A 57671-nucleotide genomic window follows, 5' to 3' on the forward strand; every position below is an offset into this window, starting at 1 on the left:
ACGATGACACTCCAAGAATCATACTTCGCGCCCCGTGTGAATCCCTCGCGACTCTGAAATCAATGAAATTGCTCTAGGACGCGGTCTCGTTCTGGCGCGCGCCGATAAAGGTCAGCCGCGCCGCCGATCCCGCGCGCAAGGGCCGGTCGCTCGCGCGGGCAATGACCGTCCAGCACGCATGCGCGGCGGCCAGTCGCGCTGCTGCAATCTTGCTCGCCATTCCGCCCGTTCCCGGGCTGCCAGCCCGCGGCCCGCCGGCGAGCGCCGGGTCGAGCGCGAAGATGTCTTCAATCTGATCGATCGGTTGCGCGTCCGGATCCAGCACCGGGTCGGCGCTGTAAAGCCCGTCCACATCGGAGAGCAGGACAAGGCCGCACGCGGGCAGGAGGGGGGCGATGCGTGCGGCCAGACGATCATTGTCGCCGTAGCGTAATTCTTCGGTCGCCACGGTGTCGTTCTCGTTGACGATGGGCAGGACGCCCATGTCCAGAAGGCAGGCGAGCGTGTTGCGGGCATTGTCGCGGCGCTGGCCGGTTTCGGTGTCACCCGGCGAAAGCAGGGTCTGCGCCGTCAGGACGCCGCTGCGCGCGAAGGCGCGCGACCATGCCTCGGTCAGCAGGATCTGCCCGACGGCCGCCGCGGCCTGCTTTTCGGGCAGGCTCAGCGTGCGCGACAGCGGCAGGCCGAGGCGCAGGCGTCCGAGCGCGACTGCGCCGGAGCTGACGAGCACCACCGCCTTGCCGGTCTCGCGCAGGGCCGCGATGTCCTCGGCGATCGCCTCGAACACGCTGTCGCGGGCCCGCCCGGTTTCCGGATCGGTCAGCTGGTTCGACCCGATCTTGATGACGATGCGCCGCGCGCGGCCCAGCGCGTGTTCGAAGCGCGAGGCGGCGGCCGGCGTCTTCATCCGCGCGGCTCGAACGGGAATGAGGTGACCGCCCCGTGCGAGGCCGAACCGACCAGCGCGGCGTATTTGGCATAGGCCCCATGGGTGTAGCGCGGTTCCGGCGGCGTGAATCCGGCCCGGGCGCGCGCAGCGAGATCGCCATCCACGTCGATGCGACGGTTCTCGACATCGATGCTGACCCTGTCGCCCTCCTCCAGGAAGGCGATCGGGCCGCCGCGCGCCGCTTCGGGCGCGATATGGCCGACCATGAAGCCGTAGGTGGCGCCGGAGAAGCGTCCGTCCGTGACCAGCGCCACGTCGTCGCCCAGCCCGGCGCCCTGAATGGCGGCGGTCACGGCGAGCATCTCGCGCATGCCGGGTCCGCCCGACGGGCCTTCATAGCGGATGACGACCACGTCGCCCTTGTTGATCTGGCGCTTGTTGATCGCCTCGAAGGCCGCTTCCTCGCTGTCGAAGACCCGCGCAGGCCCCTCGAACCGCAGGCGGTCATGCCCGGCCAGCTTGGCCACGCAGCCCTGCGGTGCGAGATCGCCATACAGCACGCCGAACCCGCCCCGGCTTTTGACCGGGTTGTCCGGCGCGCGGATCACATCCTGGCCCGGCGTCTCCTTCGCGTCGGCTGCTTCTTCGAACAGGGATTTTCCCGTGACGGTGGGCGCATCGACTATCAGCCCAGCCTGCTGCATCCGCTGGACCAGCAGTCGCGTGCCGCCGGCTGCGCTCATATCGGGGGCCATGTAGCGTCCGCCGGGTTTGAGATCGGCGATGACCGGCGTCGCCCGCGAGATGGCGTCGAACTGGTCGATGTCGAAATCGGTCTGCGAGAGTCCGGCCTCACGTGCGATCGCGAGCAGGTGCAGGACCGCATTGGTCGAACCGGCTGTAGCGGTGACGGCCGCAGCCGCATTCTTCAGGCTTGCCGGTGTGATCAGGTCGCGCGGGCGCCGATTGTGTTCGAGCGCATGCAGGACCGCTGCGCCGGCGGCATGGGCCGCCCCCGCCTTGTCGGGATGGACGGCGGGAATGTCGTTCAGCCCCATGGGCGAAAGGCCGAGAACGCTGAGCGCCATAGCCATGGTGTTGGCGGTGAACTGACCGCCGCACGCGCCCGCGCCGGGGCAGGCGGCCTTTTCCACCTCGCCAAGCTGGTCTTCGGTGATCTTGCCCGCCGCGCAGGCGCCGACGGCCTCGAACACGTCCTGGACCGTCAGCGCCTTGTCGCCGAGGCGTCCCGGCATGATGGAGCCACCGTAGAGCACGACGCTGGGCAGATTCATGCGCGCCGCGGCCATGGCTGCGGCCGGAAGCGTCTTGTCGCACCCGGCCAGGAAGAGCACGCCGTCCAGGCTGTGCCCGCGCACGGCGAGCTCGGCAGAGTCGGCGATCGTCTCCCGGCTCATCAGCGAGGCGCGCATGCCTTCAGTGCCCATCGAGATCCCGTCCGTGACGACGATCGTGTTGAACTCCACGGGCGTGCCGCCGGCGGCCTCGATGCCTTCGCGCGCATGCTGGGCCAGGCCGCGCAGATGCATGTTGCACGGCGTGATATCGGTCCAGGTGTTGACGATGGCGATCATGGGGCGCGCCATCTTCTCGTCGTCGAAACCGGCCGCGCGCAGCATGGCGCGGGCCGGGGCGCGAGCCGGTCCCTGGATGAGTGTGTGGGACGGGCGGCGTGTGTCAGCCATCAGGCAGTCTCCAGTCGGTGGTCAAGATGGTCGGCCAGGGCCGAGAGTTCCGGTTTGAGGGGGCGCGCCCGGCTTTCCCGGTCGGTCACGGCGCGCAGGGCCGGGGTCGGCACGACGCTGCGTCCGATCAGGGGCTCGACAATGTCGGCGAACTTGTAGGGGTGCGCGGTCGCCGCGACGATCCAGGGGCGGGCCTCGCGCTCTTTCGCCTCCAGGCGGGCATAGGCTTCCGCGGCGGTGGCCGAGTGGGGGCACCAGACATAGCCGCTGGTCTCGTAATCGGCGCGGATCCGGGCGCGGATCTGCTCGTCATCGACGCGTTCGACCCGCGCGCTTTCTGCCACGTCACGCATGGCCGAGAGGCGCTCGAAATTGCTCGGCGCGCCGACATCCATCGCATTGGCGATCGTGGCGATGGACGCGCGCGGCGTGTATTCGCCGGTCTTGGCCCAGTCGCTGAGGGTCGCGTTGGCATTGGTGGCCAGCACAAGCGGGCCGACCGGCGCCCCCATCGCCGCCGCGATGGCCGCCGCGACGCCATGGCCGAGATTGCCGGTCGGCAGGATCAGGCCGGGCCTGCGTCCGGTGCTCGCTTCGACCCGGCGCACCGCCCAGGCCAGATAGGCCGCCTGGGGCAGGAGACGGGCAAGATTGATCGAGTTCGCACTGGTCAGATGGTGGCGCTCGCGCAGGGTCCGGTCGCGGAAGGCCGCCTTGACCAGGGCCTGGCATGCGTCGAAATCGCCGTCGACTTCCAGCGCGCTCACCGGCGCATCCCAGCAGGTCAGCTGGTGACGCTGGAAGGCGGAGACCCGGCCCTTGGCGAACAGGATGACGGCACGCACGCCGGCCCGGCCTTCCGCCGCGCATCCGACCGCGCCGCCGGTATCGCCCGACGTCGCGGCCAGCACGGTGAGCGGGGCGCGGGGATCGGACAGACGGTCCAGGCATTCCATCAGGAAGCGCCCGCCGAAATCCTTGAACGCGCCGGTCGGCCCGTGAAACAGCTCAAGCACATGTAGGCCGGGCCGCGCGGGATCGGGCTGGACCAGCGGCACGTCGAAATCGAAGGCGGTCTCGCAAATCTCGGCCAGCTCGCTGGCCAGCGCATCGCCGGAAAACACCGGGGCCAGGAAACGCGCCGCGCTTCTAGGAAGGCTCAGCGTTTCGGGCGCCTCGCCCATGGCCGCCGAGGGCAGTTCGCACGGCATATACAATCCGCCATCGGGCGCCTGACCCTGGCGGATGGCCTCGCTCAGGCTGACGGGCGGGCTATCGGCCCGCGTAGACACCATTTTCATTACGCGATCTCCCGGACCGGTTCGAGTTTCACACCGGGCGCATCGATCGCGGAACGGTAGGCGGTAAAGCTCCGGCCGGCGGCGTCGAACGCCGCGCTCATGGCCTGCTCGACATAGTCGGCATCGCTCTCGTCAGCCCAGGCAAACAGGGACGGTCCGGACCCGGAGAAGGAACAGCCGAGCGCACCGGCCTGCAGCGCGGCGGCCTGGACCTGTTCGAACTCGGGCAGCAGGAAACGGCGCTGCGGTTCGACCAGGCGATCGCGCAGGCAGGCGGCTATGAGTGCACGGTCATTGCTGACGCAGCCCAGCACGAAGCCGGCGAGTGCGCGCGAATGTTCGACCGCGATCTCCATGGCGACCTCGGGTTTGAGAACGTTGCGCGCATGCTGGGTTTCGGTTTGCGCATCGGGATGGAGCAGGATGGAGACCAGCCCGGCCGGTGCCGGGACCGGGCGGATCAGGGCGGGATCGGTCGCCGCCGCCATGACGATCCCGCCATGCAGTGCAGCCATCACATTGTCCCAGGGCGGGGGATCAGCGGAGGCGCGCTCGCCTTCCAGCGCAAATTCGAGCAGGTCTTCGGTAGCAAAGGGGCGGGACAACAGCGCATTGACCGCCGCGGCCGCCGCGACGGCCGAGGCTGCCGATCCGCCCATTCCCGCGCTCAGGGGGATGGCCTTGTGGACATGCACGCGCACACCGAACGGGCGGCCGGCCGCATCCAGCACGGCACGCGCCGCGGCCAGCGCCGTATTGCGCGAGGGCGCATCGGGCAGGCGCGTGACCAGGCCGGTCACCTCGCCCAGCCGGACGCCGGGACGCGATTCGCGCTCGACGGTTACCGTGTCGCGGACCGCATCGAAGGCTTGTCCCAGAACGTCGAACCCGACGCCGAGATTGCCGATACTGGCAGGTGCGCTGGCTTTCGCGCGGATCATGGCCGTCTCCCCTTGTTCTGTCTTCGTCGTTCAGGCGCGGGCAAGTGCGGGTTCGGCGTGCGCGGCCGGGTGCGAGCCCGGCAGGGCAGCGCTGCCGCGCTCATCTCCGCACCATGCGCGGCGCGTGTCCATGATATCGGCAAAGACAGCGGCCGCTGTCGGCCAGCGTCCCGCGCCCTTGCCGTAGACCCCATGGACGGTGCCTGAGGCTTCGGTCAGGAGGAAGCGGTTTTCTTCATTGCGCGCACCTGCCAGGGGATGGGAGAGCGGCACGGCCTCCACGGTGATGGCCGCGCGGACCTCGCCCTCGGCCAGCACGCACCGGCCGATCTGCTTGTAGACCAGGCCCTTCTTCGCTGCCTCCTGCGCCATCTCGCCAGTGACCTCGCGCAGCGATTGCTTGGGAATATCGCCCGGCAGACGGGCGACGCCGAAGGCTTCGCGGATCAGGATGGACAGCTTGTCGGCCGCATCATGGCCTTCCACGTCGGCGCTGGGATCGGCCTCGGCGAAGCCCAGACGCTGGGCTTCGGCCAGGACCGCCTCGAAATCCTCGCCATGGCTCAGCTTGTCGAGCATGAAATTGGCCGTGCCGTTCATGACGCCCTCGATCTGCACCAGATGGGAGAGGGTGGCGATGCGCTCCAGCACGGTGACGCCCCCGCCGACAGCCGCCGAGTAGGCGAGATGATCGGGCCGGGCGGCGCCGACCAGCGTGTCGTAATGCTTGGCGACGGCAGCCTTGTTGGCCGTGACCACGCGCGCGCCCTTGGCCAGTGCGTCTTCCATCACGCGGGCCGGCATGTCCGCCCCGCCCATCAGCTCGACCACGAGGTCCGGGTCTCCGGCAAGACTCTCAGCCATATCGCTGGTGAAGCTCGCCTGCTTGTTCGCGGCATGCTTGGCCGGGTTGCGGACCAGAACCGGGTTGAGCTCGAACAGGTCCGGGTGGGTACGAAGATAGTCCAGGACCCCTGCGCCGACCGATCCGCATCCCAGAAGCGCGACCTTCATCGGGCCGCGGTGGCGCAGACGTCCGGCGCGCTTGGGCAGGCGCGCGATGCGCGTGGCCGCGCCGGCTCCCATACACGCCACCTCGATGACGACATCATGGTCGCGCGCCGCCTCGATCGCCTTGGGCTGGATCAGGCCGCGGCTGGCCGCCATCGCTGCTTCATAATCGAGGCAGTCATAGCGTTTTGCGTCGGGATTGACCGCCGGATCCTCGCTGTAGACCCCGTCCACATCCTTGATAAGCCGGACCCGGTCTGCCCCGGCGCGGGCCGCGAAGAAGACGGCCGTAAGGTCGGTGCCGCCGCGTCCCAGCGTGACGGCGCCGTACTGGTCGTGGCCGGCGGTGAAGCCCGGGATCACCAGCACGTCGGCGCGCTCGAGCGCATCGGCTAGCGCCTTGGCGTCGAGATCGCACAGATCCGCGTCGAGCGGCTCGCCTTCAGCCTTGAGACCGATTTCGTAGGGGTCGAGCACTTCGGTGCGCACGCCGAGCCGGGCCATCTCGAGACCCATCATCGCCGCCGAGCGGTACTCGCCGAGCCGGACGAGGCGGGCCGACATTGCCGCGCTCGCCTCTCCGCCCATGCGCTGGGCCTGCGAGACGAGGGCATCGGTTTCGCCGGCCAGCGCGGAAACGATGACAATCACCTTCTCCCCGTCACGAACGTGGCGGTAGGTCTCCGCGCCGGCCGCGCGATAGTCGCTCTCGCGGGTCAGCACGGATCCGCCGAACTTCAGCACGCTGAGGCGCGGAGCCGGATCGAGGGAGGAAAGGGCGGAAGCCATGGGAAATGTCCTTTTTGGCGGTGGTAACCGGGGTGAACCGGGCATGAAAAAACCCGCTCGCGGAGGGCCGGGAGCGGGTCGGATCGGGTGGTTGTGTTCGTGGTGTGTGAACTCAGCCCGTGCCGTACCGCCCCCGCGTCGGGAGGGTAATAGTGGTCACGGTAATGGTGGTGGTGAGGGACGCGGACGTGCGAAGGCCGGCCGCCGGGGCGGTCGCCAATTCGCTGCCGATGTTATGCCGGGTGGCCAGCATGTCCAGCTCCTTACAAGGTGCGCACCGTGGGCGCTGCACCTGCGAAACGTGCGGGCCTTTTCCACATCCCGTCAACCGGTCCCCTGTGTCTCAAACACCACATCTGCGAGGCGGAAGAACAATAAACACATGATAAATAATTGAATTTATTAAAGGAAAAAATTTTCTCGGAAAATCGTCATTTTACCGGTTGCCGTGGCGATGATTTCCGCCTTACGGTTTTCAACAGATCGGGCGTGCTCGCAAATGCAGCATGTCCCCGTTCCGCACGCGGGCCATTCAGGTCCAAAGGCGGGTACAGGAGCCAGCGTAATGCGCGACACGAAGACCATTGCGATTGCCAGCCGTGACCGGGTTCTCCCGGTCGCGCTGACCTCGCTCGTCCTTCTTGTCGTAGTCCTTATTACCTCCATATCCGGAGCGGCGGCCCCTGTCTGAACGAAGTAGTTTCAAACCAGACACCCAGGACCCCCGCTCCAGCCCGGAGCGGGGGTTTTTCTTTGCCCGAAGATCAACCCACGAAGGACTTTCACCCATGACCCGCATCTACACCGACGACGACGCCGATCCGAAAGCCCTGACCGGAACGGTCGCTATCCTCGGCTATGGCAGCCAGGGCCGGGCGCATGCCCGCAACCTGCGCGACTCCGGTCATGACGTCATTGTCGGCGCGCGGCGCGGCGGCAAGGCCTGGGCCCGGGCCGAGCAAGACGGGTTTGAGGTCGTGGAAACCAGGGAGGCGGCAAAGCGCGCCCGTTTCACCGCGCTGCTGACCCCGGACATGACCCATCGCGAGGTCTATGCCGAGATCGAGCCGGAGATGGACGCTGGCGACACGCTGATGGTCGCGCACGGCTTTTCGATCCACTACGGCCAGATCAAGCCGCGCGCCGATCTCGACGTCGTGCTCGTCGCGCCCAAGGGGCCGGGCGATCTGGTCCGGCGCGAATTTGAAATCGGACGCGGCGTGCCTAGCCTGTTCGCGGTCCAGCAGGACCATTCGGGCAAGGCGCGCGACAAGGCGCTCGCCTATTGCCGGGCCAATGGCGGCACGGCGGGCGGCGCGATCGAGACCAGCTTTGCCGAGGAAACCGAGACCGACCTGTTCGGCGAGCAGGCCGTGCTGTGCGGCGGGGCGAGCGAGCTGGTCACCGCCGGCTACGAGACGCTGGTCGAGGCGGGCTACCAGCCCGAAATCGCCTATTTCGAGTGCATGCACGAGCTCAAGCTGATCGTGGACCTGATGTATGAGGGCGGGCTTGCGCGCATGCACGACTTCATCTCCGAGACCGCCAAGTACGGCGACCTGGTTTCGGGACCCCGCGTGATCAACGCGGAGACGCGTCAGCGCATGCGCGAGGTTCTCTCCGACATTCAGGACGGGTCGTTCGCTCGCGACTGGGTGCTGGAGAACCAGGCAGGCAAGCCGAAATACGACGCCATGCTGCGCGCCGACCTGAACCAGAACATCGAAAAAACCGGAGCCCGCCTGCGCGAACGCATGGCGTGGCTCCAACCCGGCGCGAATGCCGGTCAAAGCGCCGAATAGGACATCACGCCATGACCGCCCAGCCCATCAAGTCTGAGCCTGTGACCCAGCCTGAGTCGATGACCGGCGCTGCGGCGGTCGTTCGCGCGCTGGAACTGGCCGGGACCGAATACGTCTTCGGCTATCCCGGCGGCGCCATCATGCCGGTCTACGACGCCCTGCCGGGCTCGCAGCTCAAGCATATCCTGGTGCGCCACGAGCAGGCCGCGGCCCTGGCCGCCGACGCCTATGCGCGGGTGACCGGCAAGGCCGGCGTCTGCATGGCCACCTCCGGTCCGGGCGCGACCAATCTGGTCACCGGCATTGCCAATGCCTTTATGGATTCGGTCCCCCTCATCGCCATCACCGGCCAGACCCAGACGGCAATGATGGGCACCGATGCGTTTCAGGAGATCGACACGTTCGGCATCACCCTGCCGATCGTGAAGCACTCCTTTCTGGTGCGCGATCCGGCCGAAATCTTCAACGTGTTTGCCGAGGCCTTCGCCGTGGCAACGCAAGGCCGGCCGGGCCCGGTTCTGATCGACCTGCCGAAGGATGTCATGCAGGCCTCCTTCGCAGTTTCCCCCCAGAACGATCACCGGGCCCGGTCGACCCCCTGGCCGGATCTCGATCCCGCGCTCATCGAGCAGGCCTCTGCCCTGATCGCGGCGTCCCGGCGTCCAGTCCTGTATTTCGGCGGCGGTATCGCAATCTCGCGCAGCGAAGCGGCTCTGCGCGCCTTCCATTCGCGCACCGGCATCCCGGCCGTGGCAACCCTGAAGGGGCTGGGCGGACTGCCGACCGAGACGCCCGACTTCCTCGGCATGCTGGGCATGCACGGTACGCGCGCCGCCAATCTGGCGGTCAATGAAAGCGATCTGCTGATCTGCGCCGGGGCGCGGTTCGACGACAGGGCGACCGGACGCCTGGCCAGCTTCGCCCCGCACGCCAAGGTGATCCACATCGACGCGGACGCCTCGGAAATCTCCAAGCTGCGCCACGCCGATATCGCCATTGGCGGGGACATGGCCAAGGTGCTGGATGCGCTGCGTCCCGGCCCGCTCTCCATCGCGCCCTGGCGCGAGCATTGCGCGCAGAACAAGACACGCTGGGCCATGCGCTATGACGCTCCGGGCAAGGGCGTGTTCGCGCCGGCAATGCTGAACGAGCTGTCCCGGCGCGCCGGCGACGAGCTGATCATGACCTGCGATGTGGGCCAGCATCAGATGTGGGTGGCCCAGCATTGCCGCTTCTCGCGTCCCCAGGCGCACCTGACCAGTGCCGGACTGGGCACGATGGGCTTTGGAATTCCGGCCGGGATCGGCGCGCTGTTCGCCGAGCCGGATGCGACCGTGATCACGGTCACCGGGGACGGCTCGATCATGATGAACATCCACGAGCTGGCGACCATCAAGCGCTATCGCCTGCCGTTGAAGATCCTGCTGCTGGACAACTCCCAGCTGGGCATGGTGCGCCAGTGGCAGGAGCTCTTCTTTGAGGAAAACTTCTCCGAGGTGGACCTCTACGACAATCCCGACTTTGCCGAGATCGCCCGGGCCTTCGGCCTGGAAGCCTTCACGGTGGACCGGCGCGAGGAGGTGGACGGCGCGATCGACCGCCTGCTGAGCGCGACCGGCCCGATCCTGGCGCATGTACGCATCGACCCGAGAGAGAACGTCTGGCCGCTGGTGCCGCCAGGCGCATCCAATTCCGACATGATGGAGGCCTGACATGTCCAACCGCATCGAAATCGACTTCACCCGCAGCGAGGGCGCGGTCCTTCGCCTCATCGGTCTCGTCGAGCGCAAGGGCTTTGACGTCTGCTCCGTCGACATGCCCGAGACCGGCCCGGGCCCGGCGCGCCTGACCCTGGGCGTCGCGCCGCGCGATGCATCCCGGCGCATGGATGTGCTGGGCCGCCACGTCGCCAAGATGTACGGCGTCACGGCCGTGCGTTCGGAAGCCACCAGAGAACCCTGTTTGGAACGAGCGTCATGACCCAGACCGTCAAAATCTTCGACACGACCCTGCGCGACGGGGAGCAGGCGCCCGGCTTCTCGATGACTGAGGCCGGCAAGCTGAAAATGGCTCATGCCCTGGCCGCGCTGAAGGTCGACGTGATCGAGGCCGGCTTTGCCGCGGCCAGCCCCGGCGACAGCCAGGCTATCTACCGCATCGCGAGCGAGGTCGAGGGGCCGACAATCTGCTCTCTGGCGCGCGCAGCCAAGGGCGATATCGAGGCCTCCGCCAAGGCGCTGAAGCCGGCGAAGAACCGGCGCATCCACGTCTTCCTCGGCACCAGCCCGCTGCACCGCGAGCACAAGCTGAACATGACCCCGGCCGAAATCCTGGAACGGATCGGCTCCATGGTCGCCTATGCGCGCGAATTCGCCGATGACGTGGAATTCTCCGCCGAAGACGCGATCCGCACCGAGCCGGGCTTCCTGATCGAGGCGCTGTCGACCGCGGCCAAGGCCGGGGCCACCACGCTGAACGTGCCGGACACGGTCGGCTATGCGACTCCGGACGAGATCTACCAGCTCTTCCGCCAGCTGAGCCAGAAGGTCAGCCGTCCGGCCGGCGTCATCTTCTCCGCGCATTGCCACGACGATCTGGGCATGGCCGTCGCCAACTCGCTGGCCGCGGTGCGTGGCGGTGCGCGCCAGATCGAGTGCGCGGTCAACGGTATCGGTGAGCGTGCGGGCAATTGCGCGCTGGAAGACGCGGTGATGGCCCTGCGTACCCGCCGCGACGCTTTCGGCATCGCGACCGGGATCGACACCACGAAGATCATGGCGGCCAGCCGTACCCTGTCCCAGGTGACCAACACCCATACGCCGCGCAACAAGGCGATCGTGGGCGCGAACGCCTTTGCGCACGAAAGCGGCATCCACCAGCACGGCGTGCTGCGCAATCGCGAGACCTACGAGATCATGCGGCCCGAGGATGTGGGTCTGGCCTCCAACCAGATCGTGCTGGGCAAGCATTCGGGCAAGCACGCCTTGAAGGCGCGCGCGGCCGAGCTCGGCTACACGCTGGATGGTCCGGCGCTGGAAGCGGCTTTTGTGCGTTTCAAGGCCATCGCCGACGAGGTCGGTCTGGTGGACTCGGCGCGCCTGACCGCCTTGCTGAGCGAGGAGGCTCCGGGCACACACGATCCCGATTGGCGTCTGTCCAAGCTGGAAATCCGCACCCCGCTGGCGGCCAACGCGCACCCGGTCGCCCGGGTCGAGCTGGAGCACGTCACCCGCGGCCGCATCAGCGATCTGGCCGCTGCACCCGGCGCGCTGGATGCCACCTACCAGGCTGTGAGCCAGATCATGGATGCTCCGGCCCGCGTGGCCGACATCGACATGCAGTACATCGCCGCCGAAGCCGAAGAGGCCGGCGCCGACGGGCAGGGCGCCGACGTGCTGGTCGAGCTGAAGGCAGAAGCCTTCGGCGAGATCTTCACCGGGCGTGCCCGGGCCCGAGACATCATCCCCGCCTGCGTGTCCGCCTATGTGGACGCGCTCAACAATGCCCTCGCCGTTCAACGCCGGCGCGCGGCGCGTGCCACTGCGGCAGCGTGAAGAAAGACACACTCAAATGGCTATCAACGAAGCTGAATATATCTGGCGAAACGGCGAGCTTGTGCGATGGGCCGATGCCCAGGTCCATGTGCTGACCCATGCTCTGCACTACGGAACATCGGTGTTCGAGGGTATTCGCGTCTATGAGACGTCCAGCGGTCCGGTCGGCTTCCGCCTGACCGACCATATCCGCCGCCTGCACGATTCCGCGCGCATCTATGCCTTCGACCTGCCCTATGACGAGGCTGAGCTGGTCGCCGCCTGCAAGCAGGCAGTCACCGCGAACAAGCTGGTGTCCGCCTATCTGCGGCCCATCGCCTTCATGGGCTATGGCTCCATCGGCGTTGTCCCGGCCGCGGACAACCCGATCGATGTCTGCATCGCCGCCTTCGCATGGGGCGCGTATCTCGGCGAGACCGCGCGCACCGAGGGCGTGGATGTATGCGTGTCCAGCTGGAACCGGATGGCGCCCAACACCGCGCCGACCGGCGCCAAGGCGGGCGGCAATTATCTGTCGAGCTATCTGATCTCGCGCGAGGCCAAATCGCGCGGCTATGCCGAGGGGATCGGCCTGGACGTTGACGGGCGGCTGTCCGAAGGCGCGGGCGAGAACCTGTTCCTGGTCAAGAACGGCAAGCTGCTGACGCCCCCGGCCTCGAGCTCCATCCTGCAGGGCATCACCCGCGACACCATCATCGAGATCGCCCGCACCGAAGGCATCGAAGTCGTCGAGCAGACCCTGCCGCGCGAGATGCTCTACCTGTGCGACGAGGCCTTCTTTACCGGCACCGCAGCCGAGGTCACCCCCATCCGCTCGGTCGATGACAAGCCGACCCGGGCTGCCGGGGCCGGTCCTGTCACGAAACTTCTGCAGGAGCGTTTCTTCGGCCTGTTCGACGGAACCACGAAAGACCAGTGGGGCTGGCTGGAGCCGATGCAGAGCCAGGCCGCCAATTCAGAGGAGGACCCGCGTCATGGCGTCGCCGTCTAGGACCCTGTTCGACAAGATCTGGGACACCCACCTCGCCGCGCCGGAAAAGACCGAGGCGCCGGGCCTGCTCTATGTCGACCTTCACCTCATTCATGAGGTCACCAGCCCCCAGGCCTTCTCCGAGCTGGAAAAACGCGGACTGAAAGTGCGCCGTCCCGACCTCACCTTTGCGACGCTGGACCATGCAACGCCGACCACGCCGCGCGCGCCGGGAAGCCTGCCGATCTACATCAATGACGCCGCGAAGAAGCAGGTCGAGCGCCTGGAGGACAACTGCCGCCGCCACGACATCCGCCTGGCCGGATGGAGCAGCGAGGATCGCGGCATCGTCCACGTGATCGGGCCGGAGCTGGGACTGACCCAGCCGGGCATGACCATCGTGTGCGGCGACAGCCATACCGCCACCCATGGGGCATTCGGTTCGCTCGCCTTCGGCATCGGCACGACCGAAGTCGGCCATGTCCTGGCGACCCAGTGCCTGTTGCAGCGCAAGCCGAAGACCATGCGCGTCACCGTCGACGGAAAGCTGCCCCGCGGTGTCGGCGCGAAAGACATGATCCTGGCCATCATCGCCGAACTCGGCGCAGGCGGCGCGGCCGGCCATGTCATCGAGTATGCCGGCGAGGCCATCGAGGCGCTGTCGATGGAAGCGCGCATGACGGTCTGCAACATGTCCATTGAAGCCGGCGCAAGGGCCGGTCTCGTCGCCCCGGACGCGACCACGTTCGACTGGCTGCGCGGACGCAAATACGCCCCCAAGGGCGCCGCGTTCGAGGCAGCCAAGCAGCGCTGGTCGAAACTGAAGTCCGATCCCGGCGCCGTCTTCGACACCGAGGTCCGCCTCGATGCGTCGCGCATGGCTCCCATGGTCACGTGGGGCGACAGTCCGGACACCGCCGTACCCGTTTCGGCCACCACTCCGGCCGCAGCGCCGGGCAAGGCCGCCGAGGCGCTGGCCTATATGGGCTTCCGGCCCGGTCACACCTTGCTGGGCGAGCCGGTCGACGCGGTCTTTGTCGGCTCCTGCACCAATGCGCGCCTGTCCGATCTGCGCGAAGCCGCCGAAATCATGGCCGGCCGTCACGTCAAATCGGGCGTGCGCATGCTGGTCGTCCCGGGTTCGGAGGCGGTCAAGCGCGCTGCCGAAGCGGAAGGGCTCGACGCCATCTTCAAGACGGCCGGAGCCGAATGGCGCGAGCCGGGCTGCTCCATGTGCATCGCCATGAACGGGGATAGCGGCAAGCCGGGCGAGCTCGTCGTCTCGACCTCGAACCGCAATTTCGCCGGCCGTCAGGGCAAGGGCGTGCGTACCGTCCTCGCCAGCCCGGCCACCGCCGCTGCCGCTGCTGTCTGCGGTGCCATTGCCGACCCGCGCCGTATCCTGGAGGCGAGCTATGCTCAATGAGCCCATTACCCGCATCGCCTCGCGCAGCTTCACCCTGCGCGACGCCAATATCGACACCGACCAGATCATCCCGGCGCGTTTTCTCACGACCACCGAACGCGGCAAGCTGGGCGAAGCGTGCTTCTGCGACTGGCGCTTCAACGAGGACGGGTCGAAGACCGCCCATCCGCTCAACGGTGTCGACCCCGACGCGGCAAGCATACTGGTGGCCGGGGACAATTTCGGCTGCGGCTCCTCGCGCGAGCATGCGCCCTGGGCGCTGATGGATTTCGGCTTCCAGGCCGTCATCACCTCGCGCGCCGCCGACATCTTCAAGTCGAACGCCGCCAAGAACGGGCTTGTGGTCTGCGAGATCGACGAGGCTTCCCATGCCGCCCTGCTCGACCGGGCCGGTGAGGAGGTCGAGATCGACGTCATCGGCCAGACCGTCACGGCAGGCAATATCCGCGCGGAGTTCAAGCTCGAGCCCTTTGCCCGGACCTGCCTGATCGAGGGGGTCGATCCGATGGGCTATATCCTCGCGCAGGACGAGGCGATCACACGCTTTGAAGAGGCGCGGGCGGCGTGAGCAAACACATTCTGGTTCTGCCTGGCGACGGCATCGGTCCCGAGGTCGCGCGCATCGCGGTCGACTGCCTCAAGGCCGCCGCTTCCGCCGAAGGCGTGTCGCTGACCTTCGACGAAGCCCCGTTTGGCGGGGCGGGTCTCGATGCCTGCGGCAAGCCGCTGCCCGAAGAGGCACTCGACAAGGCCCGCTCTGCCGATGCGGTCTTTCTGGGCGCTGTGGGCGGGCCGAAATGGGATGACGCGCCGGAACGTCCTGAAAAGGGTCTTCTCGCGCTTCGCTCCGAGCTCGGCCTGTTCGCCAATCTGCGTCCGGTCAAGGTGTTCGCCGGGCTGGAAGACCTCTCCCCGCTGAAAGCCGACCGTGTCGCGGGCGCTGATCTTCTGATCGTGCGCGAACTGACCGGCGGATTGTATTTCGGCGAAAAGCGCGAGGGGCGCGAGACCGCTTCCGACCTGTGCACCTACTCTGCTGACGAGGTGGCCCGGATCGCCCGGGTCGCCTTCCGGGCGGCCAGCGGGCGCAGGGGAAAGCTGACCAGCGTGGACAAGGCGAATGTGCTGGCGACCTCACGGCTGTGGCGCTCCACGGTCAACCAGCTTGCGCCGGAATACCAGGACGTCACGCTCGACCACATGTATGTGGACGCGACGGCCATGAAGCTCGTGACCCATCCCTCCGCCTTCGATGTCATCCTGACCGAAAACCTGTTCGGCGACATTCTCTCCGACGAGGCGGCGGTGATTGCCGGCTCGCTCGGACTGCTCGGCTCGGCCAGTCTGGGCGAGGGCGGACCCGGCCTGTTCGAACCCATTCACGGCAGTGCGCCCGACATTGCCGGGCAGGACAAGGCCAATCCTTCGGGTGCCATCGCCAGCGCCGCCATGTTGCTGCGGTTCGGCCTGGGCGAGGCGCGCGCTGCCGACCGGATCGACGCCGCCCTGCAGGCTCAGCTCAAATCGGGCCGGACGACGGCCGATATTGGCGGCTCCCTCGGGTGCCGGGCCTTCGGCGCGGAAGTCTGCGAGCGGCTTGCGTCCTGAGACTTGGCTGCCATTTTGCACCGAATTTTCGGTCAGCCACTGAAGGCGGGCTAGGGAAACGCTTGTCCAGCGCCCAACAGGCCGATAAGGTGAGTTTCAGTACGAAAGTCACTATATCGATCTCTTGGAGCTCGCGGAGGCGCTCATCCCATGACATCGCCAGTCTTCATTCTCGGGGGCGCGCAAAGCGACTTCGCTCGCAACTGGACGCGCGACAATAAGGGGCTTTTCGAGATGATCTCGGAAACCACTGCTGCGGCCCTCGACGAGGCCCGGCTGGATGCCGAGGACATCGAAGCGCTGCATATCGGCAATTTCGCCGGCGAGCTGTTTTCCGGTCAGGGTCTTCTGGGCGGCATGGCCGTCATGGCCCACCCGGCGTTTTCCGGTCTGCCGACCAGCCGCCACGAGGCGGCTTGCGCCTCCGGCTCGATGGCCATTCTCGCTGCCTCCGCCGATATCGAAGCCGGCCGTTACGGCCTGGTCGGTGTGATCGGCGTGGAGCTCATGCGCAACGTTCCGGGCGAGCAGGCTGCGCGCAATCTCGGGGCCGCGGCCTGGGCCGGGCGCGAGGCCGAAGGCGCGCGCTATCTCTGGCCGGCCATGTTCTCCGGACTGGCTGAGGTCTATGAGCGGCGTTACGGGCTGAAGCGCGAGCATCTGGCGGAAATCTCGAAGACCAATTTCGACAATGGCCGCCGTAATCCGAACGCCCAGACCCGCAACTGGCAGTTCACCGAAGACAGCTTCTCCGCCGACGACGAGGCCAACCCCGTCATCGAAGGCTGGATGCGCAAGAGCGATTGCGGCCAGGTCACCGACGGGGCGGCCGTTATCTTCCTGGCCAGCGAGGCCGAGGCGCGCAAATATGCCGACGCCCGCGGGCTCTCCCTGGACGAAATCCCGCGCCTGAAGGGCTGGGGCCATACGACCGCGCCTCTCCTGTTCGAAGCCAAGCTGGCCGAGAGCGAAGGCTCGGATGGCTACACCTTTCCCTGGGTGCGCAAGGCGATCACCGACGCCTATGCGCGCGCCGGCCTGTCCGGGCCGGACGATCTCGACCTGGTCGAGACCCACGATTGCTTCTCCATCACCGAATACATGGCCATCGAGCATTTCGGGCTCGCCGGACCGGGCGAGGCTTGGAAGCCGATCGAGGCCGGCACGATCCGGCCGGACGGCGCGCTTCCCTTCAACCCGTCCGGCGGACTGATCGGTCTCGGCCATCCGGTCGGCGCGACCGGGGTTCGCATGGCGCTCGATGCTGCGCGCCAGACCACCGGCCGGGCCGGCGATTGCCAGATCGGCGGGGCGAAGACCGCCGCCACCTACAATGTCGGCGGCTCCACGACCGCCAGTGCCTGCTTTATTATCGGGGTTTAAGCCAGAATGGATATCTACGTGTATGACGCCGTGCGTTCGCCGCGCGGCAAGTCGAAAGAGACCGGCGGTCTTGCGGCCCTGACGCCGCACGAGCTGGTCGGCCAGCTCCTCTCCAGCCTGAAGGACCGCAATGGCCCGGACTCGGTGACGCGCGCCGAATCGCTGACGCTTGGGTGTGTCGGCCAGGTCGGTGCGCAGGGCGGCCATCTCGCGCTGGTCAGCCGGCTCCATGCCGGCCTGCCTGACACGTTGCGCGCCCTGACGCTCAATAATTTCTGTGTCTCCGGTCTGACGGCGATCAACATGTCCGCCGAGGAAGCCCAGGCGCGCGGCGATGACCGTCTGCGCCTCGCCGGCGGGGTGGAGATGATGTCGCGTGTGCCCTTCATGGGCGACAAGGCCTTCTACTACGCAGATGCCAAGACCGCGCAATCGCTCAACTATGTGCCGGTCGCGCTGTCGGCCGACCTGATGGCGACGATGGAAGGCTTCACCAAGGAAGACCTCGACCGCGTGACCGCCCGGTCCCATCAGCGCGCCGCCAAGGCCTGGGAGGCCGGGGGGCTCGACGAGGTGATCGCGATCCGGGCCGAGGACGGCTCGGTCGCCCTCGCCATCGACGAAAGCATTCGCGCGGACACCACGGTGGACTCGCTCGCCGCCCTGGCCCCGGCCTTTGCCGAAATGGGCGCGCAGGGCTTCGATGCCATGATGCTCAAATCGCGGCCGGAACTGGCCGAAATCCACCACCTCCACTCGGTGGCCAACTGCCCGCCGACCTGTGACGGCGCGGCTCTGGCACTGGTCGGCACGAAAGCTGCCGGAGAGGCGGCGGGGCTCAAGCCGAAGGCACGCATCCGCGCGCTGGGCGAGGCGACGGCCGACCCGGTCCTTCAGCTCACCGCGGGTTTCGCCGCGATGGAAAAGGCGCTCGACGGCGCCGGCATGACGCTCGGCGATCTCGACCGCATCGAGTTCATGGAGGCTTTTGCCGCCACGCCGACCAAGTTCGAGCGCGACTACGAGCCGGATCTCGACAAGGTCAATCCCGAAGGCGGGCATCTGGCGATGGGCCACCCGATGGGCGCGTCCGGCGCAATCCTGCTGGCCACGCTGATCGGCGGGCTGGAGCGGTCGGGCGGCCAGACCGGCCTCGCCGTCGTCCATGGCGGATCCGGGGTCGGTTCCGCGATTGTGGTGGAGCGCGTCTGACGCGCTCCCCGAAAGCCTAGAAGCGCTGGTAGGACAGGTCGCCGCGACCGCGCGTGCCCATGTTCAGGTCGGGGTGGCCGGGATCGAACATGCCCAGGCACCAGCCCTCGGCTTGCGGCGCATCCCGGTTCCAGTCGAGCGCCATCTTGCGATGGGCGATCTTCCACGCGCCGTCGCGACGCTCGAACTTGTCGACCAGACGCCCCCCGGTCAGCGTGTCATTGGCCTTGCCGTCCGCGTCGTCGAAGCGCGCGAAGGTGAGCACATAGGTCTCCACGAACGCGGTCTTCGCGTCGTCCTGCAGGTCGATGTTCACGTTGCACAGATAGTGCGCCATCGGATGGCGCAGCTTGGCCATGCGCGCCACCGCCCCGTCCACATAGGCGTGGGCCGGGCCATTATACGTGTTGCCATGCTCTTCGATCGCATCGGCGTGGTAGCACGACTTGAGAAGCTCGCCGTCGGCGCGATCGACCCCGCGCGCGTAATTGGTCAGCACATCGTAGATGTCCTGCTTGGCGATCAGGGTTTCGAGCGTGTTTGCGGTCATGAAATATCCTCTCAGGAAAGGCCGTTGGCGGCACGCACGGTCGGGCCGTCGGCCCAGGTCGCATGAGTGCCGCTGGAAATACGGTGAGGCAGGATGATGCGGCAGACCGGTCCGGCCTCGATGTCGCGCGCATCCACCAGCACGCATTCCGACCGGTCCTCGACCATGTCGGTGATGAAGCTGACCAGATAGCCGTCATCCTCGCTGCTGGCCCCGACACGCGGTGCGAACGGCGCCTCGCTCCCGAACCGGCCCTCCCCAAATCGCAATGTCTCAGACTTGCCGGTGTCCATGTCGTGCTTGACCACGCCTTCGAACAGGAAGCGGCCGGGCTGGGTGAAGGTGGAATAGAGGTAGCGCGACTTCTCGCCGGCCACCTGCTGGTTGAAGCTGCCAAATTCGAGCACCCGGTCGTCGAGGCGCTCTTCCCGGGTTTCGCCGGTCGCAAGATTGAACCGCCAGCGGTGCAGCTTGGGCTGGAAGGAGTGTTCGTCCAGATAAGCCATGAGCTGGCCAAGCCGCGGATCGCCCTCGGCCTGGAGTGCGCTCGGGCTGGGATTCTCCTGGAAATACCCGTCCAGCACGATTTCGTCGCCCTCTTCCCAGGCGTTCATCCAGTGCAGGACATAGGTGGGTTCGGCCTCGAACCAGCGAATGTCGCCGGGCTGGCCGTAGCGCGGCACGATGGCGAAACGCGTCGGCATGTCCGGGTGAAAGCGGGCCGCGTGCCGGCCCTTGGCCAGGATGTCGGCATCCCAGAAGAGCGGCAGGTCGGCCATGATCGAGTAGTTGCGCGTGAACGCCATGTCGTGGGGCAGGCGCGGGCCGGGCAGCTCGATCGGGATGTAGTGTTTCAGCTTGTTGTCCGGTCCGACCACGCCGTAATGCATGAAGGGCGCGTGCGTGGAGTAGTTGAAGAAGAGCAGCTCCCCGGTCGCTTCATCCAGCTTGGGATGGGCGGAAATGCCGTCGAGCGGGACCCAGCCTTCCGTGCCGAACTGTTCGAGCGTGTAGGGGTCGAGGCGATAGCCTTCCCCGCACTGGTAGAAGGTCGACAGGATCTTGCCGGCATGCACCACGACATCGGTCGACGAGGCGTCTTTCACGCCGCCATGCGCGCCCCAGCCCGGCCGCTTGGACAGGCGCGGGTCTTCTGCGATCCCGGCCCAGAGCGGCTGGCCCGCCTCGACTTCGGCCATCAGCGCCTTGGTGCGCACGAAGCGATTGTGATAGCTCGCCTTGCCGTCCCGGAACGTCATCGTGTGGATCATCCCGTCGCCGTCGAACGGGTGGTAGAGCCCGATCGATCCGAAGGCGGGATTCTCGCTGTTGCGGACATAGATCCCGTCGATATCGCGCGGGATCTCCCCGATCACCTCCAGCCCGTCCGCATCGAACTCGTCGAAGACCGGGCGCCAGGCCCCGGACGTGTAGGGGTGATGAGGATCGGGCTCGGTATGGGGGAAGGTGTGCACCCTGGTCACAGTCATGATGGATGTCCTTGCTTGCCTAGGCCGGGTCGCCGGGCGCGCCGGCCGTCTTGCGCGGCGGCATCGGGATGAATCCGCTGGTCCGCGCGATATAGGCCTCGTACTCGGGCCGGGACCGCTTCAGGCGGCGTTCGAGAAGAGCCGCGCCGCTCCATTTGACGAGCAGGAAGGTCAGCAGGAGCGGACCGACGACCGAGGCGAGCCCGATGCCGGTTTCGGCCGCGATCAGAAACAGGCCCCACCACACGCAGGCATCGCCGAAATAGTTCGGGTGCCGGGTATAGCGCCACAGACCTTTGTCCATGACCTTGCCCGCATTGGCCGGATCGGCCTTGAAGCGGGCCATCTGAAAATCGCCGATGCTTTCAAAGAAGATGCCGACAATGGCCAGAACGGCCCCGGCAACGGCCAGGATGCCCAGCGCCGGCGGCGTGGCCGGCACCTGACCGAGCTGGACCGGCAGGGACACCACCCAGAGCAGCACGCCTTGCAGCAGGAAGACGTTGATCAGCGCGAACAGGTGCTTGTTGCCCTTGGCCCGCTCGAGCAGGGCGACATAGCGCTTGTCGGCGCCTTCCTTGCGCCAGCGCCAGAGCAGATAACCGCCCAGGCGCAGGCCCCACACCGCCGTCAGGGCCAGGAGCAGGGCTTTGCGTCCCTCGTCGCCGGCAGGCGTCATCGCGTAGGTGACCAGCGCGACCAGCACGAAGCCGAACGCCCAGAAGGAGTCGATGAAGCTGACATCCTTCAGCGCGATGCTGAGCAGCCAGAGCAGGACCATGGCCGCGATCAGCACGGCGAAATTCGTGGCGAGTACATAAATCCAGTCTGCCATGATGGCGTCCTTTCCTAGGCTGAGACGCCGGGCGTGCGTGCGCCGGGCGAGATGACGCCGGGCCCGGGCGGCTCGGCATAGAGCCGGTCCACGTCGCCGGAACGGTGGCGCCGGGCGGCTTCCTGATTGATCGTGCCCTTGTCGGAGACCTCATGGGCCTCGGCATCGGGCGGTGATGCGAGCAGCGCGAAGCGCACGACGCGTTCGCTGGAGCCGGCGCAGGCGGCGTTGTGCGCAGCCAGGCGTTCGGCGATGAGGTCCAGCGCCGCCTCGCTCTGTGCGACGCTCGCCTCGGCCGGCAGGCCCGCCGCTTCGGCCAGTGCCTTGATGTTCGGCCAGGCGAGGATCGCGACATAGGGCCGGTTCTCCCCGCAGATGACGAGGTCCTGGATGTAGGGCGCGCAGACCTTCACCAGCTCGGCGCGCAGGGCCCCGCCGCTGACGAACGTGCCGGTATCCAGCTTGAATTCCTCGGCCAGGCGTCCGGCAAAGGCGAGTCCGGCTTCGACATTGTCCGGGTCATGAAATTCGGCCGTGTCACCGATCTTGTAGAAGCCCTCCTCGTCGCGGATTTCCGCTTCGAGCTCGGGCCGGTTCAGATAACCCGGCGTGACCATCTCCCCCTTCATGCGCAACTCGTAACGGCGCGCATCCAGCGGGACCAGCTTGACCGAGAGACCCGGCATGGGCAGGCCGATGCCGACCTGCTCGGACATGAAGTAGATCGACATGCATCCCGACGTCGTTTCGGTGGCGCCGTAGCCGGTCGTCAGGAAGACGCGTTTGCCGGTCTCGGCCTCGGCCAGCGCCTGCAGGCGGTCGAAGACCGGCTGGGGCAGGCCCGCGCCGCCATAGAGCATCAGCTGGAGCTTCTCGAAGAAGACCTTGCGCAGGCCGGCATCCTCTTCCAGCGCCTCGGCCAGCATCGCGTATCCGGCGGGGACATTGGTGAAATACTTGAGCGGAATCTCGCGCAGATTCTCGATCGTCTGTTCGAACAGGCCGGGCAGGGGCTTGCCGCCGTCGATATAGAAGCTGCCGCCGAAGATCGCGGCCGCCATCGAGGAGAAGGCGCCCGACACATGGCTCCAGGGCAGCCATTCGAGCAGGGTGTCGTCCCACCCCGCGGCGCGCCCCAGCGTCTGCCAGCCCTGATAGAGATTGGCGGTGATCATGCGCTGGGTCTGGATGACCGCCTTGGGCTTGCCGGTCGATCCCGAGGTCAGCATGTAGGCGGCAGGCGCATCCGGGTCGAGCGACTCGATCGACCGCGCGACGGCCGGTGTCACGGGCGTCTTCAGCACCGTGTCATAGGCCACGCTCTTGCCGGCGAAGGCCTCGGGTTCGCGCGTGATGACGACGGCGTCGCCCGGCGCTGTCGCGTTCACCGCCTTCGCGCAGGCTGCCGTCTCGGCGAAAATGACGGCTGGCCGGGTCATGTCCATGACATGGCGCAGGCGCTCGAACCCGCCGGCCTCGCCCATCAGCGCATAATTTGCGCTGACCGGGCAGACGGGCATGCCGGCGCCCATGGTGCCGTAGCGCATGACCGCATGGGCGATGGAATTGCCCGAGACGATCATCAGCGGGCGCCCGGCTTGCGGAGCAAGGTCGATCAGGAATTGGGAGAGCGCGTCGGACCGGGCCTTCGTCTCGGCAAAGCTGGCCGTGACCCAGTCCTTGCCCGGTGCCGGGCGCTCGGCCAGATGGGTCTTGCCGCCCTGTTTGAGGGCCTGTCGTGCGAGGCCGAGCGGCACGCTCGCGCTCTCCACCTTCAACGGCTCGCGCGGGGTCATCACGATAACCCCGTCCTCGCGCCGCTCGATCTCCAGGTCGACGGGCGGGAAATCCACCTCCCGATAGGGTGCGGTCATGCCGGCTCCCTTGATAGTTTTGTTATGCAATCGAATGCGCAGAGTAGGATCGCTGAATTCGGTGTGTCAATCAGGCAAAAAATGCGCCGAGCAGGCGGCAAGGCTTTTACTTGCGTAATCGTACTTTGAGAGCTTAGGCTCGGGCCGCATAGGCAGAAGGTCAAATGGGAAAGGCCGCCTGATGGCACACATTGATACGGTCCACACGATCATCGAGGCGTGGAAGACGGGCGACATCGACACGGTGCTCGACCAGCTCGCGGACGACGTCGTCTATCACTTCCATGTCGGCTCGCGTCCTCTGGAAGGCCGCGCGCATATCCGGCGGTTTCTGGAGAAGTTCGGGGCCGGACAGACCGAGATCGCCTGGCGGATCACGCGACATGTGGAAGCGGGCGACACGCTCTTCGTCGAAGGCGTGGACGACTATGTCAACGCGGACGGGGTCCGGATGCGCGTTCCCTATGCCGGCGTCTTCGAGTTCGAAAACGGCAAGGTTCTGCGCTGGCGCGACTATGTCGACAGCCAGGCGGTGGAGGATGCGCGTCAGGGCAAGGCCCCGCCCGAATGGGTCGAACCGCTTCTCGGCGCCTGACCTCCGGTTTCGCTTGACGCTGCCGGGCAAGATCGCTCTTATAACTTGCACAACAAAACCAAAAGGCCCGAAACAGGCCTCAACACGACCGAAACAGTCTGGGAGGACACCATGCGCATTCTGATTGCTGCGACGGCATTGGCCGTCTGCCTGCCCGCCGCTCACGCGTCCGCGCTGCAGAGCGGGGACGCCGCCGCCGCGCCCGAGATGCAGGATCCGCGCACGGCGGTCGTGCTCGACATGGTCGATGCGTGGAACACCCGCGACTGGGAGCGCGTGGTCAATCTGTTTGCCGAGGACGGCTCGCTGCATTCCATGATGGTCGATCCGATTGTCGGGCGCGAGGCGATCGGCACCCGGATCGGTCACATGGCCGACGGGATCGAGGAAATCACGTTAAACGTGCGCCATATCGGCGTCATCGACGATGTCGTGTTCATCGAGCGCGTCGACGAATTCGTCTATCACGGTCACCCGGGCTCCGTGCCCGTCGTGGGCGTGATCGAGGTCAACGAAGAGGGCCTGATCGACGAGTGGCGCGAATACTATGACCGCGCAGAATTGCTTGAGGCGATGGGTGTCGAGACCGACTTCGATTCCGAAGCGCGATGAGCGGAAACCCGAGCGCGCCTGCGGTAGGTCCGGCGACGGATGAAGCCGGCTACCCGTCCCCGTTTGTCGCGTGGACGATGGTGGCCGTGCTCTTCCTGGCCTACATCCTGTCCTTCATCGACCGGATGATTATCGGCCTTCTGGTCGAGCCGCTCAAAGCCGATCTCGACCTCACCGATACGCAGGTCAGCCTGCTTCAGGGGTTTGCGTTTGCAATCTTCTACACGGTGATGGGTCTGCCGCTCGGCCGGCTGATTGACCGGTCGGCGCGCCTGCCCATTGTGGCCGCCGGGGTCGGGCTCTGGAGCCTGATGACCGCGGCATGCGGGCTGGCCGGTCAGTACTGGCAGCTCTTCGTGGCCCGCATGGGCGTCGGTGTAGGCGAGGCGACCTTGTCGCCCGCCGCCTATTCCATCATCTCCGACACCTTCCCGCAGAAGCGTCTGGGGCTGGCGATGGGCGTGTACGGGCTGGGCTCGGCGGTCGGGGCCGGTCTCGCCTTTCTGATCGGGGCCTTCATCATCGAACTGGTGGCCTCGACCGGATCGGTCGTCTTGCCGATCGTCGGCGAGGTACGCGCCTGGCAGGCGACCTTCCTTATCGTGGGCCTTCCCGGCGTTCTCGTCGCTGGCCTGTTCCTGCTCCTGCCCGAACCGATGCGGCAGGGCGCGGCCGGTCAGCCGGCCGATCAGGTCCAGGTGCCGATTTCCTCGGTACTCGATTTTGCGCGGCGCCGGGCGGGCGCGGTGATGGGGCTGTGCTTTGCGGTGGCGATGGTCAATTTCGCCGTGTTTGCCGCCGTCTCCTGGTTCCCGGTCTTCCTGATCCGGGTCCATGGTTTCACGCTGACCGAGGCCGGCCATCTCGCCGGCGCGGCCCTGATCGTCGGCGGTCTGATCGGCCTTGTCGGCGGGGGCTGGGTGACCGACCGGTTCGGCGGCGGCACCCCCGCCGGGCGGCTGGGCTTCTGCGGCTATGCTGGCATGGTGGGAACGGTCTTCGCGGTGATCTTTCCGCTGGTCGGCAATCCTCTCGTGGCCGCAGCGGCCTTTGTGGTCTTCTTCGCCTCGGCGGCGGTACCGATCGGGGCAGCCGCCAGCGCCTTGCAGCAGCTCACGCCGAACCGCATGCGCGCCACTTTCTCGGCCATCTATCTCTTCATCGTGAACCTGATCGGGCTCGGGGCCGGCCCGACGGCGACCGCGCTTGTCGGGGACATGTTCTTTCCGTTCGATACCGGCATCCGCTACGCGATCACCGTGGTGTCACCGATTTCCTTCGCGGTGGCGGCGGGCCTGTTCCTCATGTCCGCGGCTTATGCGCGCCGGCCCATGGCCGTCTAGCTGCGCCCCACCTGTGGGAACAGGAGGATCAGGGCGGATCGCCGCAGTCCGGCCGCGCTGACTTGATCTGGCGTGGAACCGGCAATAGGAGTGGACGCTTGTTCAAGCGAACCGGGTATTCCGGTCGCGTTATCCGGGGACGTCTACCCCGCCCGAGATGTGATGGCCGATCGCAAATTCATCCGGACCTGTTCGATCTGGCGCGCGCTCGAAGTCGTCGGCGATACGTCCATCCTTCTGATTCTCGAAGCCAGCTGGCTCGGGGCGCGGCGTTTCGAGGCCTTCCGCAGCCGCACAGGATTGCTGAAGCCGCTGCTGAGCGACCGGTTGAAGCGTCTGGTCGCAGCCGGCGTGCTGGAGCGCAAGCCCTATGCGGATTCGCCCAATCGCTTCGAATATCACCTGACCGCCAAGGGCCGCGATCTGTACTGGACCGCGCTCATGATGCTGCGCTGGGAGCGCCGCTGGGGGCCGCGCGAGGGCAAGATCAGCGTGACGCTGCGTCATACCACCTGCGGCAATGAGTTCGAGCCTGTACCCGCCTGCGGCGATTGCGGCGGCGAGATCAAGGCGCGCGACATGGCCTGGAAAGAGGGTCCGGGCCTGGGATGGATGACGCCGACCTATTCGCGCCGCCGGCGCCACCGCGATGCCGTCGGCAAGCGCGAGGAGAAGTCCGTCCTGCTCGATCATGTCGCCCAGATCACCGGCGACCGCTGGGCGGGCCTGGTCCTGCGCTCCATCTTCACCGGCCTGCGCCGCTTTGACGAGATTTGCGAAGATACGGCCATCGCCACGAATGTCCTGTCCGAACGCCTGAACTGGCTGTGCGAGATCGGCATGCTGGAGCTGCGCCAGTATTCCGAGCGCCCCGCGCGCTATGAATACCGGCTGACGGAAAAGGCGATCGACTATTATCCGATCCTTCTCATGCTGCTGCAGTGGGGCGACGCCTACTACCTCTCGCCTGAAGGGCCGCCGCTGCTGCTGACCCACAAGCCCTGCGGCAATAATCTCGCCCCGGAGGTCGTGTGTTCCTCCTGCGGCGAAGCCCTGCGTCCCGAACAGGTCCGCTTCGAGGTTGCCGGCGGGGACGTGGCCGACGCTCCGGCGTCCGGGTCCTCTGCGGCGAAAGCTGGCTGACCATCATTCGCTTGCATTAAAGAACCCGCACTTTATGGTTTCGGTATGCAAGTGAGTGCGTACCGGCCGGAGTCCTCGACGGACACAGAAATCGAAGGCCGGACGCCCCGCTGAGACCTGATGTCTCGCGCGAGGGAGGACGGATTTGAAAATCATTCAATGGGCGACCGGGGCCATGGGCCGGACCTGTCTGCAGGCGGTGATCGACGCGCCCCATCTCGAACTGGTCGGCTTGTACGTCTATGGAGACCGCAAGGCGGGCCGCGACGCGGGCGACATCGCCCGGCGCGAGCCGACAGGGATCACGGCCACACGCGATGTCGAGGAGATCCTCGCCCTGGACGCCGACGTCGTCATTCACGCGGCGCGTCTCGATCCCCCGTTCGAGCGGCACGACGCGGAGATTTGCCGGCTACTCCGCTCGGGCAAGAATGTGATCAGCCTCAATGGCGGGACCAATCCCGCTCACTGGCCCGAGGCGCGCCGCGCGCAGTTTGAAAAGGCGGGCCGCGAAGGCGGGGCGACCTTCATGGGCGCCGGGCTCAATCCGGGGTTTGCCGCGGAGAAGCTGGCCGTGCTGGCGACCGGGGTCTGCTCGCGCGTCGACGCCGTCTCGCTGCACGAGGTCGTCGATTGCCGCGCCGTGAAAAGCCCCGAATACGTGTTCGACGTCATTGGCTTCGGCGCACCGGTCGACCGGATCGACCCCAATGATCCGGACTGGGGTCCGGGCGCACTCATGAGCGCGCTGTTCGAGGAGGTCGTCACGCTCGTGACGGCGCGCCTGGGCTGGCACCCCGAACGGGTCACCACGGCCCACAGGCTGCGGCCGGCCACCGCGGATCTCGAGATCGCGGCCGGCACGATCAGGTCGGGCACGGCGGCGCGTATCGACTGGATGTGGCATGCCCATGCGGCCGGGCAGGTCCGGGTGAAGCTCGGCATCTCCTGGACGATGGAGGAGCCGGCGCCGGAAGAGACTGCATCGGGCCTCTGGAATATCCGGATCACCGGCGAGCCCGATGTGTCGATCCTGTTCGGCCTGCACGAACCGGACGGATGGACCGCGCGCACGACCGCCGAGATGCTCGGCGTTGCCGGCGCGGTCACCAACGCCATTCCTCACGTCGTCGCCGCAGCGCCCGGGGTGGCCGAGACGCCCCCCTTCGTGGCCTGGCGTGCCCCCGAACAGGCAAGGGAGATCGTGGCATGAGCCGCAAGACCGATATCGTCCAGGCCGTCATCGACGCCTGGTGCACCCGCCAGGACATCGACGCCGTCCTGTCCCATCTGAGCGAGGACATGGTCTGGCACCACTCGGCGGTCACCGCGCCGCCCAAGACCGGCAAGGCCGGCGCGCGCGAGTTTCTCACCGCCTACAAGGCCAAGGTGCGCAATCCGAACTGGCGCATGTTCAAGATTGCCGAGAGCGAGGATGCGCTCTTCGTCGAAGGCGTGGACGAGTTCGACACCGCGGACGGCCACCACGTCGTGATCCCCTACATGGGCATTCTCGAGTTTGACGGCGATCTGATTTGCGGCTGGCGAGACTATTTCGACCGCGGTGTCGCCGATCGCGGCGCGCAGGGCGAGGCTCTGCCCGATTATGCGCAGGCGCTGGCGGGCCGGCCGGCCGTCATGCAGGCGCGCACCTCATGAACGCCAAGTCCGACACCCGGAAAGGAGACGCGCAATGACCGACACGCTGGACACGGCCGCGGTGCAGGCTCTGCTCGACAAGCAGGCCATTACCGAAATTCTCGTTCGCTATTGCCGCGGCGCCGACCGCGGCGATGCCGACCTCATCGCCGACGCCTATCATGACGACGCCATCGAGGATCATGGCGGGACCTTCAAGGGCCCCGCAGCCGAGTATGTGAAAATGCTGCGCAAGGTGCTGCCCCACGCCCCGCGCATGACCCATGCGACCACCAACCTCCTGATCGAGCTCGAAGGCGATCTGGCCCGCGCGGAGAGCTATATCCTGACCTTCTCCCGGCGCGAGGCGGGTGAAGCCGAGCCGTTCGACAGCCTGACCATGGCGCGGGTGGTGGACCGGTTCGAGAAGCGCGCCGGTCGCTGGGCCATCGCGCACCGCCGCCTCGCCTGGGAATGGAATCACGAGATGGAGCTGAAGGAGACCTGGGGGCGCGGGGCCATTGCTCCCGATCCAGGGAGTCTGGTGCGCGGCGCCAAGAAACCCGACGATCTCCTCTACACCTGGAAATGGAGCTGACATGAAAATCGAAAACTGCGTCGCCATCGTGACCGGTGGCAATCGGGGTATCGGGCTCGGCTTTGTCGAGGAGCTGCTCGACCACGGCGCGAGGCGCGTCTATATCGGCGCGCGCAACAGGCAAGACGGCGAGCAGATCGCGGCGCGCGACCCGGACCGGCTCAAGGCGATCGAGCTTGATGTGACCAATGCGGACCAGGTCCGGGCCGCGGCGCGCGCGTGCTCCGATGTCACCCTGCTGGTCAACAATGCCGGCCTGTTCGTCAATGAGCGCCTCTACAAGACCGACGATCCGGACGCGGCGCGCCGCGAGATGGAGGTCAATTTCTTCGGCCTCCTGTCCATGACGCGCGCCTTCGCGCCGGTCATCGAGTCCAATGGCGGCGGCGCGGTGGTGAACGTGCTCTCGGCGGGCGCGATTGTCGGCGTGCCGAACATGGGCGGGTACAGCCCGTCGAAATTCGCCGCCCGCGCAGCGTCCGACTGCCTGCGCGCGGAGCTGGCGCCGATGAAGGTCGGCGTCACGGCGCTGATTGTCGGATCGGTCGAGACGCGCATGTCCGAGCATGTGAAGGTGAAGAAGTCCCAGCCGCGCGATATCGGCAAGGCCGGGCTCTGGGCCGTGGCGCACAACGTGTCCGAACACGACACCGATCCGCACGCGGTCGCCGTGCGGGCGAACCTGGCGCGCGATCCCGCCGGGCTGGCGGCTGCCATGGCGGCACGCCTCGACGCCTAGGCACAAGAAAAAGCCGGGCTGCGCGAGGCAGCCCGGCAGGACGATGCTCGGAGGGAGCAATGCCGGGCCCGCCAGATGTTGGCGGGCCCGTTGGGTATTAGAAGGTGGTCGACAACTCGATCCCGTACGTGCGCGGCGCGCCCAGGCGGGACACCTCGTCGCCGAAGAAGGCGATGATGTTGGTGCGGTAGGTCTCGTCGGTCAGATTCTTGCCCCAGACCGAGACGCTCCAGTTGCGATCGGCCGGTGCCAGCGAGATCCGCCCGTCCAGCAGGCCGTACGCATCTTCGGTCTGCGCATTGTCCGGCGCCCAGTACATCTCGCCGGAGTGGGTGTAATTGGCCCGCAGCGAGAGGGCGTCCTGCCAGTCCATAAAGTCGAGCGTGAGTTCCGCGCCGACATTGAACTGCGTCTCCGGCGTGCGCTGGAGCTGGTTGCCCGAATTGTCCAGGCCGTTGCCGTCGATGAAGTCGATATATTCGGTTTCCAGCACCGTGCCGCCGGCCCACACCAGCAGCCGCTCGCTCGCGGCGAAGGTGAACTCCGCCTCGATGCCCGAAATCTCGGCATCGGCCGCATTGTCGGTGATGTTGCACAGGCACCCATCGTCGGTCTGGGTCACCTGCAGGTCCTGATAGTCCATCATGAAGGCAGCCACGTTCAGCCGGGCCCGGCGATCGAGGAAGTCGAGCTTTGCGCCGATCTCGATATTCTCCACCGTCTCCGGATCATAGCCCGCCTGCGCGGCGGCCGGGTTTGCCGGATCGTCCTCGAAGCCGCCGCCTTTATAGCCGCGCGACCAGGTCGCGTAGAAGAAGGCGTTTTCCATGGGAGAGAACTCCGCCGTGATCTGCGGGGTGATCTCCTCCCACTCCTGGCCGTAATCGGTGGAGAAGCTGTCGCCCTCCTGGAAGGTGGCAGCCAGCGGGGTCAGCGCGACCTGGTCGGTCGGGTTGAACTGGTCGCCGCCTTCCACCGCGCGCGCGAAGACCGTGCCGGTCTTCTCGTCCTCGGTATAGCGAACGCCGGCGACCACGCGCAGCCAGTCGGTGAACTGGTAGCCGAGCTGGCCGAACACGGCCATGCTGGTGGTCTCCGCATAATTGTCCCAGTGCGACTCGCCCGAGAGCGTGACCAGCACGGGCAGCGGCACTTCGGCCCAGAAGCGGTCGAACTTCTCGACATCGTCTTTCTGGTAATAGGCCCCGACAATCCAGTCGAAGCGGCTGTTCTCCAGATTGGAGACCAGGCGGACTTCCTGCGTGAACTGGCTGATTTCCTCACGCTCGTTGACCGGGAAGCTGAACAGGGTCGGCGTCAGCACGCCATAGCCATTGTCCGGTCCCATGCCTGTCTGGTCGTACAGGTTGAAGGCATGGCCCTGGCGATAGCCGGTGATGCTGGTCAGGGTGGCGATGTCGCCAATGCCCTTGTCGATGTCCAGCGCCACGCCCCAGGCCTCGCGGCGCAGGGCCTGCGGGCTTTCATTCGCGTCTCCGGCATAGCGCGGATGTTCAGGCAGGCTTTCGCGCAGATCGAGCGGACGCCCGCGTGCGGCCCCCACCGCCTCGCGTGCGGCGCTCCACGGTCCCTGGGTGGCCGGATCGGGTCCGTTGATCGCGACCGAATGGAAGCCGTTGGACTCGTCATTCATGTAGTCCAGGATCAGGCGGGCATTCAGGTCGGTCTCGTCCGACTGGAAGAGCAATTGCCCGCGCGCCTGGAAACTCTCCAGATTGTCGAGTTCCCGGTCGTGCAGGATGTCGTGGTTGTAGCCGCCGCGATTGCGCGATTGAAACGAGATCCGCCCGGCAATCGTGTCGGTCAGCGGTCCGGTCACATGGCCGCGCACCAGCACTTCGTCGTAATTGCCGATGGAGACCGAGACCGCGCCGCCTTCTTCAAATTCCGGCGCCGCGGTGATGATGCTGATCGCGCCGCCGACCACGTTGCGCCCCAGAAGCACGCCTTGCGGGCCGCGCACGACCTCGACGCGCTCGATATCGTAGAGATCGGCGTTGAACAGGCCGGACCGGCCGACATAGACCTCGTCGAGGAATATGCCGACCGACTGGTCCGCCGAAGGCGAGTCCAGACGGGTATTGGTGATCCCGCGAATGTTGAATTCCTGGTCGAGCGGCGACAGCGCGGTAAAGGAGAGCGAGGTCACCGAGGACGCCAGGTCCTCGAAGCTCAGAATCCGGTCCTTTTCCAGATTTTCTCCGGTAATGGCCGAAATCGCGATGGCGGAGTCCTGCACGCTGGCCTCACGGCGTTGGGCCGTGACCTGGATGACGTCCAGGGTCGGGCCATCGCTGGTCTGAGTGTCGGTTTGCGCGCTTGCGCCGGTGATGCCCGCCAGCCCCAGAACCAGGGCGAGCGCACTGCCTTGCTTGAATGATTTCACGGTCTTCCTCCCCGTTGAGCGCGCCCCCGATCCTCTTTGCGGGACCGGTTTTCAGCGTCGCTTTCGAGATCAAAAGGTAGACCCGAGTTTCAAGGTTCGTCAATGCAAGTGACGTTTGTATAAAAAATCACTTTCGTGATTAGGCCTGAGTGCGGCAAAAAGGTGTCATATCGAATATAATTCACTTGCGCAAAAGAACCTAAAATAAGGATCGCTCGGAACCCCACGCCAATTCCAAGACCCGTCTCTTTCATCGAACGCCTTCACTATTCGCTAATAGCAAATGGCTAGAGTCGCCTCCTGCTTGGAGGAGGCCCGGCATGCTCTCTCGCTTCGTGACGTTTGCCTTTGCGGCAGCCGACATTCTCATCGAAACGGATGAGGAGGGGACGATCACCTTTGCCTCAGGAGCGATCGGTGCGCTGCATACCCGGGACGATCTCGTCGGCAAACCGCTGGTTTCGCTGGTCGAGCCCGCCTTCCGGGCAATCCTCAATCTGGTGGTGGCCCATCATGTGAAGGGTCGCCGGATCGGTCCCATCTCGCTGGAATTCGCTGGCCAGCCTGTGCAGCTCTCCGGCTGGCAGCTGGAAGACTCCCGCGCGATTGGCTGGACGGTCAGCTTTAAGCGTTCGCAGGAGCGCGAAACGCCTGCCAACGTCCTTGACGAGGAGTTTGGCGCACTGGTGGAGACCCGGCGTGCGGCCAAGGAGGCGCTGACCTTTACCCTGCTCGACATCGGCCGCGCGGCGGATGCGGCCGACAAGGCCTTCTTCTCGACGCTCTCAGAGCTCGTGCGCGCCAGCGCCCTGGATGGCGCCGGCGGTCTGGTCGGAGACACCCTGCTGCTGACCACACAGAGGGGGATGGACGAGACGGTCGAGATCGATTCCGCGGTTGCCGAGATTTGCGGTTATCTCGGACTGGGGAGCGGGCCCATCGAGACAATCACGTTCGAGGACGATCCCACGCTGACCGGCGAACAGATTTCGGAAGCCTTGCGAACCGTTGCCGAACAGGTCAACGCGACCGGGCGTATGCCGGACCGCGTGACGCTCGGCGAGGCCGCGGTCGCGATCGCGCGCGACCGTCAGAAGAATCTCACCGCGCTCACGACCGTGATCCGCAATCGCCGCTTCGAACCCTATGCGCAGGTGATTGTCGATGCGCTGACGGGTGAGGAGGCCGCCTACGAGCTCCTGGCGCGTCTGCCGGGCGGCAAGCCGTTCGAGGCCGGCGTGTCGATGGCCGAGCGCGAAGGCCTGATCCGCGATCTCGACCTGGCCATGTTCGACTTTGCCATGGGCTTTCTTCAGAACGGCGACGAACGTCCGCCTCTGGCCGTGAACCTGTCAGGCCGCACCATCACCGATCTCGGCGCGATGTCGCAGATCTGCAAGCGGGTCGAGGCCGCGCGTTTCGACCGGTCCCGCATCTGGTTCGAGGTGACCGAGACGGCCCGCATTTCCGATCTTCCGACCGCCGCCAATCTGATCGCCAACCTGACCCGGCTCGGATGCCAGGTGGCGCTGGACGACTTCGGCGAGGGGGCGTCCGGCGTGGCCTATCTGCAGAAGCTTCCCGTTCAGCAGGTCAAGCTGGAAACCGCATTTCTGGATGCCGCCGCAACCTCGCGGCGCGCCTATCAGATCGCCGCAACGCAGTGCAAGATGCTCACCACGACCGGGCATTCGATCACTATGGAACGGGTAGAGACCGAGACGCAGGCTACGCTGGCCCGCCGTATGGGCGCGTCCCGGCTTCAGGGCTGGTTCTTCGGCAAGCCGATGCCCCTGGCCAATCTCATCGAGATCTACAAGGTCAGCGCGGTCCGGGCGGGAAAGGTCGAAACCTTCTCTTAAAGTGCCGTCCCGGCCCGGTCGGGGGGCACCCAGATGACGCGGCCGCGCATCGAAAAAGGGGTGGCTCCTGCGAGCCACCCCGTCCTCAGTTTCGCGATCTGTCTCGATCAGCTGTCCTGATAGAGCGGATGCTTCAGCTCGAACCGGTCGAGCATCATCACCTTATCCCAGGCGTTTACGAACGCCTTCACGAAGCGTTCGTGCCCGTCGCTCGCGCTATAAGTCTCGGCCAGCGCGCGGAGCTGGGCGTTTGACCCGAAAGCCAGGTCGACGCGCGTCGCGGTCCATTTGACCTCGCCGGTAGCACGGTCGCGGCCCTCGAAGACTTCTTCCTCCTCGTCCACCGCTTTCCAGATCGTGTCGATATCGAGCAGGTTGACGAAGAAGTCATTCGACAGAACGCCGGGCCGGTCGGTGAACACGCCATGCGAGGAACCGTCGTAATTGGCCCCGAGAACCCGCAGCCCGCCGACGAGCGCCGTCATTTCCGGCGCGGACAGGTCGAGAAGCTGGGCCTTGTCGATCAGCATCCGTTCCGACTTCACCGCGTAGCGGCCCTTCTTGTAGTTGCGGAAGCCATCGGCGAACGGCTCGAGATAGTTGATGTTCTGCGCATCGGTCTGTTCTGCAAGCGCATCCATGCGTCCCGGCGTGAACGGCACCTCGATGTCGACGCCGGCGCCTTTGGCGGCGCGTTCGACCACGGCGCACCCGGCCAGGACGATCAGGTCGGCCATCGAAATGCGCTTGTCACCGCTTTGGGCCGCGTTGAACTCCTTCTGGATGTCTTCCAGGGCCGACAGCACGCCGGACAGCTGCTGCGGGTTGTTCACGGCCCAGCTCTTCATCGGCTCCAGACGAAGATGGGCGCCGTTCGCCCCGCCGCGATAGTCCGATTTGCGGAAGGTTGAGGCCGAAGCCCAGGCGGCGCCCAGAAGGGCGGGCAGGGGCTGACCGCTGGCCAGGATTTTCGCCTTGAGCGCGGCGATGTCCGACGCGTCGACCAGCGCGTGATCGCGGGCCGGGATCGGGTCCTGCCAGATCAGCTCCTCGTCCGGAACCGCATCCCCGAGCAGGCGGTTCTTCGGCCCCATGTCCCGGTGGGTCAGCTTGTACCAGGCGCGGGCAAAGGCGTCGTCCAGCTGCTCGGGATGCTCCACAAAGCGCTCGCAGATTTTGCGATAGGCCGGATCGGTGATGAGCGCGATGTCGGTGGTCATCATCATGGGCGGATGGCGCAGGCCCTCCACGTGGGCGTCGGGCACCATGTCGGCGCCTTGCCCGCCCTTGGGTTTCCAGGCGCGCCCGCCAGCCGGGCTCACGGTCTGTTCCCACTCGAACTTGAACAGGTTCTGCAGGTATTCGTGATCCCAGCGGATCGGATTGGACGTCCAGGCGCCTTCGATCCCGTTCGTCGTCGTCAGCGCGCCATTGCCCGACCCGTTCGTGTTCATCCAGCCCAGGCCCTGGGCCTCGATCGGCGCGCCGTCCGGCGCCGGGCCGACATGGGATTTGGGCGAGGCGCCGTGGCTCTTGCCGAAGGCGTGCCCGCCGGCGATCAGCGCGACAGTTTCCTCGTCATTCATCGCCATCCGTCCAAAGGTGATGCGGATTTCCTGCGCCGAGGACATCGGATCCATATTCCCGAACGGGCCTTCCGGATTGACGTAGATGAGCGAGGCCTGCGAGGCGGCCAGCGGGTTTTCCAGATCGTAGCTGTCCGTCCCCGGTTCGCCGGTCCAGCGCTTGTCCTGGGTCTCCATCTCGAACTCGGGACCCCAGTAGACCGTGTCGTCCGGTTCCCAGGCATCGATGCGCCCGCCGCCAAACCCGAACGTCTTGAAGCCCATCAGTTCCAGCGCGCAATTGCCTGTCAGGATGATGAGGTCGGCCCAGGAGATCGATGCGCCGTATTTCTGCTTGATCGGCTGGAGCAGGCGGCGCGACTTGTCGATATTCCCGTTATCGATCCACGAATTGACCGGCGCGAAGCGCTGCAGGCCTTCGCCCGACCCGCCCCGGCCGTCCGCCACCCGGTAGGTCCCGGCCGAGTGCCAGGCCATGCGGATCATTTGCGGTCCGTAATTGCCGTAATCGGCCGGCCAGAAATCGTGCGACGTGGTCAGGAGCTCGAAGATGTCGGCCTTGACGGCCTCGAGGTCGAGCGTGGCAAACGCGCTCTGATAGTCGAAATCCGGACCCAGCGGGTTGGCCCGTTCGGACTGGCTATGCAGCAAGTGCACGGGCAGGGCGTCCGGCCACCAGTCGGCATTGGTCGGCCGCGTGCCGATGGCACCGCCCACGCGCTCGCTCTGGATCGGGTCGCGCTTGCCGGAGAAGGGGCATCCGCTTTGATCGCTCATGGTCGAAATCCTCAAGGTTGCTTTCACCGAAAGATGGGGCAACCGAACTTATTTTCAAAATTAATAGTTATGATGTGAGCCATCGAACAAGCCGATAGACATGGAAAGACCGGGATGTTTCGCCCCGGATCGGCGACGAGGCCGGGCGATGACCGGCGGACTTGCCCGGCCGCAAAACCCGGCTGAAAAATGTGCCGATCCCGCAATTTCGTGCATAGCTGATACGCAAATCCGCTCTAACGGCATCATTTCGAAACGGACTATCTGCGCGTTTTGGCTAGACTTCAGGGAGCCCGCTCTAGGGTATCCGGGCACCGACAGGTGATGCGTATTAAAGGGGATCGCGAATGAAGCCGATCATGAAAACCGGTCTTGCGGCCATGACACTGGCGTCTCTCGCACTGGCCGGCGCCGCGGTTGCGTCAGCTCAGGAAGCGGCGAACGGCTTCGGCTTTTTCAGCGAACATACCGGCACGTTCAACGGCGAGCGCGTGCACTACCGCGCGGCGGTTGACGACACGGTGATCGAGACGGAGACCGGCGCACCGGCAGTCCGTTTCGTCTCGACTGCCTATACGCGCCTCGATGTCGAGGATCGCGCCGGACGCCCGGTCATCTTCCTGTTCAATGGCGGCCCGAGCGTTGCCTCGATGTGGCTGCACATGGGCGCGTTCGGGCCGGTGCGCATCGACCCGCCCGAGGATGTCACCGCGCCGGTGCCGAAAACCGACCGTCCGGTACCCAACCCCTACACCGTGCTTGATGTGGCCGACCTGGTCTTCATCGATCCGCCGGGGGCGGGCTTTAGCGAAATCCTCGACGCGGCCGACAGCCAGGCCCTTCATACCGTGTCCGGCGATGCCGCGGCCGTCGCCCGCTTCGTCGAGGTGTGGAGCCGCGAGCACGGCCGGGAGGCCTCGCCCAAATACGTGGTCGGGGAAAGTTACGGCACGATCCGCGGCGCCGTGATGGCCGGCCTGCTCAGCGAGACCATGCCGCTCGACGGGCTCATCCTGCTCGGTCAGGCGGTCAACATGATCGAGACCAGCCAGCGCGCGCAGAACACGATCTCTTACGCCACCAATCTCTCCGCGCTTGCCGCCATCGCAGCGTTTCACGGCAAGGCCGACACGGACGGCCGCTCGATTGCCGAGTTCGTCGATGACGTGCACGCCTACGCCATGACGACCTATCTCGACGCGCTTGTGCGCGGCAACGCGCTGAGCGAGGACGCGCGTGTCTCCATCGCGCGCCAGCTGGAAGTGATGACCGGCATCGATGCCGCCTATTATCTCGAGAACGGGCTCAGGATCACCAAGCGCGATTTCGTGATGGAGCTTCTCGCCGATGAAGGCCTCATGCTGGACATGTACGATGCGCGCTATTCCGGACCGGTACCGGAAGAGGGCAGCCGGGGCTCTGCCCCCTACGGCCCGGTACTCGACCTTCTGCCGCTGGCGCTTGAAACCCACCTTTCCGAAACCCTCGGTGTGACGCTGGATTTTGACGATTACGCGATCCGCGCGCCGCATAGCGGCGACTGGATCTACGAGCCGACCGGCGGCATGGGCGGACCCTTTGACGACTTCAACTACGATGCCTCGATTGCGCAGGCGATGCAGGCCAATGAGGATTTCGTGCTGATGATCGGCACCGGCATTTACGACACCACGACGACGCTGGGCCCGGCCCGCTTCCTCGCGGCGCAGGCCGGCTACGACCGGGACCGGATCGTCCTGCGCGAGTATGAGGGCGGGCACATGGCCTATACCAATGAAGCCGTGCTCGAGCGCCTGACGGGCGACGTGCGCGCGCTCGTCAGCCGGGACTAGCGCCGGCGTCGGCGCGTTGAGGCACTTTGGTCTCAGGCGCTCCTGACGGCCCGGCGGCGCGCATACAGTGCCTCGTGCAGGCGCGCGAGGCCCTCGTCGAGCCGGTCGGGAGCAACCCCGAAACCGAGCCGGATATGACCGGGCTGGCCGAAGAATTCCCCCGGCGCCAGTACCAGCCCCTGCTGCTTCCACATGTCGCGTGCCAGGGCGCGTGTGTCGGCCACGCCCAGGATTTCGGGAAAGCAGATACACCCGTAATCGGGCAGGATGCCGTCGATCAGCCCGTCGTCGCGCATGGCGTCGAAATGGCGTTCGAGCACCGGGCGTGTCGCGTTCAGAATGGTGCGCCAATGGCTATCGAACGGTTCGGGCCGTTCGAGGACATGGGCAGCCACGGCGTGGGTCAGCTTGGACACGCCGAACTCGCGGTCGGCATTGTCGCGCGAAATGCGCCGGGCCAGCGCGGGCTCGCACACGATCCAGCCGCAGCGAAGCGCGAACAGGCCGAACACCTTGGTCAGGCTGTTGACCGTGATCACGTTGGGCGCCACGCGTGCGGCGCATGTTTCTCCGGCTTCGCCGGCAAAATCGCCATAGACCTCGTCGACCAGGATCAGCGTCCCGTTGCGTTCGGCGACGGCGGCAAGCTCGGCCAGCTCCGCCTCGCGCATGAGATAGCCGGAGGGGTTGTGCAGGTTGCTGATCAGCACCAGCCGCGTATCGGGCTGAAGCTTGTCGGCGAGATGGCCCGGGTCGATCCTCATGCCTGCGCCGCCGCGCGTCAGCGTGTCCACGCGCGCGCCGCGGTCACGCGACAGGGAATCCAGCACATCGAAGCGCGGCGTCTCGACCAGCACGTGCTCGCCGGGCTTCACCAGCGTATGCAGAACCATGCCGACCGCAGTCGAAGCGCCCGTGGTGCACACGATCTGGTCTTCGTTCACACCATAGCGCTGCGCCAGCGCGGCGATCACATAGGCATTGCCCCGCCCGAAGACGCTTTCGAACCGGTCGTTGACCGGCGTGGTGAAGACGTCGCGCACGACGGCAGCGAGCTGGTCGGTCGGTTCCTCGATCGTGCTTTCAAACAGGGTGCGGACATGACCGGGTAACGGCATCATCCGGTAGAGCGCGCGGCTCCAGGCGGCGAAGCTCTCGATGTCGAAGAGCGTATCGGGTAGCGCAAGAGGATGTGAGGGCATGGAGCTTCCCGGGTCGCACGGTCCGGTCGGACCGATCATCGCAGGCAGAATCCGGACAAGTCCGGCCAGAAGAGATGCGCAACTTCCGGTTAGACCGTGAAAGCGCCATCGTTGATCTGCATCCTACCCGCCACGGGCTGGAGAAATTTTTGTTTTCTCTCCCGAAAATGCATAGAAGTTGGATAGGACTTGCACATCCATCCGCCAGGAGGAAATTTCGTTGCCCCAAGGTTTAGACGAGATCGACGTCCGCATTCTCAAGGCGCTCCAGGAAGACTGTTCGATTTCAACGGCCGAACTCGCCGACCGGGTCGGATTGTCCCAGTCACCCTGCTGGCGGCGCATCCAGCGTTTGCGTGAAGACGGCTTCATCCGCGCACAGGTCGCACTGCTCGATGCCGAGAAGCTCGGCTATTCGCTGCATGTCTTCGCCCAGCTCAAGACCTCGTACCTGGCCGACAGCGATCGCGAAAAATTTATTCGTTCGGTCGCGTCCATTCCCGAAGTTGTGGAATGCTATTCGGTGCTCGGCGAACGCGACGTGCTCATCAAGGTCATCGCGCCTGACATCAAATGGTATCAGGAGTTCATCTTCAACACGATCCTGAAGCTTCCCGGCGTCGAGGACATCAGTTCGATCGTGGCCCTGTCCGAGATGAAGCACACTACCGCCCTGCCGGTGCGCGTGACCAAGGAATAGAATATCCGCGCATCGCGATGAAGCGGGAAATGCCATGCGCATTTCCCGCCCGCATCGATGAGTCAGATACAAAATTCCCGGACGCGGCCGCTAGCCTGACCTGCAAGTGCAAACATGCTCGGGGATATCCCCCGCAGGGAGGAAACATGGTCCTGGTCCGCTGTCTTCAAGGTGCCGCGCTCGGTGCGCTGTCCCTCGCCGCGCTGGTCATGGTCTCGTCCGGGGGCGCGCAGGCGCAGCCATCTGGAGAAGATCGCTACGTCATTCTGAGTGGCGGCGGCGAAGAGGCCGGCCATCTCATCGCCCGCCGGGATGGCGACCGGGTCGAGATCGACTACGAGGTCGACAGCAATGGAAGGGGTGCGCAAAACACCCAGACCCTGGTGCTGGGCGACGACTTCATCCCGCGCCGCTGGGAGATCGAGGGCAGCAGCCTGTTCGGCGATCCGGTCGAGGAATCCATGCGCCTGTCCGATGGCGTTCTGACCTGGTCGAGCCAGCCTGATAGCGGCGAGGTCCGCGTCGACAGTCCGCGTCTCTATATTGCCGCCGATGACAGCCCGTGGAGCCAGGGTCTTTATGCCCGCGCCCTCCTCAACAACGGCCTGAGCGAAGCGCCGGTCGTGCCCGGCGGCACGCTGCGTATCGAGACCGTCCAGCCCTACGAACTCGACGGCGAGCCCTCGGCGGCCATCTACCGCCTGACCGGATTGTCCAGCGGCGGCTCCTACATCCTGCTGGGTGAGGATTACCGCCTGATCGCATCTTTCTCCTCGGGCTCGGTGACCATCCTGGACGCATATCGCGGCGAGGCTCCGGCCCTGCGCGATCTGCACAGCGATCTGGAGGCCGCGCGCTTCCGCAACCTGCAGGCCGAGCTGGCGCACGGCTTCGACGCGCCGGTCCAGATCAGAAATGTGCGGATTTTCGATCCGGTCAGCCTCCAGCTCGGGCCGCTTTCGGTCGTCACCGTGTCGGGCCAGGATATCGCCACGATCGAGACCGCGGACACGGCCGTTCTGCGCGACGACGTCCATGTCATCGACGGTGAGGGCGGCACGCTCGTGCCCGGCCTGCACGACATGCATGCCCATGTCGGCATGAGCGATGCGCTCAACTATATCGGCACCGGTGTCACCAGCGTTCGCGACATGGGCAATTCGCCGGACCGGCTTGAAGACCTGATCGGGCTGATCGAGTCAGGCGAGCTCGCCGGACCGCGCATCGTGCGCGCCGGCATGCTGGAAGGGCGCAGCCCCTACTCGGTCCATACCGGCATCACCGCCGATACGCTGGATGAAGCGCTTGAAGCGGTGCGCTGGTACGCGGCCCACGGCTACTGGCAGATCAAGATCTACAACTCGCTTCATCCTGAATGGGTCGAGCCTGTGGCCGCCGAGGCCAGCCGGCTCGGTCTCGGCGTCACCGGCCATATCCCCGCCTTCGTCACGCCCGACGAGGCGATCGAGGCGGGCTATGACGAGATCGCCCACGTCAACCAGCTGATGCTCGGCTGGCTGCTCGAACCCGATGAGGACACACGCACCCCGATCCGTCTGACCGGGATGCAGCGCGCGGCCGCGCTCGAGCTCGATACGGCGCCGGTGCGCCACACGGTCGAGCTGATGCGCGAGCATGACGTGGCCCTCGATACCACGGGCGTGACGCTGGAATTGCTCATGCTCAGCCGGTCGGGCGAGTATCCTGAAACCGCGATGGCCTATGTCGAGCACATGCCCATCGGCTACCGGCGCAATCGCAAGCGCGCCTTCGTCACCGTAGAGACCGAGGAACAGGACGCCGCTTATCGTGCGGGCTTCCAGCGCATCCTCGACACCTTCGCGCTGCTGCACGAGAACGGCATCCAGCTCCTGCCGGGCACCGATTCCGGCACGGGCTTCCCCGTTCATCGCGAACTTGCCCTCTATGTCGAGGCGGGCCTGTCGCCGGGCGGGGCCCTGGCGCTGGGCACGCTGCGGGCGGAAGAGTATCTGGGCCGCGACCAGTGGCTTGGAAGCATCGAGCGCGGCAAGCGGGCCGACTTCTTCCTCATACCCGGAGACCCGACGCAGGACATCACGGAAATCGGCCGCATCCGCCTGGTCATGAAGGACGGCGTGGCCTACCTCCCGAGCGAGATCCACACGCGGCTCGGGATCGAGCCGTTCGCCGAGCCGGCCGCGATCCGGCCGCCGCAAGCCCCGTCGGAAGGCTAGTCTGCATGATCGTTCTCGGCCGGGACTTCGTTCGAACCCACCTCACGCACCAGGACACCATCCCCCTGATGCGTCAGGCCATGATGGCTTTGTCTCGCGGCGAGACGATCCAGCCTTTGCGCTCCATTCTGCGCATGGAGGCCGGGCGCATGTTCGGCGTCATGCCCGGCGCGCTCGGTCCGCGAGGCGTCTTCGGGGCCAAGCTGGTCAGCGTCTTTCCCGGCAATGCCGAGCAGGATCTGCAATCGCACCAGGGCGGCATCCTCCTGTTCGAACCCGAGGCCGGACGCCCCGTCGCGCTCGTTCATGCCGGCGAGGTCACGGCGATCCGCACGGCTGCCGCCAGCGCCGCCGCCACCGATGCGCTCGCCCGCCGCGGCGCCAGCCGGCTCGCCGTGCTGGGATGCGGGGAGCAGGGGGCGGCTCACATAGAGGCGATCTCGAAAATCCGTACCCTGTCCGAGGTGACGGTCTGGGGCCGCTCCTTCGAACGCACGCAGGCCTTCGCCCGGCGCATGGGCGAGCGGACCGGCCACGCCGTCGAGGCGGTCGAAGAGGCTCGCGATGCCGTGGCCAATGCCGACATCGTGTGCACCGTAACCTCGTCGGCCGACCCGGTCTTGCTGGGCAGCTGGCTGGCGCCGGGCACGCACGTCAACCTGGTCGGATCGAGCTATGCCGGCCCGGTCGAGGTCGATCACGATCTGGTCGCCAATTCCCGCTTCATCGCCGACCACCGCGAGGGCGTGCTGGCCCAGGGCGCGGAGTTTCTCGCGGCCAGGGAAGCCGGCCTCATCGACGACGACCATGTCGTGGGCGAGATCGGCCAGGTCTATGCGGGTAGCCTGACCGGTCGCGAGACACCCGATCAGGTCACCGTCTACAAATCGCTCGGCCACGTGGTCCAGGACCTCGCCAGCGCGCAACACCTCTACGAACGCGCACTCGAGGAAGGCGTCCAGGCCGCGGAGTTCTAGAGAAAAGCCTCCGGCAGGGCTGTCCCGCCGGAGGCTTCTTGCGACGTATGCGGCTCTGCTACTCGGACGGCGCGGTGAAGTCGCGCACGGCCTCAGACAGCGCTTCGAGATTGTCTTCCCCGACAAAGACCGAGTGGCCGGACTTGAAATAGGCCGCCGTCAGCCGGTCGGCGGGAATGCCCGCCTGGTCCAGCGTGAAGCGTCCGCCATAGGCTGTGGTGGCCAGATCGAAATACCCTGCCGCCCAGAACAGGCGCAGATCGGGCCGCGCATGCATCGCTTCGGCCAGCGCCGGGATCGGATCGCCGCGGTCCTCGTAATCCCAGGCGGCATTCACTTCCAGGTTGAGCGCATTGTAGTCGCCGGGCGCATCATACCCCAGCACGTCCTGGTAATAGACGTCGACGATGGACTCCTCGCCGGGCGCTTGAAGGCAGTCCGGCGCCGGGCAGGCGATGTCGGGAATGTCGGCCGCCGGCACATAGCTCAGCCCCGGATCGTCATAGGGCGGGCGCTGCGCGGGCGCGTCGAGCCGCGCCGTCGCGCGCGTATCGAGCCGCCCGGTGCGCAGCCCCTCGTCCTCGAGCAGGGTGAACATGAAATCGCGCTTGGAAATGCGCAGATTCTGCGCCGCGATCGCATCGGCTTCCAGTCCGGTCATCGCGCTTAGCCGCTCGGCCATCGCCTCGCGCCGGGCTTCGGGCAGGGCGCCGCCCAGCATCAGCGCGGTGACATAGTCGGTGCGCGCGAACTCGACCGCATCCGCATAGACGTCTTCGACCGGGCGCCCGTCGCGCCCGGCGCGCTCGTGATACCAGGCCGTCGCGGCCATGCTCGGCAGATCGGTGACATGGCCGATGAGTTCGTCCCGTCCGCCGCCCACCAGCGCAAACAGCAGCACACCGTCAAACTCCAGTTCCGGCGCCAGGCGGACAATCTCCGCCGCCCGGATGGTGCCGTAGCTCTGGCCGAGCAGGTAGCGCGGAGACTCGGTACGGCCGTGACGTTCGAGCCAGGAGCCGATCACGCGCGCGACCGAGCGGGCGTCTCCGGTGCGGCTCCAGAAAGCCTGCCCGTCCTCGACCGGCTGGCTGTAGCCGGTGCCGACCGGATCGATGAAGACCAGGTCGACATCGTTGAGCGGGCTGAACGGGTTGTCGACAATGTATTGCTCGTCCTCGTCCAGCTCCACGCGGCGTTTCGGGCCGAAGGCGCCGAAATGCAGCGGCGTGGTCGAAGCGCCGGGACCGCCGTTGAACAGGAACAGGACCGGACGCTCGCCGGCCGGTTCGCCGCTATCGGTGCGCACATAGCTGGTGGTGACCAGCCCGGCGCCCGGCGCGCCGTCCGGGCCGGGCAGAAGGCTCTCTTCGACCAGCGCGTCGTAGCGCACCTCTTCGCCGTTGAACGCGCCGGAGTGAGCGGTCTGCGCGCTCCGCCCGATTTCCAGCGTGTCCTGGTCCTGGGCCGACTCCTGGGCCAGCGCGGGCGCGCCGCCAAGGGCGAAGCTCGCCATTGCGGCGGCGAGGCAGGCGTGAAGGGGACGGGTCATGAGAACCTCCGGTTCAAGGACAAGATTACGCCAGTTTGCGGCGTTGGCTGATGACGTAGTAGGCCGCGCCGATCGCGCCCCAGATGGCGAGGGCGAGGTAGGGCCGCCAGTCGGTCGTGAAGCCAAGCGCGGTCACCGTGATGGCGGCCACGACGCCGAGCCAGGCCCAGACAAGGGTGAAGCGCTTGCCCAGCTTGAACTGCGCGGCCTCGTAGATGTCGGGGTGATGGCGCACGACCCGGGTCGCCGACAGGCAGGTGCCGCCGAATTTCAGCAGGGTCGGGATGTTCACCGCCAGGAAGAGCGCGGTCAGGCTCATCGGCAGGACCAGTCCCAGGCAGCAGGCCGCAAACGCCACGCCCAGCGCCACGTGCGGCGTGCCGAAGCGCGCATGCACCTGGCCCAGCGCGCCCGGCAGCGCTCCGGCCCGGCCCATCGCGAAGAGATAGCGGCTGAACACCATGCACAGCGCATTCAGAGAGGTGCCGATGGAGGCGACAGCAGCCAGCACGACCAGCGGCACCGCCAGCCCGTCGCCCATGAAGACCCGCGCCGCATCCAGGATCGGCGCTTCGCTCTGCGCCAGCCCCTGCGAGCCGAGCAATCCCATCGAGACGCCGGCCACCATCAGATAGAGCACGACGGCTGACACGATCGCGCCGGCAATGCCCAGAGGGATCGCCCGGCGTCCATCCTGCACCTCGTCGCCGACTTCGGTCGCGGCCTCGATCCCGAAGAACAGGCCGACAAGCAGCGGCACGGCCGCCAGCACCCCGGCCCAGCCTTCAAGGAAGAAGGGCGTGTAGGCCGCAGGCTCGACGCTGCCTGCACCCCAGCCGGCGAACACGAAGAAGAACACGATGAGGGCCGCCATCAGCACGGTCTGCACCCGCGCGGCAATCGCCACGCCGAACAGGTTCAGCCCGAAGACGAGCGCGAAAATCGCGAACATGGCCGGCTTGACCGGCATCGGGATCATCATCGAGACGTAGCGCACGAGCACGAGCGCCAGGATCAGCATCGCCCCGACACTGCCGCCAATGCGCAGCCAGGCAATCATGAAGCCGATCCCCGGCGACAGGAAGCGGCGCGGCCATTCATACGAGGCCCCGGCGGTGGGCATGGCCGACCCCATGAAGGCGTAGGTCACCGCAATCACGAACATCGGCACGGCCGCCAGCGGAACGGCCAGCAGCATGGCCGGACCGGCAATCTGGGACGCCGGCGCGATCACCGAGAAGATCGAGACGCCGATGGCGGTCCCCAGACCCAGCGCGATCACGGACAGAAGGCCGATACCCTTCTTCAGATGCGCATCAGTGGCCATTCTCTTTCTCCTTCGCATTCGCATTCGCACACAGCCAGGCGGCTGCGGCCAGGTCCTGCACCGCATGGCCCAGCGATTTGTAGACGGTGATCTCGTCCGGCCCGGTCCGGCCCGGCGCATCGCCGGCGAACACCGCACCGATTTCGGCGGCAATGTGGGTGTCGTCGATGACCCCGGCCTCCAGGGCGCGCAGATACTCGCCGCCATGGGCACGCACATGCCCGGCATGGTCGGCGATGAAGCGGCTGCGCGCGACCAGCGTAGTGTCGGCCTCGGCCTTGGCCGGTCCGCTCGACCCCACAAGGTTCACGTGCGCTCCGGGCGCCAGCCAGTCACCTTGCAGGACCGGATCGCTCGCGCCGGTCACGGTGCACACGATGTCGGCCTCCTTCACCGCGTCGGCGGCGGTACGGCACGCCTGAACGGTCAGGCCGTGCGCGGCGTCCATCTCGCGGGCGAAGGCCTGCGCGGCCGGATAATCCCGCCCCCAGACCCGGATCGTCTGGATGTTCCGGACCTGCGCGATCGCCTCGATATGGGCGCGCGCCTGCGCGCCGAGGCCCAGCATGGCGAGGCGCGCCGCCTCGGGCCGCGCCAGGGCGTCAGTGGCGGCGGCGCTCGCCGCGGCGGTGCGGATGCGGGTGATTTCCTCGGCGTCGGCGACGCACACCGGCGCGCCGGTCTCGGCATCGAACAGCACCACGAGGCCCTGATGGCGTTTGCGGCCGGGATGATCTGCATCGGCGAACACGCTGATCAGCTTGGCGCCGAAGGGCTCGCCCCCGCCCAGCGCCGCCGGCATCAGCGCAAAGGTCTGCTCTTCGCCCAGCGGGATGAAGCTGCGCAGGGCCTGCTCGACCTGGCCGGACGACAGCGCGATCATCGCCTTGCGCACCACCGCAATCGCATCGGTGACCGTCAGCGCCTCGCGCACGGCCCTGGCGTCGAACACCTTCAGGGCGACGCTCATGCCAGCGCTTCGACGAGCCGGTCTATGTCCTCGATCGTGTTGAAGACCGAGACCGACACGCGCAGCCGGTTCGGCCAGAGCGATACCTCGACCCCGGCCGCTTCCAGCCGCTCGGCAAACACCGAGCGCGCATCGCGCCGGGCAAAGCTGATCAGGGCGCTGGTGCTGTCTTCCGGCGTCATCGGTTCCAGTCCGAAGCGCGGCAATTCACGGCGGGCATGCTCGATGATGGGCTGGCGATAGGCCTGGATGGTCTCCACGCCCAGCGCGTGGATATAGTTCAGCGACCAGTCGAGATGGGCCACGCCGGTATTGGAATACGTCCCCATGGCAAACAGGCCCTGCGCATCGTCGCGCGCTTCGATCTCGAAGGCGCGCTCGCCAGGCTCGTCATACGGGTAGACGTGGCTCTGGAAGGCGCCGATCTGGTAATAGCCTGCGCGCGGGCGCTGCAGCTGCGGGATCAGGTCGGCGCGGGCAAACATGAAGCCCAGCCCCATGTCGCCCATCAGCCATTTATAGCTGCTGGTCGACAGGAAATCGATGCCGGTCGCGCGCACGTCCAGCGGCACGGCGCCGACTGCATGGATGGCATCCACGAAGACATGCGCGCCGTGGGCATGGGCCAGATCGGCGACGGCTTTCAGATCGTGCTGGAAGCCGTTGATGGTGGACACCGCCGAGATCGCGACCAGCTTCGTGTCGTCATTCACCGCCGCTTCCAGGTCCTCCATCATGATCCGGTTCTCGCGCGGGCGCACGATCACGACTTCCATCCCGGCCTGTTCCAGCTCCTGGTAGAGGTGGAAGGAGCCGAAGAAGTGCAGCGCATCGGTCACGATCCGCCCGCCGCTTTCGGGAATGCCCAGCGCGCGCACGGCCATCTGCTCGCCGGCGGACGTGCTCTGGATGTAGGCCAGTTCGCCGGTCTCGGCATTGATCAGCCGGGCGAAGGCTTCCATCACGCTGCGCCGCTTGGCGCCGATGGAATAGCCGGCCGGCTCTCCCGACATGGTGCGCGATTGCAGATAGTCTTCGACCGCGCGCCGTGCGCCCCGGGCGACCGGGTGAACCGATCCGGAATTGAGATAGGTCCCGGCAATATCGCCGAACTCCTCGCGCGCCGGCAGGGCGGCGGGTGCCGGCCCGGCGTTGTCCTGAGCCGCAGCCTGAGTGCCTGCACGAGCCTGCGCGGCCATGCCTGCCGAGAGAGGAAGCGTCGCCGCGGCGGTGAGGCAGGCGCGCCGCGTCAGGCCGGAAGATACGCGTCGGTTTGTCATGAGCTGTCCTATCGAGGCCATCGAAGACTCTGCATTGTGCTGAAAGGCTAGAGCAATCGGCGAACGCATTTTTGCCCTTCTCACCGTGAAGCGCGAAGCAGCGCGCATTGCCTATCCACAGATTGAACAGATTGCGAAACAGGCTTCTTCCAGGGGCCTGGTAAAACCTCTGCGTTCAATATCGGGGGAATCCTGCACCAGAATGAGCGTACGCGGAGAGCAGATTCATTCATACGAGGCTGCCGCGCGGGCAGTCCTCTGCAAGATCATGCCGCCGAACGTCTCAACTTAGGCAAGTCTTGCCAGATCGCTCTTGCTAGACTTTGCGTCAGGAACAGGAGTCTCGCATGAACAAATCCGGTTTCGGTGTGGCGCTGGCCGCCCTCGCTATTTCCGTCCTCGTGACGCTCATCCTCTTTCTGATGCCGCGCGCCTATGGCGGCGTATCCGTTGCCCAGGACGTATCGGCACAGCTGCCCGGCCTGACCATCGAGCTGACGCCAGGACCCGCTGGGTCTCCCGATCATATCGACGTGACCATGACCGTGACCGGCTATGCCCCGGACGCGGGCGAGCCCCTGCTGCGCTCGGCCGTGGTCTTCGCCGGCGTGGCCGGTGTCGCGTACGGGGAGGGCGATGTCGCCGCGATCCGTGCCCGCGACGCGCAAGGCCCGCTTGAGCTGACGCAATCGGTCGACGAGCCGGACGAGGGCGGCTTCCTCTACTGGCGCCGCTGGCAGGCGAGCCGTGCGGTCGAGGGCGATCTGACGGTCGAATACCGCGCCCCGATCGAACTCGTCGTGCCGCGCCTCGGTGCCGGCCCGCCCTTCGACCTGCGTTCGGATGCCGGGGCAGTCAGCGCGGCGGCGAACAATTTTCTCGTCCTGCCCGACACCTCCCGGCCCTTCGCGATCGAGCTCGACTGGGATTTGTCCGGCATGGCCGAAAACTCGGTCGGCGTCTCCAGCCACGGCGAAGGCACGGTCAATACGGTCGGCCCGATCGACATGCTCATCGCGAGCTATGTGATGGCCGGCCCGGTCGGGCGGTATCGCGGCAGCGAGGAAAGCCAGTTCAGCGCCTACTGGGTGGGCGAGCCGCCCTTCGACCCCGACAGCGTCTTTCCCTGGTCTGAAGAGGCCTACGCCTATCTCGCCAACTATTTCGGCGACGAGACCCCGCCGCCCTTCTTCTTCCTTGCGCGCGGCAATCCCTATCCCGGTGGCGGCGGCGCGGCGCTGATCAACTCCTTCATGCTGTCCTATGCCCACGATGCCGAGGATATTGACGGCCTGTACACGACCATCGCGCACGAGATGACCCATAACTGGGTGACGACGATTGGCGGCGCTCCCGGTTCGACTTCCTGGTATAATGAAGGCATGACGGTGCTGTTCACGCGCCGGCTGATGCTGGCGGCCGGTCTGATGACGCCGGACGCCTTCCTGGCCGACGTGAACGATCACGCCACGCGCTACTACACGAACGCGCTGAACGATCTGCCGAATGACGAGATCGCCGCCCTGTTCTGGGAAGACACCCGCGTGCGCTCCCTGCCTTACGATCGCGGATCGATGTATTTCGCCGATGTCGATGCGAAGGTTCGCGCGGCATCGGGCGGCGAGCGCTCGATCGAGGATCTCTTGTCCGCAATGAATGCTCGCGCCGAAGCTGGCGAGCCGATCGACGCCGAAGTCTGGGCCGACATGGTGGCGGCCGAACTCGGCGAGGCCGCGCGCGAGGATTTCCACGCCATGCTCGAAGGCAATCTGATCGTCGTTCCTGCGGAGGGCGCGTTCGGCCCGTGTTTCGAGCGCGTCGAGGCAGACTTGCGCGCCTTCGAGCTCGGCTTCGACCCCGATATCCTGACCGCGTCGCCGCGCATCGTCGCCGGCCTGGTCGAGGGCTCGGAAGCCGCGCAGGCCGGCCTGCGCGAGGGCGACGAGATCCTGCGCCCGGTCGCGCTGGAAAGCGTGCAGAGCAACCCGGAAGACACGCTGGTGCTCGCGGTGCGGCGCGGCGAGGAGGCGTTCGAGATCGAATACCTGCCGCGCGCCGAGCCGGTCGAGGGTTATCTCTGGGCCCGCAAGCCCGGCGTCGCGGACGAGCGCTGCCCGCTCTAGGGTGCTCGTCTTCAAGTCACTGCGCGGATGTCACAGCCTCGTCCTTGTTCCCGGACGCAGATCGCTCCGCGATCGCAGCCAGTTCGTCCGAGTGTTGGGTTCCCCATTCACAAAGCTGGGTGAGCGCTCGGGAAAGGCTGATTCCGAAGGGCGTCAGCGAATACTCGACATGGGGCGGGATCTGCTTGAAATCACGGCGCGCCACGATTCCGTCCGCGACCAGGTCCCTTAGCTGCTGAGCGAGAACCTTCTCGCTGACCTTGCCGACCGCGCGCCGCAGTTCGCCGTAGCGAAGGGTTTGCTGGGCGAGATGATAGACGATGAGCGGCTTCCATTTACCGCCCATGACGAAGAGGACCGCATCGAGACCGCAGGTAAAAGGGTTTGTCATCCGTTGATCGCTCACTTTCTGGGCACTTACCAAAAGGTACGTACTAGAACATCGAAAGCCAAGCCACCAGCTTCCCTGAACCAACACAAATGAGGGAAGTCATGGGTAGACTTGAAGGTAAGATCGCCGTCATCACGGGCGCCAACAGCGGGATCGGACTGGGCGCAGCCAAGCGCTTCGCCGCCGAAGGCGCCCACGTGTACATCACCGGCCGGCGGCAGGACGAGCTCGAGAAGGCCGCAGCAGAAATCGGTCCCGATGTGACCGCAGTTCAGGGCGACGTGACAAAGGCCGCTGATCTGGATCATCTGTTCGAAACGGTGCGCACGCAGCATGGCCGTATCGACATCCTTTTCGCCAATGCCGGGACGGCTTCTCTTGAGCCGCTGGGCCAGATCACCGAGGCCGGTTTCGACCAGGTATTCGGGCTCAACGTCAGGGGCACCGTCTTCACGGTTCAGAAGGCCTTGCCGCTGATGAAGGAGGGTGGCTCGATCATCCTCACCGGGTCGACCACCGGCGTGATGGGAACACCGGCGTTCAGCGTCTACAGCGCCACCAAGGCGGCAATACGCAACCTCGCGCGAAGCTGGGCTTTGGATTTGAAAGGGACCGGCATCCGCGTGAACGTCCTGTCTCCGGGCGCCACGAAGACACCCGGACTGGAGACCATCGCGGAAGCCGCTGGCGCGAGCACGTTGTATGAAACCCTGCTCGCCCAGACTCCGGCAGGACGGATCGCCGAACCGGATGATGTCGCTGCGGTCGCCGTCTTCCTTGCGTCGGACGACAGCCGCGTCATGACCGGCAGCGAGATCTTCGCCGATGGCGGTATGGCCCAGGTCTGAGCGCCTCGGGGCAGCGTTGCGGCAGGCTTAGGCCTGTTCGTCCGAGGCGGTCATGAGGGTCACTTCTGGAGGTAACGGAGACGGCTGGGCCGGAGGGCGCAGCCGTCTCCGTGGCCTGCTGGTTGTGAATGAGTCTTGAGTCTAGTTCAGGCTTCGGGCCAGCGCGCGCATGTCTTCGCTGAAGGCTTCCAGCACCGGGCCATCGCGATACATCATGTGGCCGCCATCATAGCAATTGAACGTGACCGAGGCGCGGATCGCGTCGCTCTGTTGCGCGGCCAGTTCTTCATACCCGGCGCAATTGGCCAGCGAGTCATAGGCGCCCGAGGCGACCAGAACGCGCATGGACGGGTTGAGCGCGAGCGCATCGGCGGTGGACGGCAGAGGCGGGCCGATGCGCGGCGGTCCGTCGCCCCGGCGGATCGCCTCCTCGATGGCGGCCTGGTACTCGGCTTCGGTTACCGGGCCGGTCGCGTAATTCCAGCGCGCACCCGGACCTGACGGGGTTTCACCGCCCGGCGCATAGCCGTCCGCCCAGTCTTCCAGCCCGATATAGGGCAGGGTGCTGGTATAATTCAGCTCGTAGCGCAGATAGTCGAGAATCTCGTCCCCGGCCGAATCCACGCCCGCCGGCGCGCGGTCCTGGCCGGTGTTCAGCCGCATGTCGAAAATGTTCAGCCGCGCCCCGTCCAGCAGGCGTTCGCGGAAGGCGCGCGTGGTGATCTGCAATGTCGCGGTGTCGATCTCGTCCGGGTCGAGGCCGATGAGGGCCGCCAGCTCGGCGGCGATCGTCTCGCGCTCGGTCTGCGTCAGGGTCTCGAGACGCGCCAGCGCGGGCGCATAGGTGTCGCGAACCCAGGCCTCGGCGCGCGCTTCGACCGCCTCGCGCGTGTCGCCCGTCTCAGGGGCTGTAAGCCCGTAATGAAAGGCCGTGCGCGCGAAATTGACGATGCGCAGCGCGCCGACCAGCGTCTCGGCCTCCTCTCCGGCCTCCAGTCCCGATCCGCCCGAGATCAGCGATAATCCGTCGACCGCGATCCCGCGTTCTTCCAGCGCGTGGGCGACGCTGGCCACGCGTACCGCGCCCCAGCTTTCCCCGGCCAGGATGACCGGCGCGTCGACCGCCGCGTTCTCGATCCGCCAGGCGCGCACGAATTCGGCGGCCGAGGCGATGTCGCCCAGCGTGCCGTAGAACTCCGCCGCGTATTCGGCCTTCGCCGGGCGGCTGAAGCCGGTTCCGATCGGATCGACGAAGACCAGGTCCATATCGCTCAGCCAGCTCTGCGCATTGTCGACCAGCGCCGCGTTCTCGACCCTGACCGGCCCGGCAATCTCGAAATGCAGGATGGTGGCCGGCGCGCCGGGGCCGCCATTCCAGATGAACGCCACCGGCCGGTTCTCCTCGCCCGGGACGCGGTAGGCGACATAGAACATGTACCCGCGCGCCTCGCCGGTTTCCACGTCGCGGATGGCCAGCCGTCCGGCCTTCGCGGTGTAGTCGAGATCGAGCGATCCGGCCTCCAGCTCATGGCGCGTCGTGACGGCGTCCTCCTGCGCACTTGCGATGCCACACAGCGGCAGGGCGAGCGCTGCGCCGGCCATCAGAAACGTGCGAAGCGCCTGGTCGGGCGAGGGTGCGGAACGCTTTAGGGACATGGCTCGGCGCCTTTCGGATCTTCTGGATGAATGCATCCCAGCCTAGGGGCGGGCTTGAGGATAATCTATGCGAATAGGCGCGAAATCGCGTTGTTTCAATTCGCAGGAGCCGGGACTCGCCCGCATGGCCGGAGGGCCTGCTCGCGACAGACCTCCCGGCGGGGCGCGCAAATTTTATTCAGCATACGGGTGATTTTGAGCAGGCCGCTTCGCGCCTGCCCCTCCTGTCGCGCAACTCGGAAAAGAAATGGCGCCGGAGCCCGGATAGGCTTTTTGAGAAACACATTCTTGACGGTCGCCGGTCACACCGGAGCTGAAGACCGCAGACGCGACACAAGGGACAGGCAGGTATGCGGGCATTGTTGACCACCGGGCTGACCGGGCTCGTTCTTGCTCTCGGCGGGTGCGGCCCGGCGCCTGAGACCCCGTCTGCGAGCGCGCCTCAGGAGGCCGCTCCGGCCGCCGCGCCGTCACGGCCGCCCGCTGCGCCCGCCGCACCGCGCCGGTTCGAATTCCAGGGCGAGGGCGTGTTCGGCGGGGAGGCGGTGGCCTACCGCATGATCGCCGGTGACACGCTTGTCCCCGCTCCCGAAGGCCGGCCTGGCGCGCGCTATTTCAGCTTTACTTATCTGCGCGAGGATGGCGGCGACGCTGCGTCCCGCCCGGTCGTCTTCATCTTCAACGGCGGGCCGGGTTCGGCGTCGATCTGGATGCATATGGGCCTGTTCGGGCCGCGCCGGATCGCGATGGACGATCCGGTCAATCCGCCGGTCACCGCGCCCTTCGCGCTGGAGGACAATCCGTATTCCATCCTCGACGTGGCCGACCTGGTCCTGATCGACCCGCCGGGAACCGGCTTCAGCGAGATCCTGCCCGGCGGCGACCCGTCCGATTTCTATGGTACGCAGGCCGACGCGGCGGCGACCGCGGCCTTCATCGAATCCTGGCTGATCGAGCATGATCGCTGGAACTCGCCGCGCTACCTCGTCGGGGCGAGCTACGGCACCACGCGTGCCGCAATGACGGCGCGCAACCTCGCCGGCGGGCCGATGAACCGCTCCCAGCGCATGACCGGCATCAGCCTGGACGGCATCGTGCTGATCGGCCAGGCCCTGCTGTCTCCGGACGGCGCGAACGAAGCGCAGGCCGCCGGTCTCGGCGCGATGGCGGCCGCGGCCTGGTATCACGGCCAGGCCGGCGAGGGCGAAACGCTCGACGCCTTCGTGGCGCAGGCCGAACGCTTCGCGGTCGAGGACTATCTGCCCGCGCTCTATCTCGGCGACGCGCTTCAGGGCGAGGCCCGCGCCGCCATTGCCGCACAGCTCTCCCGCTTCACCGGACTGAGCCCCGCCCGGCTGCAGGCCGAAAACCTCCGCCCCTCCACCGCGGTCTTCCGCAGCGCGCTTCTGGAGGAGGAGGGTCTGCATCTGGGCGCCTACGATGCGCGCTTCACGCTGCCCGCCACCGGCGAGCCCGGTCGTCCCGACCCGGTCGGCGACGATCCGGCCATGGCGCAATACACCCCGTCCTACGTCGCGGGCCTGCGCCAGTATCTCGACGAGACCGGTGTGGCCATTGATGCGCCCTACGAAGCCATCGCCTTCGGGGTGAACGGCGCCTGGGATTATACGGTCCGTCCGCCCGCTTCCGATGCGGTCGAGGCGCTGGCCGGCGTCATGCGCGCCAACCGGGATCTGCGCGTGATGGTGGCGACCGGCCAGATGGACCTCGTCACCCATACCGGCTCGGCCGACTATCTGGTGCGCCATGGCGGGCTCGCGCAGGACCGCGTGATCTCGCGGCGCTACCCGTCCGGACACATGCCCTATCTCGGCGACGACAGCGCCCGGCCGCTGAGCGAGGACTTGCGCGCCTTTGTCACGGGCGGCGAGTGAGGCCCTTGAAAACGAGCGAACGAAAAATGCGCAACTCAGGAATAGCCCGCATAAAACTTATGGCCTTCTCCTGAGACTGCCCATGAAAAGAACAAAAATATCCAGACGGAATGCATAAAATTCAGAGCATGAGGATCCGATTGCCCGGCTAGTAGAACAACATGCAGCCCGGCATCACAGAGGCCTACAGGGGAAAAGTCATGAGAAAGACCACGCTGACAAGACTGTACACGACCACCGCCATGGTCACCGCGTCGCTGTTCGCCGCGGCGCCCGGCGCGTTCGCGCAGGCTGAAGGGGAGGCGACCGCCGCCGCGTCGAGCGACACCATCGTCGTCACCGGTTCGCGCATCCGGCGCTCCGTCTCGTCCACGCCGGCCCCGGTCGCCGAGATCGGCGAGCAGGAGATCGAGGACCGCGGTTACGTGACCGCCGCCGACGCGCTCAACGACCTGCCCTCGATGGCGCCCCAGCTCAACCAGGCCGACGGCAGCGGGGAGTCCAGCGGCTCCGGCCAGCAATACCCCGCCCTGTTCGGCCTCGGCACGGGCCGCACCCTGACCCTGGTCAATGGACGCCGTTTCGTGACGACCTCCAGCGGTCTCGGCGATGCGCAGGTCGATGCCAACATCATCCCGACCGGACTGATCGAGCGCGTCGAGATCGTCCAGGGCGGGGGCGCCGCCGTCTACGGCTCGGACGCGATTGCCGGTGTGGTCAACTACATCCTGAAAGACGATTTCGAAGGCGTCGAGATCGACCTGCAATACGGCAATTCGTGGGAGCATGGCGACTACGAGCAGCCGGCCATCCGCCTGACCGCCGGCACCAATTTCGCCGACGGGCGCGGCAATGTCGCGTTGAACGCCGAATGGTCCTCCTCGCCGCGTCTCGAATTCTCCGACCGCGAGCGCTCCAACCTGGCGCGCATCACCCAGGGCAACCCGGCCGATACCGGCCCGAATGACGGCATCCCCTCGGTGCGCGAGATCATTCCGGCCCATTTCTGGAACTTCAACACGTCCGGCATCGTCTTCTCGGCGCCGGCTCCGCCGCCGAACTTCCTGACCCGCGTCAATGGCAGCCCGGTCCAGTTCGGCACCGACGGCTCCATCACGCCCTACGATCCCGGCAACATCCTCGGCATTCCGTTTGCCGAGGGCGGCGAGGGTTTCCGCTACAGCGAGCTTGCCGGTCTGCGCACCGGGGTCGACCGGTTCACGGTCAACACGATCGCCCATTACGACGTGAGCGATACGGTCCGCCTGAATGCCGAGCTGATGTACAGCTCGACCCAGGCCGAGGAGCGGGCCCAGGGCGCGTCGCGCACCGTGCTGAACAGCGCGGCCAGCGGTGCCGGCCCGATCATGTTCAACGTCAACAACCCCTTCCTGACCGACGCGGCGATCGCCTCGCTGACGACCGCCAATCCCGGTTTCGCCTTCGGTGCGCCGATGTGGCTGTCCAAGCATTTTGACGGCCAGCTCTTCCCGTCCGACACCCAGACCCACGATACCGAGACGCTGCGCGCCCTGCTCGGCGCCGAGGGCGAGTTTGCCGCCGGCGACCGGAATTTCTACTGGAACCTCTCGGGCAGCTTTGCCCGGGTGGAAGGCGAGGTCCGCTCCTGGGGTGCGCACAACGCCCACCTCAACAACGCGCTCGGGGCGGTCGACGACGGTTCGGGCAATGCGGTCTGCTCGATCAATGTGGATGGCGATCCGTCCAATGACGATCCGGCCTGCGCGCCGCTCAACCCGTTCGGTTTCGGCAATATCTCCGACGCGGCCCGGGACTATGTCTCGGTGCGCACCGGCGAGAATTTCACCAACGAACAGGTCGATATCCTGGCCACGCTCGGCAGCACGCTGTTCGAGCTGCCGGCCGGACCGATCGACTATGTGCTGGCTTACGAGCACCGCTCTGAATCGGCCGAGTTCACGCCGCTGGAGGCCAATCAGCTCGGTCTGGTCGGCACCGGCTCGACCACCGAACCGGAGTCGGGTGACTACAACACGCATGAATTCTCCGCCGAGGTCCTGGTCCCGGTGCTCGGCAATG

Annotated in this window: 46 protein-coding genes (1 of these 46 running past the window's edge); 28 read left to right on the forward strand and 18 right to left on the reverse strand. The window is 66.3% G+C overall.

Translation table 11 applies throughout. The features are described 5' to 3' along the window. Window positions 1-73: 73 nt before the first annotated feature. The 5 genes from proB to PGP17_RS08585 are packed head-to-tail and all read right to left on the reverse strand — an operon-like array spanning window position 74 to window position 6637. A complete protein-coding gene (proB, locus tag PGP17_RS08565) occupies window positions 74-907 on the reverse strand; it encodes a glutamate 5-kinase (protein ID WP_270375009.1) in 834 nt (277 codons plus the stop codon). Beyond that, window positions 904-2595, reverse strand: a complete 1692-nt coding sequence (gene ilvD / locus PGP17_RS08570; RefSeq protein WP_270375010.1) for a dihydroxy-acid dehydratase — start codon at window positions 2593-2595, stop codon at window positions 904-906. Before ilvD ends, proB begins: the two co-directional genes overlap by 4 nt. After that, window positions 2595-3896, reverse strand: a complete 1302-nt coding sequence (gene thrC / locus PGP17_RS08575) for a threonine synthase (RefSeq protein ID WP_270375011.1) — start codon at window positions 3894-3896, stop codon at window positions 2595-2597. The genes ilvD and thrC overlap by 1 nt, the downstream gene beginning before the upstream one ends. Next, window positions 3896-4837 (reverse strand): homoserine kinase, encoded by a 942-nt coding sequence (locus PGP17_RS08580; RefSeq protein ID WP_270375012.1) that lies wholly within the window; start codon window positions 4835-4837, stop codon window positions 3896-3898. The genes thrC and PGP17_RS08580 overlap by 1 nt, the downstream gene beginning before the upstream one ends. A gap of 30 nt (window positions 4838-4867) precedes the next feature. Continuing rightward, window positions 4868-6637 carry a homoserine dehydrogenase gene (locus tag PGP17_RS08585; RefSeq protein WP_270375013.1) on the reverse strand — a complete coding sequence of 590 codons (1770 nt, stop codon included), beginning with the start codon at window positions 6635-6637 and terminating at the stop codon, window positions 4868-4870. 565 nt (window positions 6638-7202) lie between these two features. On the opposite strand from PGP17_RS08585, the gene PGP17_RS08590 reads away from it, so the two are divergent. The 11 genes from PGP17_RS08590 (at window position 7203) to PGP17_RS08640 (ending at window position 18592) form a co-directional block, all read left to right on the forward strand. After that, window positions 7203-7328: a hypothetical protein gene (locus tag PGP17_RS08590; RefSeq protein WP_270375014.1), complete on the forward strand. Its 126-nt coding sequence runs from the start codon at window positions 7203-7205 to the stop codon at window positions 7326-7328. 97 nt (window positions 7329-7425) lie between these two features. After that, the gene (gene ilvC, locus PGP17_RS08595; RefSeq protein WP_270375015.1) at window positions 7426-8439 is read left to right on the forward strand and encodes a ketol-acid reductoisomerase; all 1014 of its coding nucleotides are present in this window, start codon (window positions 7426-7428) and stop codon (window positions 8437-8439) included. An 11-nt stretch (window positions 8440-8450) separates the two neighbouring features. Further along, window positions 8451-10151 (forward strand): acetolactate synthase 2 catalytic subunit, encoded by a 1701-nt coding sequence (gene ilvG, locus PGP17_RS08600; protein ID WP_333485400.1) that lies wholly within the window; start codon window positions 8451-8453, stop codon window positions 10149-10151. A gap of 1 nt (window position 10152) precedes the next feature. After that, window positions 10153-10419 (forward strand): ACT domain-containing protein, encoded by a 267-nt coding sequence (locus tag PGP17_RS08605; RefSeq protein WP_270375016.1) that lies wholly within the window; start codon window positions 10153-10155, stop codon window positions 10417-10419. Continuing rightward, window positions 10416-11993: a 2-isopropylmalate synthase gene (locus tag PGP17_RS08610; RefSeq protein WP_270375017.1), complete on the forward strand. Its 1578-nt coding sequence runs from the start codon at window positions 10416-10418 to the stop codon at window positions 11991-11993. The genes PGP17_RS08605 and PGP17_RS08610 overlap by 4 nt, the downstream gene beginning before the upstream one ends. A gap of 16 nt (window positions 11994-12009) precedes the next feature. Continuing rightward, window positions 12010-12984 carry a branched-chain amino acid transaminase gene (locus PGP17_RS08615; protein ID WP_135944607.1) on the forward strand — a complete coding sequence of 325 codons (975 nt, stop codon included), beginning with the start codon at window positions 12010-12012 and terminating at the stop codon, window positions 12982-12984. Continuing rightward, entirely contained in the window at window positions 12968-14389 is a 1422-nt protein-coding gene (gene leuC, locus PGP17_RS08620) for a 3-isopropylmalate dehydratase large subunit (protein WP_135944605.1), read from the forward strand. The genes PGP17_RS08615 and leuC overlap by 17 nt, the downstream gene beginning before the upstream one ends. Then, window positions 14379-14957 (forward strand): 3-isopropylmalate dehydratase small subunit, encoded by a 579-nt coding sequence (gene leuD / locus PGP17_RS08625; protein ID WP_135944603.1) that lies wholly within the window; start codon window positions 14379-14381, stop codon window positions 14955-14957. Before leuC ends, leuD begins: the two co-directional genes overlap by 11 nt. Then, entirely contained in the window at window positions 14954-15997 is a 1044-nt protein-coding gene (leuB, locus tag PGP17_RS08630; protein ID WP_270375018.1) for a 3-isopropylmalate dehydrogenase, read from the forward strand. Before leuD ends, leuB begins: the two co-directional genes overlap by 4 nt. A 150-nt stretch (window positions 15998-16147) precedes the next feature. Further along, on the forward strand, window positions 16148-17380 hold the full coding sequence (locus tag PGP17_RS08635) for an acetyl-CoA acetyltransferase (protein WP_270375019.1): 1233 nt from the start codon (window positions 16148-16150) through the stop codon (window positions 17378-17380). A gap of 6 nt (window positions 17381-17386) precedes the next feature. Next, complete coding sequence (locus tag PGP17_RS08640) at window positions 17387-18592, forward strand: acetyl-CoA C-acyltransferase (RefSeq protein ID WP_270375020.1); 1206 nt, start codon at window positions 17387-17389, stop codon at window positions 18590-18592. A 16-nt stretch (window positions 18593-18608) separates the two neighbouring features. On the opposite strand, the gene PGP17_RS08645 is transcribed toward PGP17_RS08640, so the two are convergent. The 4 genes from PGP17_RS08645 to PGP17_RS08660 are packed head-to-tail and all read right to left on the reverse strand — an operon-like array spanning window position 18609 to window position 23341. After that, entirely contained in the window at window positions 18609-19142 is a 534-nt protein-coding gene (locus tag PGP17_RS08645) for a nuclear transport factor 2 family protein (protein ID WP_270375021.1), read from the reverse strand. 11 nt (window positions 19143-19153) lie between these two features. Further along, window positions 19154-20632 (reverse strand): carotenoid oxygenase family protein, encoded by a 1479-nt coding sequence (locus tag PGP17_RS08650; protein WP_270375022.1) that lies wholly within the window; start codon window positions 20630-20632, stop codon window positions 19154-19156. Between the two features lie 19 nt (window positions 20633-20651). Then, window positions 20652-21467 carry a DUF1295 domain-containing protein gene (locus PGP17_RS08655; RefSeq protein WP_270375023.1) on the reverse strand — a complete coding sequence of 272 codons (816 nt, stop codon included), beginning with the start codon at window positions 21465-21467 and terminating at the stop codon, window positions 20652-20654. Between the two features lie 14 nt (window positions 21468-21481). After that, window positions 21482-23341: an AMP-binding protein gene (locus tag PGP17_RS08660; RefSeq protein WP_270375024.1), complete on the reverse strand. Its 1860-nt coding sequence runs from the start codon at window positions 23339-23341 to the stop codon at window positions 21482-21484. Between the two features lie 181 nt (window positions 23342-23522). Between PGP17_RS08660 and PGP17_RS08665 the strand changes: the two genes are divergently transcribed. From PGP17_RS08665 to PGP17_RS08700, 8 genes are all read left to right on the forward strand, one after another. Then, window positions 23523-23936, forward strand: a complete 414-nt coding sequence (locus tag PGP17_RS08665) for a nuclear transport factor 2 family protein (RefSeq protein ID WP_270375025.1) — start codon at window positions 23523-23525, stop codon at window positions 23934-23936. A gap of 111 nt (window positions 23937-24047) precedes the next feature. Beyond that, window positions 24048-24548 (forward strand): SgcJ/EcaC family oxidoreductase, encoded by a 501-nt coding sequence (locus PGP17_RS08670; RefSeq protein ID WP_270375026.1) that lies wholly within the window; start codon window positions 24048-24050, stop codon window positions 24546-24548. Then, window positions 24545-25891 carry an MFS transporter gene (locus PGP17_RS08675; RefSeq protein ID WP_270375027.1) on the forward strand — a complete coding sequence of 449 codons (1347 nt, stop codon included), beginning with the start codon at window positions 24545-24547 and terminating at the stop codon, window positions 25889-25891. Before PGP17_RS08670 ends, PGP17_RS08675 begins: the two co-directional genes overlap by 4 nt. Before the next feature lie 162 nt (window positions 25892-26053). After that, window positions 26054-27034 carry a winged helix-turn-helix transcriptional regulator gene (locus PGP17_RS08680; protein WP_270375028.1) on the forward strand — a complete coding sequence of 327 codons (981 nt, stop codon included), beginning with the start codon at window positions 26054-26056 and terminating at the stop codon, window positions 27032-27034. Between the two features lie 145 nt (window positions 27035-27179). Continuing rightward, window positions 27180-28247 carry an NAD(P)H-dependent amine dehydrogenase family protein gene (locus PGP17_RS08685; protein ID WP_270375029.1) on the forward strand — a complete coding sequence of 356 codons (1068 nt, stop codon included), beginning with the start codon at window positions 27180-27182 and terminating at the stop codon, window positions 28245-28247. Then, on the forward strand, window positions 28244-28693 hold the full coding sequence (locus PGP17_RS08690; protein ID WP_270375030.1) for a nuclear transport factor 2 family protein: 450 nt from the start codon (window positions 28244-28246) through the stop codon (window positions 28691-28693). The genes PGP17_RS08685 and PGP17_RS08690 overlap by 4 nt, the downstream gene beginning before the upstream one ends. A gap of 34 nt (window positions 28694-28727) precedes the next feature. After that, window positions 28728-29270, forward strand: coding sequence for a nuclear transport factor 2 family protein (locus PGP17_RS08695; protein ID WP_270375031.1), 543 nt, complete (start codon window positions 28728-28730; stop codon window positions 29268-29270). A gap of 1 nt (window position 29271) precedes the next feature. Next, window positions 29272-30009, forward strand: coding sequence for an SDR family NAD(P)-dependent oxidoreductase (locus PGP17_RS08700; protein WP_270375032.1), 738 nt, complete (start codon window positions 29272-29274; stop codon window positions 30007-30009). A gap of 97 nt (window positions 30010-30106) precedes the next feature. On the opposite strand, the gene PGP17_RS08705 is transcribed toward PGP17_RS08700, so the two are convergent. Continuing rightward, window positions 30107-32416: a TonB-dependent receptor gene (locus tag PGP17_RS08705; protein ID WP_270375033.1), complete on the reverse strand. Its 2310-nt coding sequence runs from the start codon at window positions 32414-32416 to the stop codon at window positions 30107-30109. Between the two features lie 320 nt (window positions 32417-32736). Between PGP17_RS08705 and PGP17_RS08710 the strand changes: the two genes are divergently transcribed. Continuing rightward, window positions 32737-34278 carry a sensor domain-containing phosphodiesterase gene (locus PGP17_RS08710; RefSeq protein ID WP_270375034.1) on the forward strand — a complete coding sequence of 514 codons (1542 nt, stop codon included), beginning with the start codon at window positions 32737-32739 and terminating at the stop codon, window positions 34276-34278. 107 nt (window positions 34279-34385) lie between these two features. Here PGP17_RS08710 and katG read toward each other — a convergent pair whose 3' ends face one another. After that, window positions 34386-36641 (reverse strand): catalase/peroxidase HPI, encoded by a 2256-nt coding sequence (gene katG, locus PGP17_RS08715; RefSeq protein ID WP_270375035.1) that lies wholly within the window; start codon window positions 36639-36641, stop codon window positions 34386-34388. A 359-nt stretch (window positions 36642-37000) separates the two neighbouring features. On the opposite strand from katG, the gene PGP17_RS08720 reads away from it, so the two are divergent. After that, entirely contained in the window at window positions 37001-38473 is a 1473-nt protein-coding gene (locus PGP17_RS08720; protein ID WP_270375036.1) for a S10 family peptidase, read from the forward strand. Between the two features lie 32 nt (window positions 38474-38505). On the opposite strand, the gene PGP17_RS08725 is transcribed toward PGP17_RS08720, so the two are convergent. Next, window positions 38506-39675: a pyridoxal phosphate-dependent aminotransferase gene (locus PGP17_RS08725; protein WP_270375037.1), complete on the reverse strand. Its 1170-nt coding sequence runs from the start codon at window positions 39673-39675 to the stop codon at window positions 38506-38508. Between the two features lie 220 nt (window positions 39676-39895). Between PGP17_RS08725 and PGP17_RS08730 the strand changes: the two genes are divergently transcribed. The 3 genes from PGP17_RS08730 to PGP17_RS08740 all read left to right on the forward strand — a co-directional run bounded on the left by PGP17_RS08730 (window position 39896) and on the right by PGP17_RS08740 (window position 43568). Continuing rightward, entirely contained in the window at window positions 39896-40375 is a 480-nt protein-coding gene (locus tag PGP17_RS08730) for an Lrp/AsnC family transcriptional regulator (protein WP_135944566.1), read from the forward strand. A 146-nt stretch (window positions 40376-40521) separates the two neighbouring features. Further along, window positions 40522-42591 (forward strand): amidohydrolase family protein, encoded by a 2070-nt coding sequence (locus PGP17_RS08735; RefSeq protein ID WP_270375038.1) that lies wholly within the window; start codon window positions 40522-40524, stop codon window positions 42589-42591. Window positions 42592-42596: 5 nt separating this feature from the next. Beyond that, window positions 42597-43568, forward strand: coding sequence for an ornithine cyclodeaminase family protein (locus PGP17_RS08740; RefSeq protein WP_270375039.1), 972 nt, complete (start codon window positions 42597-42599; stop codon window positions 43566-43568). 58 nt (window positions 43569-43626) lie between these two features. Here the strand turns inward: PGP17_RS08740 and PGP17_RS08745 are convergent, their stop codons facing one another. Genes PGP17_RS08745 through PGP17_RS08760 form a run of 4 tightly spaced genes read right to left on the reverse strand, consistent with a single transcriptional unit; the run spans window position 43627 to window position 48697 of the window. Continuing rightward, the gene (locus PGP17_RS08745) at window positions 43627-45120 is read right to left on the reverse strand and encodes a S10 family peptidase (protein WP_270375040.1); all 1494 of its coding nucleotides are present in this window, start codon (window positions 45118-45120) and stop codon (window positions 43627-43629) included. A gap of 25 nt (window positions 45121-45145) precedes the next feature. Further along, entirely contained in the window at window positions 45146-46447 is a 1302-nt protein-coding gene (locus PGP17_RS08750; protein ID WP_135944559.1) for an APC family permease, read from the reverse strand. Further along, window positions 46437-47417 (reverse strand): ornithine cyclodeaminase family protein, encoded by a 981-nt coding sequence (locus PGP17_RS08755; protein ID WP_270375041.1) that lies wholly within the window; start codon window positions 47415-47417, stop codon window positions 46437-46439. The genes PGP17_RS08750 and PGP17_RS08755 overlap by 11 nt, the downstream gene beginning before the upstream one ends. Then, entirely contained in the window at window positions 47414-48697 is a 1284-nt protein-coding gene (locus PGP17_RS08760; protein WP_270375042.1) for an aminotransferase class V-fold PLP-dependent enzyme, read from the reverse strand. The genes PGP17_RS08755 and PGP17_RS08760 overlap by 4 nt, the downstream gene beginning before the upstream one ends. A gap of 347 nt (window positions 48698-49044) precedes the next feature. Between PGP17_RS08760 and PGP17_RS08765 the strand changes: the two genes are divergently transcribed. Then, window positions 49045-50820, forward strand: coding sequence for a hypothetical protein (locus PGP17_RS08765; RefSeq protein ID WP_270375043.1), 1776 nt, complete (start codon window positions 49045-49047; stop codon window positions 50818-50820). A gap of 16 nt (window positions 50821-50836) precedes the next feature. On the opposite strand, the gene PGP17_RS08770 is transcribed toward PGP17_RS08765, so the two are convergent. Next, window positions 50837-51211 (reverse strand): winged helix-turn-helix transcriptional regulator, encoded by a 375-nt coding sequence (locus PGP17_RS08770; protein WP_442915155.1) that lies wholly within the window; start codon window positions 51209-51211, stop codon window positions 50837-50839. A 101-nt stretch (window positions 51212-51312) separates the two neighbouring features. On the opposite strand from PGP17_RS08770, the gene PGP17_RS08775 reads away from it, so the two are divergent. Next, complete coding sequence (locus PGP17_RS08775; RefSeq protein WP_270375045.1) at window positions 51313-52059, forward strand: SDR family NAD(P)-dependent oxidoreductase; 747 nt, start codon at window positions 51313-51315, stop codon at window positions 52057-52059. Window positions 52060-52200: 141 nt separating this feature from the next. Here PGP17_RS08775 and PGP17_RS08780 read toward each other — a convergent pair whose 3' ends face one another. Then, a complete protein-coding gene (locus PGP17_RS08780; RefSeq protein WP_270375046.1) occupies window positions 52201-53715 on the reverse strand; it encodes a S10 family serine carboxypeptidase-like protein in 1515 nt (504 codons plus the stop codon). Window positions 53716-54065: 350 nt separating this feature from the next. On the opposite strand from PGP17_RS08780, the gene PGP17_RS08785 reads away from it, so the two are divergent. Together PGP17_RS08785 and PGP17_RS08790 are read left to right on the forward strand one after the other, a co-directional pair. Continuing rightward, window positions 54066-55610 carry a S10 family peptidase gene (locus PGP17_RS08785; protein WP_270375047.1) on the forward strand — a complete coding sequence of 515 codons (1545 nt, stop codon included), beginning with the start codon at window positions 54066-54068 and terminating at the stop codon, window positions 55608-55610. A 200-nt stretch (window positions 55611-55810) separates the two neighbouring features. Continuing rightward, window positions 55811-57671, forward strand: partial view of a TonB-dependent receptor domain-containing protein gene (locus tag PGP17_RS08790; RefSeq protein ID WP_270375048.1) — the 5' portion only. It continues 1133 nt past the right edge of the window; 1861 of the gene's 2994 nt are visible here — the first part of the coding sequence; the start codon lies at window positions 55811-55813; its stop codon lies beyond the right edge, outside the window.

The sequence above is a fragment of the Marinicauda sp. Alg238-R41 genome, assembly GCF_947331485.1.
GTDB classification, from domain to species: Bacteria; Pseudomonadota; Alphaproteobacteria; order Caulobacterales; family Maricaulaceae; genus Marinicauda; species Marinicauda pacifica.

Coding starts and splice junctions, on each gene's coding strand:
- ilvC (WP_270375015.1), top strand. CDS start 7,426: ATGACCCGCATCTACACCGACGACGACGCCGATCCGAAAGCCCTGACC.
- PGP17_RS08710 (WP_270375034.1), top strand. CDS start 32,737: ATGCTCTCTCGCTTCGTGACGTTTGCCTTTGCGGCAGCCGACATTCTC.
- PGP17_RS08780 (WP_270375046.1), bottom strand. CDS start 53,715: ATGTCCCTAAAGCGTTCCGCACCCTCGCCCGACCAGGCGCTTCGCACG.
- PGP17_RS08725 (WP_270375037.1), bottom strand. CDS start 39,675: ATGCCCTCACATCCTCTTGCGCTACCCGATACGCTCTTCGACATCGAG.
- PGP17_RS08680 (WP_270375028.1), top strand. CDS start 26,054: ATGGCCGATCGCAAATTCATCCGGACCTGTTCGATCTGGCGCGCGCTC.
- PGP17_RS08775 (WP_270375045.1), top strand. CDS start 51,313: ATGGGTAGACTTGAAGGTAAGATCGCCGTCATCACGGGCGCCAACAGC.
- PGP17_RS08670 (WP_270375026.1), top strand. CDS start 24,048: ATGCGCATTCTGATTGCTGCGACGGCATTGGCCGTCTGCCTGCCCGCC.
- PGP17_RS08605 (WP_270375016.1), top strand. CDS start 10,153: ATGTCCAACCGCATCGAAATCGACTTCACCCGCAGCGAGGGCGCGGTC.
- PGP17_RS08635 (WP_270375019.1), top strand. CDS start 16,148: ATGACATCGCCAGTCTTCATTCTCGGGGGCGCGCAAAGCGACTTCGCT.
- PGP17_RS08675 (WP_270375027.1), top strand. CDS start 24,545: ATGAGCGGAAACCCGAGCGCGCCTGCGGTAGGTCCGGCGACGGATGAA.
- PGP17_RS08740 (WP_270375039.1), top strand. CDS start 42,597: ATGATCGTTCTCGGCCGGGACTTCGTTCGAACCCACCTCACGCACCAG.
- PGP17_RS08655 (WP_270375023.1), bottom strand. CDS start 21,467: ATGGCAGACTGGATTTATGTACTCGCCACGAATTTCGCCGTGCTGATC.
- thrC (WP_270375011.1), bottom strand. CDS start 3,896: ATGAAAATGGTGTCTACGCGGGCCGATAGCCCGCCCGTCAGCCTGAGC.
- leuD (WP_135944603.1), top strand. CDS start 14,379: ATGCTCAATGAGCCCATTACCCGCATCGCCTCGCGCAGCTTCACCCTG.
- PGP17_RS08585 (WP_270375013.1), bottom strand. CDS start 6,637: ATGGCTTCCGCCCTTTCCTCCCTCGATCCGGCTCCGCGCCTCAGCGTG.
- PGP17_RS08720 (WP_270375036.1), top strand. CDS start 37,001: ATGAAAACCGGTCTTGCGGCCATGACACTGGCGTCTCTCGCACTGGCC.
- katG (WP_270375035.1), bottom strand. CDS start 36,641: ATGAGCGATCAAAGCGGATGCCCCTTCTCCGGCAAGCGCGACCCGATC.
- PGP17_RS08745 (WP_270375040.1), bottom strand. CDS start 45,120: ATGACCCGTCCCCTTCACGCCTGCCTCGCCGCCGCAATGGCGAGCTTC.
- PGP17_RS08690 (WP_270375030.1), top strand. CDS start 28,244: ATGAGCCGCAAGACCGATATCGTCCAGGCCGTCATCGACGCCTGGTGC.
- PGP17_RS08615 (WP_135944607.1), top strand. CDS start 12,010: ATGGCTATCAACGAAGCTGAATATATCTGGCGAAACGGCGAGCTTGTG.
- proB (WP_270375009.1), bottom strand. CDS start 907: ATGAAGACGCCGGCCGCCGCCTCGCGCTTCGAACACGCGCTGGGCCGC.
- PGP17_RS08650 (WP_270375022.1), bottom strand. CDS start 20,632: ATGACTGTGACCAGGGTGCACACCTTCCCCCATACCGAGCCCGATCCT.
- PGP17_RS08580 (WP_270375012.1), bottom strand. CDS start 4,837: ATGATCCGCGCGAAAGCCAGCGCACCTGCCAGTATCGGCAATCTCGGC.
- PGP17_RS08785 (WP_270375047.1), top strand. CDS start 54,066: ATGCGGGCATTGTTGACCACCGGGCTGACCGGGCTCGTTCTTGCTCTC.
- PGP17_RS08645 (WP_270375021.1), bottom strand. CDS start 19,142: ATGACCGCAAACACGCTCGAAACCCTGATCGCCAAGCAGGACATCTAC.
- PGP17_RS08640 (WP_270375020.1), top strand. CDS start 17,387: ATGGATATCTACGTGTATGACGCCGTGCGTTCGCCGCGCGGCAAGTCG.
- PGP17_RS08610 (WP_270375017.1), top strand. CDS start 10,416: ATGACCCAGACCGTCAAAATCTTCGACACGACCCTGCGCGACGGGGAG.
- PGP17_RS08760 (WP_270375042.1), bottom strand. CDS start 48,697: ATGACAAACCGACGCGTATCTTCCGGCCTGACGCGGCGCGCCTGCCTC.
- PGP17_RS08660 (WP_270375024.1), bottom strand. CDS start 23,341: ATGACCGCACCCTATCGGGAGGTGGATTTCCCGCCCGTCGACCTGGAG.
- PGP17_RS08770 (WP_442915155.1), bottom strand. CDS start 51,211: ATGACAAACCCTTTTACCTGCGGTCTCGATGCGGTCCTCTTCGTCATG.
- leuC (WP_135944605.1), top strand. CDS start 12,968: ATGGCGTCGCCGTCTAGGACCCTGTTCGACAAGATCTGGGACACCCAC.
- PGP17_RS08750 (WP_135944559.1), bottom strand. CDS start 46,447: ATGGCCACTGATGCGCATCTGAAGAAGGGTATCGGCCTTCTGTCCGTG.
- PGP17_RS08755 (WP_270375041.1), bottom strand. CDS start 47,417: ATGAGCGTCGCCCTGAAGGTGTTCGACGCCAGGGCCGTGCGCGAGGCG.
- PGP17_RS08700 (WP_270375032.1), top strand. CDS start 29,272: ATGAAAATCGAAAACTGCGTCGCCATCGTGACCGGTGGCAATCGGGGT.
- PGP17_RS08735 (WP_270375038.1), top strand. CDS start 40,522: ATGGTCCTGGTCCGCTGTCTTCAAGGTGCCGCGCTCGGTGCGCTGTCC.
- ilvD (WP_270375010.1), bottom strand. CDS start 2,595: ATGGCTGACACACGCCGCCCGTCCCACACACTCATCCAGGGACCGGCT.
- PGP17_RS08665 (WP_270375025.1), top strand. CDS start 23,523: ATGGCACACATTGATACGGTCCACACGATCATCGAGGCGTGGAAGACG.
- ilvG (WP_333485400.1), top strand. CDS start 8,451: ATGACCGCCCAGCCCATCAAGTCTGAGCCTGTGACCCAGCCTGAGTCG.
- PGP17_RS08765 (WP_270375043.1), top strand. CDS start 49,045: ATGAACAAATCCGGTTTCGGTGTGGCGCTGGCCGCCCTCGCTATTTCC.
- PGP17_RS08590 (WP_270375014.1), top strand. CDS start 7,203: ATGCGCGACACGAAGACCATTGCGATTGCCAGCCGTGACCGGGTTCTC.
- PGP17_RS08695 (WP_270375031.1), top strand. CDS start 28,728: ATGACCGACACGCTGGACACGGCCGCGGTGCAGGCTCTGCTCGACAAG.